The 57,671-nt window shown below is 36.8% G+C and carries 42 protein-coding genes (2 of these 42 cut by a window edge); 22 read left to right on the top strand and 20 right to left on the bottom strand.

Translation table 11 applies throughout. The features are described from left to right. From J7604_RS17405 to J7604_RS17425, 5 genes are all read left to right on the top strand, one after another. On the top strand, window positions 1-2,058 hold the 3' portion of the coding sequence (locus tag J7604_RS17405; protein WP_293898242.1) for an ATP-binding cassette domain-containing protein. Its footprint begins 963 nt before the window's first position; 2,058 of the gene's 3,021 nt are visible here — the last part of the coding sequence; its start codon lies off the left edge, out of view; the stop codon is at window positions 2,056-2,058. A 4-nt stretch (window positions 2,059-2,062) separates the two neighbouring features. Then, window positions 2,063-2,956 carry a hypothetical protein gene (locus J7604_RS17410; RefSeq protein ID WP_293898245.1) on the top strand — a complete coding sequence of 298 codons (894 nt, stop codon included), beginning with the start codon at window positions 2,063-2,065 and terminating at the stop codon, window positions 2,954-2,956. A 26-nt stretch (window positions 2,957-2,982) separates the two neighbouring features. After that, a complete protein-coding gene (locus tag J7604_RS17415) occupies window positions 2,983-3,393 on the top strand; it encodes a hypothetical protein (RefSeq protein ID WP_293898248.1) in 411 nt (136 codons plus the stop codon). Between the two features lie 81 nt (window positions 3,394-3,474). Then, on the top strand, window positions 3,475-4,839 hold the full coding sequence (locus tag J7604_RS17420) for a hypothetical protein (protein ID WP_293898251.1): 1,365 nt from the start codon (window positions 3,475-3,477) through the stop codon (window positions 4,837-4,839). Window positions 4,840-4,884: 45 nt separating this feature from the next. Beyond that, entirely contained in the window at window positions 4,885-6,972 is a 2,088-nt protein-coding gene (locus tag J7604_RS17425) for an OmpA family protein (protein ID WP_293898254.1), read from the top strand. A 213-nt stretch (window positions 6,973-7,185) separates the two neighbouring features. On the opposite strand, the gene J7604_RS17430 is transcribed toward J7604_RS17425, so the two are convergent. The 4 genes from J7604_RS17430 to J7604_RS17445 all read right to left on the bottom strand — a co-directional run bounded on the left by J7604_RS17430 (window position 7,186) and on the right by J7604_RS17445 (window position 12,369). Next, complete coding sequence (locus J7604_RS17430; protein WP_293898257.1) at window positions 7,186-8,238, bottom strand: hypothetical protein; 1,053 nt, start codon at window positions 8,236-8,238, stop codon at window positions 7,186-7,188. A 7-nt stretch (window positions 8,239-8,245) separates the two neighbouring features. After that, complete coding sequence (locus J7604_RS17435; RefSeq protein WP_293898260.1) at window positions 8,246-9,652, bottom strand: MBOAT family O-acyltransferase; 1,407 nt, start codon at window positions 9,650-9,652, stop codon at window positions 8,246-8,248. A 131-nt stretch (window positions 9,653-9,783) separates the two neighbouring features. Further along, window positions 9,784-10,299: a response regulator gene (locus J7604_RS17440; RefSeq protein WP_293898263.1), complete on the bottom strand. Its 516-nt coding sequence runs from the start codon at window positions 10,297-10,299 to the stop codon at window positions 9,784-9,786. Window positions 10,300-10,353: 54 nt separating this feature from the next. Beyond that, the gene (locus J7604_RS17445) at window positions 10,354-12,369 is read right to left on the bottom strand and encodes an AMP-binding protein (RefSeq protein WP_293898266.1); all 2,016 of its coding nucleotides are present in this window, start codon (window positions 12,367-12,369) and stop codon (window positions 10,354-10,356) included. 314 nt (window positions 12,370-12,683) lie between these two features. Between J7604_RS17445 and polA the strand changes: the two genes are divergently transcribed. Both polA and J7604_RS17455 read left to right on the top strand, forming a co-directional pair. Beyond that, complete coding sequence (gene polA / locus J7604_RS17450) at window positions 12,684-15,506, top strand: DNA polymerase I (RefSeq protein WP_293898269.1); 2,823 nt, start codon at window positions 12,684-12,686, stop codon at window positions 15,504-15,506. A 103-nt stretch (window positions 15,507-15,609) separates the two neighbouring features. Next, a complete protein-coding gene (locus J7604_RS17455; RefSeq protein ID WP_293898272.1) occupies window positions 15,610-16,782 on the top strand; it encodes a class I SAM-dependent rRNA methyltransferase in 1,173 nt (390 codons plus the stop codon). A 7-nt stretch (window positions 16,783-16,789) separates the two neighbouring features. On the opposite strand, the gene J7604_RS17460 is transcribed toward J7604_RS17455, so the two are convergent. After that, window positions 16,790-17,212: a secondary thiamine-phosphate synthase enzyme YjbQ gene (locus tag J7604_RS17460; protein WP_293898275.1), complete on the bottom strand. Its 423-nt coding sequence runs from the start codon at window positions 17,210-17,212 to the stop codon at window positions 16,790-16,792. Window positions 17,213-17,400: 188 nt separating this feature from the next. Between J7604_RS17460 and J7604_RS17465 the strand changes: the two genes are divergently transcribed. Further along, window positions 17,401-18,489 (top strand): META domain-containing protein, encoded by a 1,089-nt coding sequence (locus J7604_RS17465; protein ID WP_293898278.1) that lies wholly within the window; start codon window positions 17,401-17,403, stop codon window positions 18,487-18,489. On the opposite strand, the gene J7604_RS17470 is transcribed toward J7604_RS17465, so the two are convergent. Next, window positions 18,486-19,424 carry a DUF561 domain-containing protein gene (locus J7604_RS17470; protein ID WP_293898281.1) on the bottom strand — a complete coding sequence of 313 codons (939 nt, stop codon included), beginning with the start codon at window positions 19,422-19,424 and terminating at the stop codon, window positions 18,486-18,488. The two genes, J7604_RS17465 and J7604_RS17470, sit on opposite strands and share 4 nt — an antisense overlap. Window positions 19,425-20,136: 712 nt before the next feature. Here J7604_RS17470 and J7604_RS17475 point away from each other — a divergent pair. Further along, window positions 20,137-20,298, top strand: a complete 162-nt coding sequence (locus J7604_RS17475) for a DUF6435 family protein (protein WP_293898284.1) — start codon at window positions 20,137-20,139, stop codon at window positions 20,296-20,298. Here the strand turns inward: J7604_RS17475 and J7604_RS17480 are convergent. The 6 genes from J7604_RS17480 to fumC all read right to left on the bottom strand — a co-directional run bounded on the left by J7604_RS17480 (window position 20,295) and on the right by fumC (window position 28,084). Further along, complete coding sequence (locus tag J7604_RS17480) at window positions 20,295-21,743, bottom strand: GH3 auxin-responsive promoter family protein (protein WP_293898287.1); 1,449 nt, start codon at window positions 21,741-21,743, stop codon at window positions 20,295-20,297. The two genes, J7604_RS17475 and J7604_RS17480, sit on opposite strands and share 4 nt — an antisense overlap. Before the next feature lie 66 nt (window positions 21,744-21,809). Next, on the bottom strand, window positions 21,810-22,541 hold the full coding sequence (lptB, locus tag J7604_RS17485) for an LPS export ABC transporter ATP-binding protein (RefSeq protein ID WP_028980746.1): 732 nt from the start codon (window positions 22,539-22,541) through the stop codon (window positions 21,810-21,812). 38 nt (window positions 22,542-22,579) lie between these two features. Further along, a complete protein-coding gene (gene recJ / locus J7604_RS17490) occupies window positions 22,580-24,283 on the bottom strand; it encodes a single-stranded-DNA-specific exonuclease RecJ (protein WP_293898292.1) in 1,704 nt (567 codons plus the stop codon). 90 nt (window positions 24,284-24,373) lie between these two features. After that, entirely contained in the window at window positions 24,374-25,822 is a 1,449-nt protein-coding gene (locus tag J7604_RS17495; protein ID WP_293898295.1) for a DUF2130 domain-containing protein, read from the bottom strand. Window positions 25,823-26,076: 254 nt separating this feature from the next. Further along, window positions 26,077-26,619 carry an SPOR domain-containing protein gene (locus J7604_RS17500; protein ID WP_028980749.1) on the bottom strand — a complete coding sequence of 181 codons (543 nt, stop codon included), beginning with the start codon at window positions 26,617-26,619 and terminating at the stop codon, window positions 26,077-26,079. Window positions 26,620-26,689: 70 nt separating this feature from the next. After that, window positions 26,690-28,084, bottom strand: coding sequence for a class II fumarate hydratase (fumC, locus tag J7604_RS17505; protein WP_293898299.1), 1,395 nt, complete (start codon window positions 28,082-28,084; stop codon window positions 26,690-26,692). A 168-nt stretch (window positions 28,085-28,252) separates the two neighbouring features. Here fumC and radA point away from each other — a divergent pair, with 168 nt between their 5' ends. After that, window positions 28,253-29,623 carry a DNA repair protein RadA gene (gene radA, locus J7604_RS17510; RefSeq protein WP_293898302.1) on the top strand — a complete coding sequence of 457 codons (1,371 nt, stop codon included), beginning with the start codon at window positions 28,253-28,255 and terminating at the stop codon, window positions 29,621-29,623. A gap of 31 nt (window positions 29,624-29,654) precedes the next feature. Here the strand turns inward: radA and J7604_RS17515 are convergent, their stop codons facing one another. The 5 genes from J7604_RS17515 to J7604_RS17535 form a co-directional block, all read right to left on the bottom strand. Then, window positions 29,655-30,701: a hypothetical protein gene (locus J7604_RS17515; RefSeq protein WP_293898305.1), complete on the bottom strand. Its 1,047-nt coding sequence runs from the start codon at window positions 30,699-30,701 to the stop codon at window positions 29,655-29,657. Window positions 30,702-30,708: 7 nt separating this feature from the next. Further along, on the bottom strand, window positions 30,709-31,203 hold the full coding sequence (locus tag J7604_RS17520; RefSeq protein WP_293898308.1) for an ATP-binding protein: 495 nt from the start codon (window positions 31,201-31,203) through the stop codon (window positions 30,709-30,711). 54 nt (window positions 31,204-31,257) lie between these two features. Beyond that, window positions 31,258-31,662, bottom strand: a complete 405-nt coding sequence (locus tag J7604_RS17525; RefSeq protein ID WP_293898311.1) for a T9SS type A sorting domain-containing protein — start codon at window positions 31,660-31,662, stop codon at window positions 31,258-31,260. A 104-nt stretch (window positions 31,663-31,766) separates the two neighbouring features. Beyond that, a complete protein-coding gene (locus J7604_RS17530; protein ID WP_293898314.1) occupies window positions 31,767-33,068 on the bottom strand; it encodes an arginine deiminase family protein in 1,302 nt (433 codons plus the stop codon). Between the two features lie 28 nt (window positions 33,069-33,096). Beyond that, a complete protein-coding gene (locus J7604_RS17535) occupies window positions 33,097-34,023 on the bottom strand; it encodes a dimethylarginine dimethylaminohydrolase family protein (RefSeq protein WP_293898317.1) in 927 nt (308 codons plus the stop codon). A gap of 119 nt (window positions 34,024-34,142) precedes the next feature. On the opposite strand from J7604_RS17535, the gene J7604_RS17540 reads away from it, so the two are divergent. Then, window positions 34,143-34,421: a Kazal-type serine protease inhibitor gene (locus J7604_RS17540; protein ID WP_293898320.1), complete on the top strand. Its 279-nt coding sequence runs from the start codon at window positions 34,143-34,145 to the stop codon at window positions 34,419-34,421. A gap of 32 nt (window positions 34,422-34,453) precedes the next feature. Here the strand turns inward: J7604_RS17540 and J7604_RS17545 are convergent, their stop codons facing one another. Then, window positions 34,454-35,062 (bottom strand): hypothetical protein, encoded by a 609-nt coding sequence (locus J7604_RS17545; RefSeq protein ID WP_293898323.1) that lies wholly within the window; start codon window positions 35,060-35,062, stop codon window positions 34,454-34,456. 90 nt (window positions 35,063-35,152) lie between these two features. Between J7604_RS17545 and prfA the strand changes: the two genes are divergently transcribed. The 5 genes from prfA to rpiB all read left to right on the top strand — a co-directional run bounded on the left by prfA (window position 35,153) and on the right by rpiB (window position 40,432). Further along, window positions 35,153-36,223, top strand: coding sequence for a peptide chain release factor 1 (gene prfA / locus J7604_RS17550; protein ID WP_293898326.1), 1,071 nt, complete (start codon window positions 35,153-35,155; stop codon window positions 36,221-36,223). Between the two features lie 91 nt (window positions 36,224-36,314). After that, the gene (locus J7604_RS17555) at window positions 36,315-37,625 is read left to right on the top strand and encodes a hypothetical protein (protein ID WP_293898329.1); all 1,311 of its coding nucleotides are present in this window, start codon (window positions 36,315-36,317) and stop codon (window positions 37,623-37,625) included. A gap of 164 nt (window positions 37,626-37,789) precedes the next feature. Beyond that, on the top strand, window positions 37,790-39,082 hold the full coding sequence (gene glyA / locus J7604_RS17560; RefSeq protein ID WP_293898332.1) for a serine hydroxymethyltransferase: 1,293 nt from the start codon (window positions 37,790-37,792) through the stop codon (window positions 39,080-39,082). A 10-nt stretch (window positions 39,083-39,092) separates the two neighbouring features. After that, window positions 39,093-39,911 (top strand): twin-arginine translocase subunit TatC, encoded by an 819-nt coding sequence (tatC, locus tag J7604_RS17565; RefSeq protein ID WP_367113584.1) that lies wholly within the window; start codon window positions 39,093-39,095, stop codon window positions 39,909-39,911. A gap of 80 nt (window positions 39,912-39,991) precedes the next feature. Continuing rightward, window positions 39,992-40,432: a ribose 5-phosphate isomerase B gene (gene rpiB, locus J7604_RS17570; RefSeq protein ID WP_293898335.1), complete on the top strand. Its 441-nt coding sequence runs from the start codon at window positions 39,992-39,994 to the stop codon at window positions 40,430-40,432. Here rpiB and J7604_RS17575 read toward each other — a convergent pair. Next, on the bottom strand, window positions 40,416-41,771 hold the full coding sequence (locus J7604_RS17575) for a hypothetical protein (protein ID WP_293898338.1): 1,356 nt from the start codon (window positions 41,769-41,771) through the stop codon (window positions 40,416-40,418). The genes rpiB and J7604_RS17575 overlap by 17 nt on opposite strands. 211 nt (window positions 41,772-41,982) lie before the next feature. On the opposite strand from J7604_RS17575, the gene rbfA reads away from it, so the two are divergent. From rbfA to J7604_RS17590, 3 genes are all read left to right on the top strand, one after another. After that, the gene (gene rbfA / locus J7604_RS17580; protein ID WP_293898341.1) at window positions 41,983-42,369 is read left to right on the top strand and encodes a 30S ribosome-binding factor RbfA; all 387 of its coding nucleotides are present in this window, start codon (window positions 41,983-41,985) and stop codon (window positions 42,367-42,369) included. A 17-nt stretch (window positions 42,370-42,386) separates the two neighbouring features. Then, a complete protein-coding gene (locus J7604_RS17585) occupies window positions 42,387-43,613 on the top strand; it encodes an FtsX-like permease family protein (RefSeq protein ID WP_293898344.1) in 1,227 nt (408 codons plus the stop codon). A 94-nt stretch (window positions 43,614-43,707) separates the two neighbouring features. After that, window positions 43,708-46,647 (top strand): DEAD/DEAH box helicase, encoded by a 2,940-nt coding sequence (locus tag J7604_RS17590; RefSeq protein WP_293898347.1) that lies wholly within the window; start codon window positions 43,708-43,710, stop codon window positions 46,645-46,647. A gap of 190 nt (window positions 46,648-46,837) precedes the next feature. Here J7604_RS17590 and J7604_RS17595 read toward each other — a convergent pair whose 3' ends face one another. After that, window positions 46,838-47,587: a bifunctional 2-polyprenyl-6-hydroxyphenol methylase/3-demethylubiquinol 3-O-methyltransferase UbiG gene (locus J7604_RS17595; protein ID WP_293898349.1), complete on the bottom strand. Its 750-nt coding sequence runs from the start codon at window positions 47,585-47,587 to the stop codon at window positions 46,838-46,840. Window positions 47,588-48,862: 1,275 nt separating this feature from the next. Here J7604_RS17595 and J7604_RS17600 point away from each other — a divergent pair. The 3 genes in view from J7604_RS17600 to J7604_RS17610 are tightly spaced (at most 7 nt apart) and all read left to right on the top strand, a layout consistent with a single transcriptional unit that may run on beyond the window. Beyond that, complete coding sequence (locus J7604_RS17600; protein WP_293898352.1) at window positions 48,863-53,059, top strand: hypothetical protein; 4,197 nt, start codon at window positions 48,863-48,865, stop codon at window positions 53,057-53,059. 4 nt (window positions 53,060-53,063) lie between these two features. Beyond that, window positions 53,064-53,543, top strand: coding sequence for a hypothetical protein (locus J7604_RS17605; protein WP_293898355.1), 480 nt, complete (start codon window positions 53,064-53,066; stop codon window positions 53,541-53,543). 7 nt (window positions 53,544-53,550) lie between these two features. After that, a protein-coding gene (locus tag J7604_RS17610; protein ID WP_293898357.1) for a DUF6443 domain-containing protein crosses the window boundary here: on the top strand, window positions 53,551-57,671 show its 5' portion. The gene runs 709 nt beyond the window's last position; only the first 4,121 of its 4,830 coding nucleotides appear in the window; its start codon is at window positions 53,551-53,553; its stop codon lies off the right edge, out of view.

Raw genomic sequence — 57,671 nt, forward strand, 5'->3', positions numbered from 1 at the left:
ATAATCGGATATATCTCACAAGATGATCTTCTATTTGAAGACCTTACTGTATTTGAGAATTTATTCTATTGTGCAAAGCTTTGCTTTGACAAGCTTCCTGATGCTGAAATCAAAGAGAAAGTGGAAAGTCTTTTGGGTAGCCTTGGACTAGCTTATGTAAAAGACCTTAAAGTCGGAAGCCCTCTGGAAAAGACCATAAGTGGTGGTCAGAGAAAGAGGCTGAATATAGCCCTTGAACTGATTAGAGAACCATTGGTTCTTTTTGTGGATGAACCAACATCCGGACTTTCTTCAAGAGACTCTGAAAACGTGATTGATCTTTTGAAGGAGCTTTCTCTAAAAGGAAAATTAATTTTTGTTGTAATTCACCAACCTTCATCAGACATCTATAAGATGTTTGATAAAATGTATATTTTGGATACAGGTGGATTTCCGATATTTTATGGTAACCCGGTTGAAGGTGTTATCTATTTCAAAAAGATAGCAAATCATGCCGACGCTGAAAAAGGACAATGCTTTTCATGCGGTAATGTAAACCCTGAACAGATATTTAATATTGTTGAAGAACAGGTTGTTGATGAATACGGTAACTTCACTGGAAAGAGAAAAATCTCTACCAGCGAATGGTATACCAGTTTTAAGAAGAATTTTGATATTTTAAAACAGAAAGACAGCACGTTTAGTCTTCCCAAGGGGCTAGATCTTCCTACTATTACCAAGCAATCAATGATATTTTTCCTGAGAGATTTAAAAGGAAAATTATCTAATAAGCAGTATCTGCTCATCAACCTTATTGAGGCTCCGCTACTGGCTTTAATCCTTAGCGTTGTAATAAGATATAAGAATACAACAAACGAATATCTTTTCAGATTTAATGAAAATATTCCTGCGTTTATTCTGATGAGTGTAATCGTTGCGCTTTTCATGGGGCTTAGCTTAAGTGCAGAAGAAATTATCAGGGACAGGAAGATATTGAAGAGAGAAAAACTTTTAAATCTAAGTAGATTAGGTTATCTGTTGTCAAAGATTGTCATACTTTTTTCATTTTCAGCAATCCAAACATTTCTATTTGTCGTAATAGGTACACTCGTGCTGGATATCAAGGGAATGGGTATGTCTTATTGGCTGATATTGTTCTCATCATCCTGTGCCGCAAATGTTTTAGGTCTGATAATTTCTTCAGCCTTTAATTCGGCAGTTATCGTATATATACTTATACCATTGATCCTTATACCTCAGATGATTCTCAGCGGTGCTTTATTTAGCTTTGACAAGCTGAACGATTTTCTGACAAATGATAAAAATAAGGTTCCATTTGTTGCGGATCTTATGATTTCAAGATGGGGATATGAGGCCCTTGCAGTAAGTCAGTTTAAAGATAATGAGTATCAAAGTCTCTTTTTCAAAGAGGAGCAAATAAAAGCAGTATCTGATTTTCAGCTTGCTCATGGGCTTCCTTTAGTTGAGGAGTTAGTGAAGAAGCTTCAGGAGAAAGGGGTTTCAGAAGAGGAAAGAAAAATTAAGTGGAACATAATTCTTAATGAAATAAAAAAGAATGAACGATTGTCTGGCTTTCCCACTCTTGCTCAAATAAGTACTTTGGAAAAGGCAGGATCAACAGAAACATCTCTTGAAGCTGTTTTAGAAATGCTACCAACACTTGATTCTTTTTATAATAAAACAGTTAATCATGCTGTGGAAGTTATGGAGCAGAAAGGATTATCCAAATCTTCCGAACTGAAAAACAGTCATTACAATGAAAGCTTATCTGATCTTGTAAGGAACCAGAATTCAGTAGAAAGATATAAAATTTCAAAACAAGAGATATTGCCTAAAGTTGACCTGGTGTTTTTTGCAGCAAAGCCTGATGGTAATTTCGGATACAGGGCTCACTTCTATGCTCCTTCCAAATATCTTGGAAGTATTAAGTTAGACACCTTCTGGTTTAACTTGATAGTGCTGTGGACCATAACCGGATTGTTCTTTGCTTTCTTATACTTCGATATCCTAAGAATTATTATTGATAAATCCTCAACTATGTTACAAAAGAAAAATTAATTGTATGAAAGACAGAAGTTATATTTTACTAGCTATACTTTTATCTGCATGCAGCACTCATTCATCCACAGATGAGAGGCTAACAAATTCCATAGACTCAGCAGTAGTTGTACCTGATGTTCAGGTATCTGAAAAGACCATTCAGGGAATCATGCAATCCGTACCTTCTCCACTTGAAATTTCTACAATGATCAAAGAATCAGGGGGAGACTATGATCGGGGAATACTTAATAAAGTGACTAATGCATCAAATTATAACAGCACTTTTAAAAAATCTATCAATCTCGGTGTTTTTAGCACGGATCTTGGTTATATAAATATATATAGTAAAAGTTCTGATGCCCTAAGTTATATTTCCTGCGTAAAAGGAATATCGGATGATCTGGGAATTGGTCAGTTCTTTGATCTGAAGGCGTTCAAGAGACTTGCAGAGAACAATAACAATTATGATTCACTACTTCTGATTACGACTTCTACATTCGAAGATATTAACCGTTTTCTTAAGGAGAAAAAGAGATCAGAACAAAGTGTTCTTATGCTTAGCGGAGGATGGATTGAAGCACTGCACATTGCGTTGAAAGTGCATGAAGCAAATCAGAACGAAGATTTGAAAGAAAAGATCGGAGAGCAAAAAATCGTTCTTGAAAAAATTGTATTGCTCCTTTCAAACTATAAAGCAAGACCAGAGGTGAAGGAGTTGGTGACAGATCTTGAGAAGCTGAATGAAGTTTATAAGAAAGTAGAAATCAGCTACACCTATCAAGAATCTGTAATGAAGGAAGTTGATGGAGTATTAGTGGTTGAAGATCAGACGACAAGTAAAGTCACAATTTCTGATGATCAATTAAAGCAAATTAGATCTATTGTTGCAGATCTTAGAAATAAAATTACCGTATAATTATTAAAGTATTAAATATTAGTTTTATGAACAAGAAATCAATCTTCCTGGTATTAATATTTTTTGCTTTTACTTCTATCAAAGCATTTTCTCAGTGTAGTTCGGATGAGTGTATTGCCAAGCTAGGCGAGGGGTATACCTTTCTTAAAACCTACAAGATGGAAAGTGTGGGTGAGGAAACTGAACATTCATATGTATTCAGTAAGGAAACGAGCTATATGCTTGTACTTTGCGGAAAAGATGGCGTTAGCCAGAATGTTACTGTAACTCTTTTTGACTCAAACAGAAAGGAAATAGCAACTAATTACGACAAGAAGAACAATAAATATTATTCTGCGATTGTGTATACCAGCAAAGCTACTGGTATGTATTACCTACGCTATTCTTTTCAAGGGGCTCAACCTTGCTGTGTAAGTGTATTAGCATTTAAAAAATAATTCTAAAGGGGATTAAAATTTAAAATTGGTCAGGCAGATTGAAAGATCTGCCTGATTATTATTTCTTCAAACAGGATCAGAATGAACAAATTAATTGTCAGCCTCGTATTATTCTATCTGCTGGTTCTGGCACCTGCTTATGCTCAGACTGTTTACCCTATGCTTGTGAAATCTCATGAAGAATTTCAGCATGCTATTGGGGGGGATGGAGAAGATGAGTGTATTAAAATTCTTGAGGTAAAAGACAAAGAGAAAGGATATTTGTTTTCCGGTAATACACAGGGAGTGGGCGCAGGAAAAAGAGACTTTTATTTGTCAAGAATTGACAGTGTCGGAAAATTGATGTGGACCAAGACTTATGGAGGGAAAGACAATGAATTTGGCGGTTTCGTTGAAAAAACAAATGATGACAATTTTGTCATAGTAGGTTATACTGAAAGTTTTAACAAGGATAATAACCAGATATTACTTATCAAAGTGGATCCAAAGGGAGCTGTTCTTTGGTCTAAAACAATAGGGCTTGATCGAAGTGTGTATGCCACTACGCTTACTGTCGTCAGAGATGGTGGCTTTGTAATACTTGGGGAGACAATCAACAACACAAGTAAAATTAAACATTCGGATATACTTGTTACCAAAACCGATAAGGACGGTAACATTTTATGGAGTAAGATTATAGGGGGTGAGAGAACTGATTATGGATATAGTATCTCTGAAACAATAGACCATGGTTATATTATCGGAGGTGAAACCAACAGTTTTGGAAAGGGTGACTGGGATTTCTATTTCCTAAAGCTTAAGGAGAGCGGAGATATAGAATGGACCAGAGCATTCGGAACGGATTCATCTGATTATGGAAGGGTAGCCAAGCAGGCCCCTGATGGTACTTTTATCTTGGGCGGAACTTGTGTTACAGGGAAGGATGTAGATATGGAAATTGGTCTTGTGCGCGTGGATGCTAATGGTGGTCTTCTCTGGTCGAAGACAATGGGGGGACAGAATGCAGAATATCTTCTGGATCTTATCACGTTAGACGAACTGTCTTTTGCGATAGGAGGCTATACAAGCAGTTTTGGATTGAATCAGGAAGATGCATTTATATGCATTCTTGATTATAATGGAAAAATGAAGTGGATGAAGACCTATGGTGGTCCGCAAGAAGATCATGGAGTGGCTCTCTGTAAAACAACCAATGAAGGAATTATTCTTGCAGGCCAAACAAGTAGCTTTAGTGCGAAAGCAAAGGATGTTATGCTAATAAAGACTACCAGAAAATGGTCGAAATATCAGTGTAATGCAAATGTTGTAGTTCCTACTTCAGAAAAGTTTACTTCTAAAGTATTGTATGGGGGAACTCAAACAGAGGTAAGAATGAATTTATATGATGTAGATATATCGATTTCTGATGTTAAATTCTCGGAAAGAACTTTATGTGTACCTTATTAATATCGCTTAGAATGGCTATAAGTTAATTATTGAATTGTCGTAAGTATGAAACGCTTATTTAAAATATATCTCTTATTGGTGTTGTTGTGCGTTTCCGGCTCAGCATTCTCACAAACAGAGCAATTGATTCAAGTTGCCGACGAGGTTTATAACTTCGGTGACATTAAAGATGCATTGGAGATTTATAAACAAGTACTGGAGCTTGACTCCCTGCATGTAAAGGCTAACTACATGGCCGGTAAATGTTATATTGAAACTATCAGTAAAGAAAAGTCTCTACCCTACTTGCTCAAGGCATATGACCTAGATCACAAATATGCAGCCAATATTCTTTACCTCATCGGACTTTCTTACCATTATAATTACTCATTTGAACAGGCTATAGGTTTTTATAAACAATACATTGAAAAGCTTGAATCTGGGGTTTATAGCAAGGATTATAATAATGACAAGGTCATGGAGGAGCTAAAGAAAACCAACAGAAGGATAGATGAATGTAACACAGCCCTTGTTATGGTTAAGAATCCTGTTCATGTAAAAGTTGAGAATCTTGGTAAAGAAATAAACTCTGAATTCCCTGACTATGCTCCGGTTATTTCTGCGGATCAAAAGGTAATGTTCTTTACATCTAGAAGAAAAGGTAGTATCGGTGGTAACAAAGATAAAGACAACGAATTCTTTGAAGATGTTTACTTCTCTCACGGAAGCAATGGTAAATGGAATGAAGCGGAAAACGTTGGAACAAAAATTAACTCTAAACTACATGAATCAAGCATTGGTCTTAGCCATGATGGTAAGCAGCTTTTCGTTTATGTAGATAATGATAAAAATAAAGGTGATATCTTCTATTGCTTTATTGATGCAAACAATGAATGGTCGTCACCAAAGCCTTTTGGGAAACCTGTAAATTCTGAATTTATTGAGAACGCAATTACAATTTCAGAAGATGGTAACACTGTTGTTTTTAGCAGTAATAGAAAAGGTGGAAAAGGAGGCTTAGATTTATACATTTCTACAAGAAAGAGTAAAAATGCCAATTGGAGCGAGCCTCAGAATATAAGTGCCATTAACTCTGAGTATGATGATGAGTCACCTTATATTACGGGGAAGACACTTTACTTTAGCTCTAAAGGGCATGAGGGTATGGGAGGATATGACCTGTTCAAATCTGAATTTGATTCAACCTCTTCTACATGGAGTAAACCAGAGAACCTTGGTCACCCTATTAACTCAGCCGATGATGATTTTTCTATTGTGGTGGCTGATGGAGGTAAAATTGGTTATATAGCTTCTGTAAAAAAAGAAGGTTTCGGGAACATGGATATCTATAAAGTTTTTTTTGAAGAAAAGCCAAAGGAACAGCCCAAAGAAGAACTAGCTCAAAAGACTGAAGAGAAGAAACCTGAAGAGAAAAAATCTGAAAAGAAAACTCAGTCCCTTTCTCCGAAAAATGAGTTGTTTAAATCTGCTCCCGTCGCTAAAAAGGAAGTAGTTAAGGGATATAAGCTCATCATAAACGTATACGATGCAGTTTCTAAAGATCCTTTGAATGCTTCAATTAAGTTAAATTTTTCAGACCCTAATGCAGGATTGATAGAGGCTAAATGTGTAGCAGGAAAATTTTCTAAAGAATATAAAGTAAAACCATCTTCAAATTTGGCTATTTCTGTTGATTATACCGGTTATGTATTTTCTACAGCCAATGTAGCTTTAAATGATTCTGTTATCACTAAGAGTTTTTATATGGAAAAAATCAAGGAAGGTGTTTCCAGAATTTTGAGAAACATATACTTTGATTTTGATAAGGCTACTTTAAAAAGTGAGTCAAATTCAGAACTTAATAACTTATATAAATTCCTTACAGCAAATGCTGGTGTAAAAGTCAGAATAGATGGACATACTGACAGCAAAGGCTCTCAACAGTATAACAATTCATTATCACAGAAGAGATCTGAAGAAGTAGTTAATTGGCTGGTATCAAAAGGAATATCCAGAGATAGGGTATCAGCAAAAGGATTTGGCGAAAGCAAGCCACTCGCAAGTAACGATGATGAAGATGAAGGAAGAGAACTTAACCGAAGAACGGAGTTTGTCATCCTTGAAAATTCAAGCACAGCAACATCTTTCAAATAATGGAAAGATGTTGCCGTATTTTTACTTTAGTTGATTTTTTCCTAAGGATTATCTTAGCCAATTTAATAATCAAAAACTTATCGGGATGCAGAGGTTGATTTGATAAAAAATATTGAACCTGTTGCTTCTCGGTTTAAACTTTTAACTTAATAATTTCTAGAATAGATAAAAGCTTTGTTTTATGCCTTCTTATTGATCCAAATAAGGAGATTGTTAATTAGCAAGAGTATCTTTTATTTCGGCTGGGTTTTCTCTTGAGAAAGCATTTAGATACCTTTCTACAACTTCGTAAATTACAATTTCAGGCTTTACTTCTTCTATAACTTTATAATCAAAACTATTCCATTGATGATGTCGTTCTGTGACGTTAAAATGATTTGTAAAGAACGGCCTTAAAAACTTGTAATAAGAATCATGAAAGAGGACAATATTTTTTTTTGCCAGGTTTCTGTTGTTGATCAGTTCAAAATTGTATTTATAATCTTTAAAATCCTTTTCAAGGTTTACCATTTCGGCAAGATCATTTCCTCCTACCTCTTCCTGAATGATTTTATAATCTGTAATGGGAATCGGTTTAAGCTCAGGATACTTTGCAGATAACTTGTTAAAGATTTCTGTATAGCCTATAAAGCCTCCATAATGTGTCCAGTGGGAGTCTGTTTTATAATAGAGAAAATGCTTCCCATCTTTTGCTTTGGTCAAAGCTTCTCTTAAATCAATTATATTTAAATCGGTGTTCTTTTTTAAATAGGATAAAATTTGATCTGCGACAGTAACTCCTTTTTTGTATGGGAAATATTCAGGATAGACGGTCTGCTTGTTAGGGCACATGATAATGTAAAAATCAATATTTCTTTTCTTTAGCCATCTTTTTTGAGCTTCCAGGTTATGCTTGATTTTTAAAAGGGATGTATCTGCAATTATTTGCTGACCTGTAAAGCTTTCAATTGCATATCCGTCTCCCTTCCCTGAATAATATAACCAATCATCAGAGCCTTGGATTACAGTAGGTGTAATATTAGTTTCTTTTAAAATTTTTGTTTTTATGTAATAATAAGAACTAATAAGCTCTCGCTTTAATGTTAAAGAATCTGTTAGAAGAGTTTCATAAGCAGAAATCTTTGCTTTAAAGGTTTGTGGCTTTTCTTCAGGGCTAGGGGCTTTTTGATTATTTAATGTATTCAGAAATAATAAACAAGGGATGAAAAGTAATATTGCGAATATCGTTACAAGGAATATATCACTTGTTTTATATCTGTTTTTCATTTCAATATTAAAATCTGAAGTAAATAAATGGATTGTAGGTTCCAGCAATAAGTGAGAGCATACTCAGCACCAATAAAATTATCAAAACAGAAACTCCTGCAAAATCAGCTGTTGTCCGTAAATTCTCATTTTCTCTGAAGAACTTGATTCTCCTTAGCTGTAGCAAGCTTTTGATCACAGGAGTAGAGAAAATCAATCCTGCTATAAATGCCATTATAAAGTCAACATCTCTGAAGGGGATTAAATAATTTTCACTGATAGAGAGTTCAGGGGTAAACATATTTTTCAGATAACTGAATGCAATACTTAGACTGTCTGATCTGAAAAATACCCATCCTATACATATTACAATTAAAGAATAACTGTGCTTAACCAATGATGGCAATCTTTCTATAAAGTTTCCCAAAGAGGTTCTCTCTAATATCAGAAATGCCCCATGCCACCCCCCCCAGACTATAAATGTCCAGTTAGGTCCGTGCCACAAGCCACATAGAAGAAATACAGTAATAAGGTTAAAGTAAGTTCTTAGATTTCCTTTTTTATTTCCTCCCATAGGTATGTAAAGATAATCTCTGAACCATGACGAAAGTGATATATGCCATCTCCGCCAGAATTCTTTTATCGATTTTGAAATGTATGGGTAGTTAAAGTTTTCAGGAAAATCAAAGCCGAACATTTTGCCTAGTCCTACCGCCATGTCAGAGTATCCTGAAAAATCAAAATATATTTGCATGGCGTAAGTAATGATAGCGATCCAGGAAATAAGGAATCCCGCTTCAGCTAAATTTTGAGCAAAAATATAATCTACTGCTCCGGCAAGATTATTTGCTATCAAAACTTTTTTGGCAAGTCCGATGATAAATCTCTTTAACCCTGTGACTATTTTTTTGAATGAATGTTTTCTTTCCGTCAGTTGCTGTGATATTTCCGGATAACGCACTATGGGCCCTGCTACCAGTTGAGGGAAATTAGTAATGTATAAACCCAGGTTTACAATGCTTTTTTGTGACTGTGATGATTTTCTATATACATCAATTATATAAGATAAGGCGTGAAATGTAAAAAAAGATATGCCTAGAGGCAGTGTAATTTTTTCTGCTGCATGCATGCCTGCTAACTCCAATAAGAAGTTGGAATATTTGAAGTAAATCAATAAACCAAGATTGAATATTACAGCAAGAGTAATAGTTGTTTTGGGAGCCAGCTCATCGGGTTTCTCCAGCATTGATGCAAAGAAAAAATTACCCAAAATAGAGACCAGCATCACAAAACTATTCTGCGCTTCTCCCCATATGTAAAATGAAAGACTTGCTGCTAAAAGGAATAGGTTTTTAAATTTTCCCGGTAAAATGTAATATCCCAAAAGGCATATTGGCAGGAAAAGAAATATGAAGACAAGAGAACTAAAGACCATTGTGAATATTTGATTATCAAAGATAATTCAAATGACTCAACGGGCAAAATAAGGTATTTAGTACGGGTTAAAATATCTAATTGAAAGTTTTAAAATGCGTAATTTTTTGAAAGTCAAATAGGCGCGAACATCTATTTTTGTTGGGTAAAATAATAAATTGCTCCTGCAATAATGAGTACAAAGAGTAAAACTAAAATTGTAACAGTTGTCCTTGAGGATTTTCTGGAAGCTTTAAGGCGAACATTCTCAGTTTTGGCAAATTTACTTCCCCATAGTCCTTTTACAGCATATACGACTTTGTCAACTGTTGATTTATCTTTCACAACATAGTCAAATGCACCTGCTGATTTTACTTTATCAATTAAAGCTGTCTCTTTTTCATTGGTAAGAACTATAATATCAGCTTCGGGCTTCCTTTTTTTAATGAGTTTTACTGCGTCGATTATATTAAGATCTGAATATTGCTCATCCAGAATTACTACATCCAGGTCTTTGCCAATATACATATCAAGATCCTTGGCTACAGTGTGTCCGTTTCTGAGTATATTCACCTTCTCATGAAATTCTCTTTTAAGCCTTTCTGTGAGGAGTGTTGAACTCATCTCATCTTCAATAAGCAAAATGTCCAGAATTGTATCCTCAGTCATAAAGTTATGTTTTCACTTTTAACAGAGGGAAATATGAATTGTTTAAATTCTAGGTCAAACTTCTGTTAATACTTTTCTAAGTTCTCTTCTCATAATCTTATTTGAGGCGGTTCTGGGTATATTGGCAACTTTTACTATTTGAGAAATTCTGAATAAGGGATTTAACTGTGATGTCAGTAAATCTTGAAGATTCTTTTTAAGAAGTCCTTCATCCGAAGCCTGATTTTTTTCTGTATAAAAAACCACAAGCCTTTCAGGCCCTCCTGTTATGGGAGCAATTGACACGGCAGCAGTTTCCAGGACCATCGGATGTTTATTGAGGGTTTCCTCTATCTCGATAGCACTTATTTTAATGCCTCCCAGATTCATAGCATCGTCAGTTCTTCCTACACTTTTGTAAAATTTGTAGGGCCCTTCTTGTATTGTTTCAAATGCATCACCATGTTTTCTTAGCACTTCTCCACCAGGTCCGCTCGGCATTTCTTTATAATATTCATTATGGTGATTTCTGTTCAACAGTGTCTGGCTCAAACCGATTGACGGCGGAACAAGAAATACCTCCCCAGTTTCATTGATACTTGCCGGTCGCTTATTTTCATCTAATAGATAATAATTAAGGCCTAATGCAGGAGTTGTAAACATTGAAGGCGAAACAGGTTCACATACTGTGCCTGTAATATAGCCGCCTCCAATCTCAGTCCCTCCACAGTATTCGATTATGGGAGCATTAAAATCTGACATTCCCATAAGATATAGATAATCATCAGCGTTGGATGGCTCTCCCGTAGATGAATACAAACGAACATTCCAGTTAAACTTATTTATAAAATCGTTTTTAATCCAACCTCTTACTACCGATGGTATCGTTCCCATAATAGTAATGCCAGTCTTTTCCGCGAATTTCCCAAATTGTTCTGTAACTGCTGATCCAGTAAATAAAGCTATTGTTGCTTTATTTATTAATCCGGCATATATAAGCCATGGCGCCATCATCCAACCCATTCCTGTGGTCCAAGTTACTACATCTGATTCTTTTATATCAAGGTGAAAATGTCCGTCTGCTGCACATTTGATGGGTGTTGTGTGCGTCCATGGAATCGACTTTGGTTCTTTTGTTGTGCCGGATGAAAAAAGGATATTGGTGATATCGTATGGGTCGCATTCTGTAGAACAAGCAGTGTTTTTTGACAGTAAATTTCCTAATATCAAGTCACCTTCTCGCAGATGTTCTTCCTGTTCCAAAGATACAAGGATGGCTGGTGCACAATCCGATTCTTTCACTTTGTCATAAACATTAAGCGCTTTACCCCCATAGATATATTGATTTACGGTAATGATTGCTTTGGAATTAGTCATCTCAACCCGCTTGCAGAGCTCAACAGGAGAAAAGCTATCTGCAACGGAAACGGCTATCATTCCCGCTTTAACAAGTGCGAGATAAATAGCTACTGCATCAATAGAAAAGGGAAGATAAAGAACGAAGCGATCTCCTCGTCTGAAACCGTTCTCCAAAAGACCGTTAGCGATTCGGTTGGTATATAGATCCAGCTGTTCGTAAGTTATTTTTTTTATATTTTCGCTTTCTTCGCAACCTTCGATGATGGCTGTCTTATTTTTGTCAGCTAAGAAGCAGCTATCTGCAATATTCATTAGAGCTCCTTCCATCCATATGGCCTCTTCAACACCATGAGAGGTATCAAGTATAGACAAATAAGATTCTTTAAATTTTATGCCTGTCCGCTTAACTGCCTTCTCCCAATATAGTCCTCTGAAAGATGATGCCCAACTGAAAAGATCTTTATAATCTTTGCTGCCGCTTTCAGCTATTAGCCATGATAAATTGGATTTTCCAATATCCTTAGCTGATGGAATCCAGGCAATGCCTGCTTTATTTTTCTTATAAAGTTCGTAAAATACCTCTTTCCATAGGTCGATTTCATTACGTGAAAAATGGGCCTGAAGAACGGTTTTCCACCACAAAGCTTTTTCCTCAATAGTGCCTTCCTTTTCAGAGAGAATTTGAAGTTGCTCCCTTTCTTCATCATCCAGAATAGCTGAATATATTTTCATTAAATTCAGTAATAAGTTAAAACAATATTAGAATTGGTTTTCAGGCAAAATGCTCAATTTAGTTTTTAACAAGAATTAAACCATTTTGTCTAACTGTCAGTCAGAAAAAGATCAGTTTTTTCCCTGAAATACTGATTTACGCATTGTTGGTTAGAGGGTTCTGAAACTAGCGAAACAAAAGTGGAAGATAATACTCTGACAAAAACTTTAACTGTATTTTTAAAAGCTTGAAAACTAGAATTATTTTGATTTTTATTTTGTTCCCCAGGATAAATCTTTTGTTTATCTCCCATACAAAGTATTAATTTTAGTTCATGAACGGTTCCGAAAAAAAACTTTTTCTCCTGGATGCAATGGCCTTGATTTACAGGGCTCATTTTGCTTTCAGTAAAAATCCAAGAATAACTTCTACAGGTATAAATTCCAGCGCAGTTTTTGGTTTTACCAACTCTCTTCTGGAAGTTTTATATAAAGAAAAACCTACGCACATTGGCGTTGCTATTGACACAGCCGGGCCGACATTCAGGCATGAAAGTTTTGTTGAATATAAAGCCAACAGACAGGAACAACCTGAAGATATTACCATAGCAATTCCTTATATAACCAGGCTTTTGGAGGCATTTCAGATTCCTCTAATCGGCATCCCAGGTTATGAAGCAGATGATGTGATTGGTACATTGTCGTCCAAGGCCTGCAAAGAAGGCTATACTGTTTATATGCTTACTATGGATAAGGATTATAGTCAGCTTGTGAACGACTGTGTATATCTCTATAAGCCGTCCTATATGGGCAACGGGCACGAGGTTTACGATGTTGCTCGGGTTCTTGAAAAATTCGGTATTAAAAGAGTTGATCAGGTAAGAGATATTCTGGGTTTAATGGGAGATAGTGTTGACAACATACCAGGAATTCCTGGTATTGGAGAAAAAACGGCCCAGAAGCTAATTGCAGAATATGACACCGTTGAAAATCTTATAGCCAACGCAGACAATCTGAAGGGTAAGCTGAAGGAAAATGTGGTGAACTTTGGCCCTCAAGGTATTCTTTCGAAAGAACTTGCTACAATTCACTGTGATGTGCCGGTTGCATTTGATGATGAGTTGTTCAGATATAAGGAACCTCTGAAAGAAGAATTATCGAAACTTTTTGATGAACTTGAATTTAAAACTCTGAAGAAAAGAGTTTTTGGAGAAGACGCTTCTGCGGTTCAGCAGGCTTCTTCAGGGAAATCTACAACAAAGGTAAGTCCGACCGGACAAATGTCAATGTTCGGGAATACTGAGGAGGAAGTCTTGACTGAAGAGCAAGTAGAAGGAAAAGTCTTCTGTACTATAAAAGATACTGTCCATGATTATAGAGTTATAGATACTCCTGAACTTATAGCTTCTTTGGTTTCTTATCTGAAAGTACAGGATGAGTTTTGTTTTGATACAGAAACAACCAGTCTTGATGCTGCAGAAACAGACCTTGTCGGGCTCGCTTTTTCATACTACAAAGGGGAAGCATACTATGTCCCGGTACCGCAGAATTTTGAAAAGGCTAAGGCCATTGTGGAAGCCTTCAGAGATGTTCTTGAAGATAAAAAGATCACAAAGATCGGGCAGAATCTGAAATTTGATATCCTGGTTTTAAAAAGGTACGGTATAGATGTTGATGGTCCTGTCTTTGATACAATGCTTGCTCACTATTTGATTGAGCCTGACATGCGTCATAATATGGATTTCATGTCAGAACATTATCTTAATTATTCTCCTGTTTCTATTGAAACCCTGATTGGAAAGAAAGGTGTAAAGCAAAAGAATATGAAAGATGTTCCATTAAAGGACATTGCAGAATATGCAGCAGAAGATGCTGATATTACCTTGCAACTGAAACATATACTGCAGCCTATTCTCAAAGAACAGAAAACAGAAAAGCTTTTCGGTGAAGTTGAAATCCCATTGTTGACTGTACTTGCCGATGTAGAAAGGGCGGGAGTAAAGATCAATCCTGATGCTCTGAAGGAGTTTTCAAAGCAGCTGGATCTGGAGCTGCTAGATATTGAAAAGAGTATTTTTAACCGCGCAGGATGTGAGTTTAATATAGCTTCCCCTAAACAATTGGGAGAGGTATTATTTGAAAGACTAAAAATTGACCCTAAGGCGAAAAAGACGAAGACCGGGCAATATGCAACAGGAGAAGAAGTGCTTTCCAAACTTGCACCAGAACATCTTATTGCTCAGGAAATCCTCGATTACAGAGAGCTTCAAAAATTGAAGTCTACCTATGTGGATACGCTACCACTTCTTATCAGTAAAGTTGACGGAAGGGTGCATACTTGCTATAATCAGGCAGTAGCGGCTACGGGAAGACTGAGCAGCACGAATCCAAACTTGCAAAACATCCCTATCCGTACGGATAGAGGAAAAGAAATAAGAAAAGCTTTTGTTGCCAGAGACAGCGACCACTTGATTTTATCAGCGGATTATTCTCAAATTGAACTTAGAATAATGGCTGAGTTCAGTAAGGAAAAGAACATGATCGAGGCTTTTCAAAAAGGAATTGACATTCATACAACTACTGCAAGTAAGGTATATAAAGTTAGTTTGGATCAGGTAACATCTGATATGAGAAGAAATGCCAAAATGGTAAATTTTGGAATCATTTATGGTATTTCTGCTTTCGGTCTTTCTCAAAGGCTTGATATTCCTAGAAAAGAAGCAGCGGACATCATAGACGCATATTTCAACGAGTTTCCTGCCATCAAATCTTATATGGATGAGGTTATCAACAAAGCTCGTGAACATGAGTATGTAGAGACAATCCTTGGAAGGAGAAGGTACTTAAGAGATATCAATTCCAGAAATATCACCCAGAGAGGTTATGCGGAAAGGAACGCCATTAACGCTCCTATTCAAGGAAGTGCTGCTGATATGATAAAAGTTGCAATGATCAATATTCATAACTGGATGAAACAAGAAAACCTTAAGTCCCGCATGATTATGCAGGTGCACGATGAACTTGTTTTTGATGCTCATAAATCAGAGGTAGAAGTCTTGAAATTGAAGGTTGAAGAGTTTATGAAGACAGCTCTTCCTATGTCTGTTCCTATGGAGATTGGTATAGGTGTAGGAGAAAATTGGCTTGAAGCGCATTGATGGATGTTTCCAAATGTATTGGTGTTGCTTAATTTAGGATTTAATAAGAATTATAAATATAAAGTTCTCCTATAAATTGATATCAGGAGGACTTTTTCAAAAGATGAATAGAATAGTAAAGTTAAAGCCAAAGAAAGAAAAGGCTGTATTGAACAAACACCCTTGGGTCTTTTCTGGTGCAGTGGCTAAGGCAAATGCAAAAGATGGAGATATCGTTGAAGTTGTAGATGCAGATAACAGATTCCTTGCTTATGGATTTTATTCCTCAGAAAGCCAGATAGTGTGCAGGTTGTTTGAGTGGGATAAAAGCAATGATAAATTTGATGAAACATATTGGGCTGGAAAAATTGATAGAGCACTTCAGTTAAGGAAATCAATTATTGATTTTAGCTCAACAAATGCTTATCGGTTACTTCATGCAGAAGGCGATTTTTTGCCAGGTCTTATCGCAGATGTTTATAAAGATACTTTGGTATTGCAAATAAGCATTACCGGGATAGAACAAAGAAAGGAGCTATTTTTTGATATATTCAAAAAGGCTGGATATTCTTCTATTTATCTGAGATCAAGCGGGAGTTCAAAAAAGAATTTAGATGTGAAGTCGGAGGGTGTTTGGATTGCCGGAGAAGATAAAGGCCCTTTTGAGGTATTGGAAAATGGACTTAAGTTCATGATAGATGTTGTGGAAGGCCAGAAGACAGGTTTTTTCCTTGATCAACGTGATAATCGTGAATTGTTAAAACGTTTTTCCTCTAATAAAAAAGTTCTCAATGCATTTAGCTATACAGGAGGATTCTCTGTCTATGCACAAGCCGGAGGAGCAGAGGAAGTACATTCTCTTGATATCTCAGCAGATGCAGTGAAAGGTGCCGAAGACAACGTTTTATTAAACTTTCCAACTGCGTCTCATAAGTCCATTGTAAAAGATTGTTTCGAATTTTTAAAAGAAATGCCGGAGAACTACTATGATCTCATCATTCTGGATCCTCCTGCATTTGCTAAGTCTGCAGCAGCTGTTGATAGAGCCGCAAGAGGATATAAAGACATAAACATGCGTGCATTCAGAAAGATTAAAAAGGGAGGAATGCTTTTCACTTATTCATGTTCTCAGCATATAACTAAAGACTTATTTCAAAAGATCATTTTTGGGGCTGCAGCGGATTCAGGAAGGAATGTGAGAATTCTATTTCAGTTGCATCAACCAGCAGATCATCCTGTTAACCTTTATCATCCGGAAGGGGAATATTTGAAAGGTCTTGCTTTGTGGTTGGAGTAGTTCGTTGCTACTCCCCCAGGATAGTTACAGTTATTTCCCTTCCCGATGCATGATCACGATGCTCGCATAGATAAATTCCCTGCCACGTACCCAGATTAAAACGTCCTCGTGAAACAGGTATGCTAATTGAACTACCCATTAAGGATGCCTTGATATGAGCTGGCATATCATCAGGTCCTTCCAGAGTATGCTTATAGTAAGGAGCATTTTCAGGCACCATTTTGTTGAAATGACTTTCAAAGTCCTGCCGAACTGTCGGATCTGCATTTTCATTAATGGTAAGACTTGCTGAAGTATGGTGAATAAAGACATGAGCCAATCCGGCTGATATATTTTTCAATTCAGGAATTTCAGATTCAATTTTACTAGTGATCAAATGAAATCCCCTTTTAAATGCAGGAAGAACAAAAGTCTTTTGAATACATTTCATAATGTTTTTGGGATGAATATAACTTCTTGAAGTTCGAAAAATGCCTTAAAAGCCTAAAATTTTTAAGGGCGTAATTTTAACGGAATTTTGATTTCGTTGGACGAAATAAAGCTATTTTTTTATCGGTATCTCGTAAATAATGTTTAAACACTTTTAACAAAAAGTCCTTCTGCTTGTTTACTACATCGATGAAATGGGGCTTGCCTTATATTTTTGCGATTCTGTTGTTTTTCTTTGGATGTCAACAAAATCATTTAAACCAAAACGGTGCCAATCCATGGGTGCCCAATGCAGAGCTATATGGTCTCTGGAGTGGGAGTTGGCCGTGCTCAGATTGTGATGTTCTGGCATATAAGCTTACAATTCAAAGATCCGGTTTATTCAGAGAGGAAGCTGTGAAGATTAATGGAAAAGGCAATCCGCAGGTTTTGGAGGGTACTTGGCAAATGATCAATGATTCTGTTCTTATCTTAAACAAGATGGATGGGAGCAAAGCCAAATTCCTATTTAAAAGAAATGAACTTGGCCTTCTTAATGAGAAAGGCTCTTCAGTAAGAAATCAATATATTTTATACAGGTCAGATGCTGAAGTTAAACTTGAAGAGAGTGAAAGAATGCGCAAGGGTGGGGTTGATTTTATTACAGACCTTGATGAAAAGTGGAAGCTTATAATAGATTTTGAAAAAGAAGCAGTATTCTATTTCCCTGATGGGGAAGTTATAAAGGCAGCACTTAATGATAAAATAGACCCTGATCGCAACACATGGAAATTCACTAGTTCTGCTCCCGGATCGTTTCTTTCTATTGAGCTTACGAAGGATATTTGTATAGATAGTATTTCCGGAGAATCAATTCCCTACAAAGTTTTAATATCTGCCGAGGGACTTAGAAATAAAGGCGTTTCAAGATTTTCCGGATGCGGGAGTTTTTTGGGAGATTGGCGCCTTCATGATATATGGGCTCTAAGATCATTTAATGGGAAACAAATTGATGCAGCAAATTTTGATAAAGGGATTCCTTACCTTGAATTTAATATAAGGGAAGGAAAAATTTTTGGTAATGCAGGTTGTAATGCTATCAGTGGAAGTTTTATCCAAAGCAAAAGCATTATCGCTATCGGATCAATTGCTTCCACCAAAATGCTTTGTAATGCTTATTCATTCGAACAGGGCTTTCTATCGGCTCTTTCTCAAAAGAATTTCAAGTACAAATTCGACGGACTGAAGCTTACTTTATCCGACGAAAAGAGTGTCCTGGAGTTTTCAAAGGTTGATTAAAGCTGACACAATTGTTTTTTATGGCTTAAGTAGTCTTCCCAGATATCTTTTAAAATTTGACCTGCCGGTTTAATGTCTTTGATTTGTGCAGAAACCTGACCTATTTCAAGTTCGCCGTCATTAAGATCTCCTTCAAATATTCCTTTCTTAGCCCTGCCTTTGGCAAGTATATTTTTTAATGATGTGGGGTCGGCTCCCTTTTCTTCAGCCTGTTTTACTTCCTCATAAAACTTATTTTTGAGCAATCGCACAGGTGTCACTGATTTAAGTGTCAACACTGTTTCTCCTTCTGCAGAATCTGTAACCCTGTTTTTAAAATTGATGTGCGCAGAAGATTCTTCACTAATTGCGAACCTGCTTCCTATTTGAACTCCATCAGCACCTAAAGCCATAGCTGCCAGCAAACCTCTACCTGTTGCAATTCCACCTGCAGCTATAACAGGGATTTTTACTGCTTCTTTCACCATTGGTATCAGGCAAAAAGTAGTTGTTTCTTCACGACCATTATGACCTCCTGCTTCGAAACCTTCAGCTACAACAGCATCCACTCCTGCATCTTCAGATTTTTTTGCAAATTTGACACTAGATACAACATGAACTACTTTAATACCATGCTCCTTCAAAGTTTTGGTCCATGTAGAGGGATTGCCTGCAGAAGTGAATACAGTTTTAATTTCTTCTTCAATAATGATTTTAATAATTTTATCTATATCCGGATAAAGTAGGGGCACATTCACTCCAAAAGGACGGTTTGTGGCTTGTTTGCATTTGACCAAATGTTCTTTTAAAACCCCTGGGTACATAGAGCCAGCCCCTATTAAGCCGAGACCACCCGCATTACTGACTGCCGAAGCCAGTTTCCAGCCACTGCACCAAACCATTCCTGCTTGTATGATCGGATATTCAATTTCGAATAATTGATTGACTCTATTCATTGATTAGAAATTATTTGATTGGAAAAATACAATATATTTTCTTTACTAATATACTAATTGTCAGCTTTATGTATTGCGTTGATTTTGACCATTTTCAAGAACCATTAAATAAAAGAGTGTATAGATAAAATTTTTAAAAGGCTTTTGTTTGCAAGCATGAAAAAAAATGTTAAGGTTATCAACAATGGCTTCGGGTCGATGAATGCTTTAAAGTCATTGATAGTCAGTTGGATTCGATGAAGTATTTTTGCTCTGTGGATAAAAGAATAACTTTGTGGAAAAACTTGGCTCAAAAAATTGAAAAAATATAAGATTTATAATTATGTAATAGATTGCTGTTCAGTGGATAAAGGTACCCCGCAAATTTTCTAAAACTTGGTAAAAGTCATTTTTCCGCTTGTAAAATTTTTTATTGCCATATTGAAATTGTACAATTTTTGAATTATTTGAATAATTATTCTGAATTTAATATTGAAGATTTTGATCTGAAGTACATTTTTTAGATTCAGGTAATTTTTAAAGGCCTTAAAACAAGCTCCTCCTAAATCCTTCTCTTCCAGGAGAAGGTTTATAATTCAACCTAAAAAATGAGAATTTAGTACTTCAGACCCCTTGGTGAATTACCATTTTCCTGATTGTTTTATCATGCATGAGCCTACATTCATTAACAATTCATTTTGGTTTGAGGTTGTACTCTAAAGTAGTTTTAGGTATGTGGAATCTCTTTAAATATTTTCAACAACAAAAGCTGAGAAAGTACTACACAAAACTCAGGCTTGATGCACTTGAAGCCCATAAAAATGGAGATATAAAAAGATCGTTGGCATTAAATGCCATGGCTGACAAGCTAATGAGCGATGTAATTTACAGTTAGAGGTTTAAATTCTTTAGAATATCCTCTACAAATTCCCGAGAGTTGGATAGTCTGGGCACTTTATTTTGACCGCCCAGCTTACCTCTCTGTTTCATCCACTTGTAAAAAGTCCCTTGTGGTACTGAATGAATAATCGGTTGCTGAAGAGCAATGTCTTTATATCGTTTTGCCTCATAGTCGGAATTTACGACTTTAAGCTCTTCATCTAATATTTGGGAAAATTGATGCAGATCCTTTGGAGATTGAGAAAATTCAATAACCCATTCATGTCTGCCATTTTTATTTCCTTCAAAAAATACTGGAGCTGCAGTAAAATTACTCACAATAGAGCTTGTTTTTATGCCTGCTTTGGAAACTGCCGTTTCCGCATTTTCAACCATTAATTCTTCTCCGAAGGCATTTATAAAATGTTTGGTCCTTCCGGTTATTCTGATCCTATATGGAGCAAGAGAAGTAAATTTTACAGTATCGCCAATTTTATATCTCCACAAACCTGCATTGGTAGAAATGACCATTGCATAGCTCTTACCAAGCTCAACCTCATGTAGAGAATAGCTTTTCGGGAATTCATCATCCTGGTGATCGATATCAATGAATTCATAATAAATGCCATAATCCAGCATCAATAGCAATTCATCTGATCCTTTCTGATCCTGTATTCCAAAGAATCCTTCCGAAGCTGTAAAGGTTTCCATGTAGTCCACATTGGGAGCCGGAAAGAAGTTTTTGAATATTTCTTTATAAGGAGAGAATGCCACAGCCCCATGATAGAAAACTTCAAAGTTTGGCCATACTTCAAGCATGTTCTTTTTGCCAGTAAGTTCGAGTATCCTATTTAAAAGAACGATGGTCCAGGTAGGAACGCCACTGATACAGGTTACATTTTCATTTAGTGTGGCTTTGGCCATTTTCTCAATTTTCTGTTCCCACTCGTCCATAAGGGCAATAGTGAGATCAGGCGTTCTTGAGTATTGGGCCCACATAGGCAGATTGGCCATGATAACAGCAGAAACATCTCCATAAAATGAATCTTTCCACTTTGGGTTTTTGTAATAGGAGCCACCTATAGCAAGATTTTTTCCATTGAATAACTTGCTATCTGGGTTATTATTAAAGAAAAGGCAGAGTAGGTCTTTGCCACCTTTATAATGACAATGATAAAGTGCCTCTTTGGAAACAGGTATAAATTTACTTTTAGCATTGGTGGTCCCGGACGATTTAGAGAACCAGGAAATCTTAGAGGGCCAAAGAATATTCTGCTCGCCCTGCATCATACGGTCTATGTATGGAAACAAAGATTCATAAGGTGAGACAGGTACAGACTTTTTAAATGCTTCAGCAGATTTAATGGAGTTATAGCCAAACTTTTTTCCCCACTCCGTATTTTTTCCTTTTTGGATAAGGTCAAAAAATAATTGTTCCTGAATCTCATGAGGATTTTTCATAAAGCGCTCAATGTGGCCTATTCGCCTCTTGAGAATATTCTTCATTATAAGATTCAGGATCATCCGTTAGATCTTTCTTTTCAATTCGAAATGTTTTCCAAGATAAACTCTTCTAACTTGCTCATCTGCCGCAAGTTCTTCTGCAGTGCCCGACTTCAGAATCTTTCCTTCAAATAAAAGATAAGCCCTGTCTGTAATGGAAAGTGTTTCGTTTACATTGTGGTCGGTAATAAGGATACCGATATTTTTATTCTTTAGTTTGGCAACAATTGATTGTATTTCTTCAACCGCAATTGGGTCTACACCAGCAAATGGCTCATCCAATAACACAAACTTCGGATCTACAGCAAGTGCACGGGCAATTTCAGTTCTCCTTCTTTCTCCTCCAGAAAGCACCATGCCTATATTTTTTCTCACATGATTTAAGCTGAATTCATCAAGAAGTTCCTGAAGTTTTTGCTTTTGGTCAGCTTTGGAAAGTTTAGTCATTTCCAGAACAGCCATAATGTTTTCTTCCACTGTGAGGGTTCTGAAGACTGAAGCTTCCTGTGCCAGATAACCTACTCCTCTTTTCGCCCTCTGGTACATAGGAAGTTTGGTTATTTCTTCATCTTCCAGAAAAATTTTCCCCTCATTGGGCTTTATGAGGCCCACTATCATGTAGAATGAAGTAGTTTTTCCGGCTCCATTCGGACCCAGCAGTCCTACAATTTCTCCTTGTTTAACTTCTACCGAAACGTTGTTAACTACTGTTCTGGCTTTATATCTCTTAATTAAATGTTCCGCTCTGAGTATCATCTCTGATTATATAACAAAATAAAAGGAAGACCCTCTTTTTATTTAGTGACAAATTTTATATCCTTTATGAATAATTGCAAAGTTTTTTTACCATTAAATTCATTTTCATAAATATGGTAACAAATATTAAATGGCTCTCCTTTTGAAATTCTTTTAAATGGTTCTACCATATTAAACCCAATCGCCTCAATGGCATTAAAGCCATCCTGGGAAATTCTCAGTTTCAGATGCTGGTCTTTCAACAATCGTGCAGAACCATCATCTCTGACATTTTCAGAAAGAAATACTGGGTCCATGTTTCCTGGCCCGAATGGAGCTAATTGCTTCAGAATGTTATAAAACTTCTGATTAATCTGTGACAATTCTATCTTAAGATCAACATCCAGTTTGGGAATTAAATCCTCCTGACGAATGTCGCAAGAAACGACATGTTCAAATTTCTCCTGGAAAGCCTTAATATTCTCAAGCTTCATTGTAAGTCCGGCAGCATAAGTATGTCCTCCAAACTGTTCAAGCAGATCGGAACACTTGGCTATCGCCTCATAAACATCAAATCCATCAACCGATCTTGCTGAGCCTGTTGCCATACCATTGTTTTCAGTGAGAATAATAGTAGGTCTGTAAAATTTTTCGATGCAGCGGGAAGCCACTATCCCTATAACACCTTTATGCCAGTCATTTTTGAAAAGGACTGTTGACTTTGAATTGATAGATACCTCATCCTGAATCATTCGAATTGCTTCATCAGTGATGTTCAGGTCAAAATCCTTTCTTACTTTATTCTTTTCGTTGATCTTTTCAGCCAACAGATCTGCTTCATCCTGGTCCTGGGCGATAAGTAAATGAACAGCATGTTTGGCATGTGCAATCCTTCCTGCGGCATTTATTCTGGGACCAAGCCCGAAGACTATATTGTTGATCGTAAGTTCTTTTGATACTCCTGAAATGTCAATGAGCGCTTTCATGCCAGGGCGTGGAGACTCATTCAGCACCTTCAAACCATGGTACGTTAATATCCTGTTTTCACCGGTAATAGGCACTATGTCTGAAGCTATACTTACCGCCAGTAAATCAAGAAAACTAAAGAGTACCTCTTCTTCCAGACCCAGATCGATGCATAGCGCTTGCATCAATTTAAACCCAACACCGCATCCTGAAAGTTCTTTATATGGATAATCACAGTCCGTTCTTTTGGGGTCCAGAACAGCACAGGCCATGGGAATCGTATCGCCAGGCTTGTGGTGATCGCATACTATGAAATCTATTCCTTGCTCTGTGGCATAGGCTATTTCATTTGATGACTTGATGCCACAATCCAGACTGATAATAAGCGAAAAGCCATTTTCCTGAGCCCAATCGATACCGGTTTTTGAAATGCCATAACCTTCTTTATATCTGTCAGGAATATAAAATTCAAGATTTTCGTAATAGTTGCTGAGAAAGCCGTAGACCAGTGTGACAGAAGTAGTTCCATCTACATCATAATCTCCGTAAATAAGGATTTTTTCTTCATTGTCCATGGCTTCACAAAGCCTGGAAACAGCTTTGTCCATATCTTTCATCAGAAATGGATCGTGGAGGTTTTCCAATGAAGGTCTGAAGAAATCTCGGGCTTCTTCAAATGTATTAATCCCTCTTTGAATCAGTAGAGAAGCAAGAGAAGCGTTGATATTAATCGCCTGTGATAAAGACTCAATGTTCTGAGCCGGGGGAACATGTTTAAATACCCAACGCTTTTCCATAAAGCATACAAAATATAAAAAAATAGCGACTTTTTTATAAAATAGAGACGTTATCAGGCAAATATTCCGGGTTTATTACCTGAAAAGGCATTATTCGCCCTCTTCCAGCAAGTCAGGGGTCTCAAGATATTTAATATCTCCAACCGCTTTGCCAGCTATTCCTTTAATTGACCCATACATATCTACTGTATTATGAAGAACTTTTTCCAGTTGTTTTTCCCGCTCTTTCCAGAGCTTTTGGGTAACCAGTTTTTCTTTGGCAAGAGCTTCCTGCATTGAAGAAAAACCTTCCACAATTGCTTCCATCTGCTGGCGGAATTCATTACCGGTCAGAAAGTCATATAGCATCTGCATTTTATCACCCTTGTTTTCCTGTGACAACTTTACTTCTGTCAATTTGATAAGGGTATCTCTGAGAATCATGGCAACACCTTTCACTTCATTGAAAGAGCAGACCCAAACACCTTCACGCAGACCAAACTTTTCCATGTCCTTAGGCATGGTCTCAGTTACAAGCACAGCAAGGTCCGCTTTTTGTCCGCGAAGGTCACCTTTCAGCTTTTCGATCCACCCTTCGCTGAAAGCCTTGGTACGCTTACTTTCATAGATTATTTTTCCGCAATCTTTTCCGGAAGAGTTTCTCACGGTATGAATTACATCGGCCCCTCTTACCCCTTTTCCTACTTCTTCTACCAGGTCAAATGGGAATACTTCTCTGAGGATTCCTTCAAGGACAACTTCCTGTGCTTCGCCTTGCAATTGCATTGAACCTTGTTCAGCCTTTCTTTTCATCTCATCAATCTGCTTTCTCAAAGACTCTAACTGCATGTCCTTTTCTTTGATCTTCAGTTGATTGTTTTCGTCCATCCGTTTCTTGATGTCGTCTTCCATATCCTTGGCTTTATTGAGAAACTTCTTCTCCATTTCCAGCTCAAGTTCTTCCTTTTTATCGTTCAGCTCCTTTTCTTTTTTTAGAAGCTCAAGCTCTTTGGTTTTCAGTTCGCGGTTTTCTTTTTTCCGTTCATCAACTTCTTCTTGTAAATTTTTTAGTTGAAGCTCAAAATCTTCTCTGACCTTGCCTTTGAGCTGGTCTTCCATTTCTTTGGTTTTGCTAAGAAGTTTTTTTTCAAGCTCTAATTCAAGTTCATCACTTTTCTCTTTCAGTTCTTTTTCTTTCTTCAAAAGATCAAGTTCCTTCGTTTTTAGCTCGCGATTTTCCTTTTTGCGTTCCTCGATTTCTTCCTGCATGGTTTTGAGTTGCATTTCAAAATCTTCTTTCACTTTGCCTTTGAGCTGTTCTTCTATTTTCTGTTTTTCCAGAATCAGTGTTTTTTTCATCTGAGTTTCCTGATCTTCTCGTTCCTTAAGCAGTTTAGCCTGATAAGCACGGAGTTTGTTTTCTTTTTCAGCAAGTTCAGCTTCTTTCTGTTTCTGGATTTTTTCAAAATCCTGTTTTAATTTTTCCTCTATATGGCTGGCAAGCGCTTCTTCTACATTGAAATGGTGAGCGCATTTTGGGCAGGTAATTTTATTTTCCACTAGAAAATCCTTGAAGTATTTTTAAAGATAATAAATATGTGGCTGAAGGCGAAAAGCAGAAAAGCTTAAAGTTTTAAAATGTGGGAATGGCTTAATTAACATTGAATTTCCTTTAGCAGGCAAATTAAAGGATCTTAAAAAATGATGAAAAATCGTAGAGGTAAAGGAATTAAAATTTAGGATTTTGAAAACAAAAAAGGCTGACTCTTTCGAATCAGCCTTTTTAAATATTTAATTACTTATTAAATGAAGTATTATAATACACCTTCAAGTACATCTTTGATAGGTACTCTTTCACCATTTTTGTAAGCGACGATCCAGGCATCTTTTACTCCCATGTCTCTTAGCGCCTTTTTAAATGTATTTGCTTCCCAATAGTCGGCAAAGTTGCCAAGTGTGTATTTTTTTATTCCATCACTATCTACTTCTCCACTGAAATTTGGATTGTTGTCAAAATATTTTGACAGGTCTTTGTTTCTGAAAGAACCTACCTGCACTTTAAAAGTTACGCCAGGTACAGTTTTGGATTTAACACTGCCAGCTCCTCCTGATTGAAGACTTTTTTTAAGTTGCTCTATTTCTGCATTTTTAGCATCCACCTCAGATTTTAAACTGGCTGATTGGGAAGCTTGAGCAGATAGTGCATCCTTTTCTTCAATAAGCTTCTTGTACTCCATCGGAGTAAGAGATTTCAGTTTTTTAGCCCATTCTTTTTCAGTTTCCTTATCAGATTGGGCAAATCCGGCAGAAACTGCCAGAAACATTAACAATCCGAACACATGAGCGCTCTTTTTCATGATAGTAGCTATTTAAATAATGTATTTAAGAGTATCCTGTTTTTAATTGCCGACAGGAAACCCTAAAATATTATTTAAGGCTTCCTATCATGTCTTTTGCGTTAACCCAACTTGTAAATTGCTCGTCTGTTAATAATTGTAGCTCTATAGCCGCCTCTCTTAAAGTTTTGTTTTCTTTATGAGCTTTTTTGGCAATTTTAGCTGCATTTTCGTAGCCGATATGTGTGTTAAGAGCGGTTACCAGCATCAACGAATTTTCAAGGTTTTTATTGATGAATGGTAAGTTTGGCTCAATACCGACTGCGCAATTTTTATTGAAACTATCGGCAGCATCACCGATTAGTTTGGCCGACATTAGCAAATTGAAGATTATTACGGGTTTAAAAACATTTAGTTCGAAATGTCCTTGCATTCCACCGACAGAAATTGCAGCGTCATTTCCTATAACTTGTGCACAAACCATTGTAAGTGCCTCAGATTGAGTAGGATTAACCTTTCCTGGCATAATTGAAGAACCTGGCTCATTTTCAGGAATTATTAATTCTCCGATACCACATCTAGGTCCAGAAGCAAGCAATCTGATATCATTTCCTATTTTCATCAAGCTTACTGCAAGTTTTTTCAGCGCTCCTGAAGTACCTACTGCTGCGTCGTGAGCTGCTAATGCTTCAAATTTATTAGGAGCAGTTTTGAAAGGATGACCTGCCAGTTGTGAAATTTTCTTTGCTACAAGCTCAGAATATCCTTTAGGAGTATTTAATCCTGTTCCTACAGCTGTTCCACCAAGCGCAAGTTCAGAAAGGTGATCCAGTGTGGATTGAAGGGTTTTAATGCCATGGTCCAACTGTGCTACATAACCTGAAAACTCATTTCCAAGTGTAAGGGGAGTAGCATCCATTAAATGTGTACGACCGATTTTTACAACATCTGCAAAAGCCTTTGCTTTAGCATCAAGTGTATCTCTTAGAGATTTTACTTTAGGAATGGTCTCTTCAACAATTAGTTTGTATGCTGCAATTGACATTGCAGTAGGGAAAGTATCGTTAGATGACTGAGATTTATTAACGTCATCGTTCGGGTGAATTTTTTTCTTTTCGTCCTCCAATTTACCACCAAGAAGTACGTGAGCTCTGTTTCCGATTACCTCGTTCACATTCATGTTAGACTGAGTTCCTGAACCTGTCTGCCATACTACCAAAGGAAACTGATCGTCAAGTTTTCCGTCAAGGATTTCTTCACATACTTTGCTGATTATCTCAGCTTTGTCAGCAGAAAGAACGCCAAGCTCAAGATTGGTTTGTGCGGCAGCTTTCTTCAAAATAGCAAATGCTCTGATCACTTCAGTAGGCATAAGATGCCCGCCGATGGTGAAGTTTTCTTTTGATCTTTGAGTTTGTGCTCCCCAATATTTGTCTGCCGGAACTTGTACCGGCCCCATGGTGTCTTTTTCAATCCTGAAGCTCATAGAATATTTTAGTTTTTTAATAGTTACTGTATAGTGAACAATATTACAAAAATATCAAAAGACCTCTAGCGCGATATAGCAATATTTAATGGCGGATTTGGAATTTTTCCAAATTTTTCCACAATATGGTCCTGTGTTGAATTAGTGGTATCTTTGAATAATAAGATTATGGCCAAAGTAAAATCCTCGTTTTTTTGTCAGAGTTGTGGTGCGCAGTCTGCCAAGTGGGTCGGTAAATGCCCTTCCTGCGGAGAATGGAATACCTATGTGGAAGAGCTTATTCAGAAAGAGGAAAAGCAGTCCTGGAAGTCCTCTTCTTCTTCTACAAAAGTTGCTAATAAACCCAAGCCTATCAATGAAGTTGCTTACGATCAGGAAGAACGCATTTATACCAATGACGGAGAACTAAACAGAGTATTAGGTGGAGGTATTGTCCCTGGCTCTCTGGTTTTGATAGGTGGTGAACCGGGTATAGGAAAATCGACACTCATGCTTCAGATAGCGTTAAGTCTTGTTGAGCATAAGGTATTGTACGTTTCAGGTGAGGAAAGTGAGCAGCAGACTAAAATGCGTGCCGAGAGACTGGGCATAAAATCCAATAACTGTTATGTTTTGACAGAAACATCGACTCAAAATATCTTTAAACAGATTGAAATACTGGAGCCGGATGTTTTGGTGGTTGATTCTATTCAGACTTTGCACTCTTCTTTTATTGATTCAAGCGCAGGAAGCATTTCTCAGGTTAGAGAATGTACTGCTGAATTGCTGAAATTTGCCAAAGAATCCGGTACTCCTGTTTTCCTCATAGGTCATATTACGAAAGAAGGCACAATAGCCGGACCTAAGATTCTGGAACATATGGTTGATACTGTTCTGCAGTTTGAAGGCGATCGCCATATGGCTTACAGGATCATGCGTACAACCAAAAACCGTTTTGGTTCTACTTCTGAGTTGGGTATATATGAAATGTCAGGTGCCGGATTAAAGGAAGTCTCCAATCCTTCTCAGATTCTGCTCTCCCAGAGAGATGAGGTTTTGAGCGGTATCACTATTGGAGCAACCCTAGAAGGCAATCGTCCTTTGCTCATAGAAGTACAATCTCTTGTAAGCCCTGCAACTTACGGAACTCCGCAACGGAGCTCTACCGGGTTTGATGCGAAAAGACTAAACATGTTACTTGCTGTGCTAGAGAAAAGAGGAGGGTTGAGACTCGGAGCTCAGGATGTGTTTCTGAACATTGCAGGTGGACTTAAGATTGAAGATCCTGCAATAGATTTATCAGTTTGTGCATCAATCATTTCATCCTTTAAAGATCTTGCAATTCCGCAGACAGTTTGCTTTGCCGGTGAAGTCGGTCTGGGTGGTGAAATAAGAGCAGTGAACAGAATAGAGCAAAGAATTTCAGAAGCTGAAAAATTAGGCTTTAAAGATATATTTATTTCTAAGTATAATAAAAAGGGCCTTGATACTGCTAAGTTCAAAGTTAACATTCATGCGGCGGCCAGGCTTGATGAGGTGTTTGATTCTTTAATGAGTTAGGTAAGCATGAAAAAATTTAACTCTGCTGTATTCATCGTATAGCAGACAGAGAAGCTTGGGGGAAAGTTATACTGAAGTCCTTTTGCAATTGGGTGAAATACTCCTTCATTAATTTTATATAGGTTTGCATTTGCATTTCTATGTTTACTTTACGGTTGGCATCACGTTCTCTTACCCACTGAACTGCCATAACTTTAGCTCTTACGCCAGCTTTATAATATTTATAGAATAAAAAAAGCAAATACTCCTCAGGGCTTCTTATTGCCGGATTGAATACATTATAGTATTCGAGCAACACTTTACTATAATCTCTTCTTCCATAACTATCAAGGTCCATGGAAAGAAATGCAAGCTCTTCCATTACATCTATTTGTCTCAATGAATCACTAAATTCAATACAGTCAAATAATATAGGTTTATCAAGGAGAAAGATGTTCCTTGTATGAAGATCGCCATGACAGTCCTTAACAAATCCTTGTTGCATACGAGATTCAAGAAAATCTTTAAAGTACTCTATAAACTGAAGGCAGTAACGGGTACTTATATCAATAAAATCTTTACTGGCTAAATCAATTTTGTAAAATATTGAGGAATAATTGAGAATGTCTTTGGTTTTATCTTTAATAAGGTCGCTTTGATTATTTATGATTAAAGGCTTGGATGAAAAATGAAATTCCGCAATAACTTCAGCGATATTGCGAATATCACTTTCCGCAACATCTTTTTTTAAAAGAAGGTTATTCAATTCTTTTCCTTCAGGAAGTCTTTTCATCTCGACTGCATAATCAATGATTTTGCCGTTTTCTTCTCCTATTTGAAAGTATTCATTGAATATCCTTATAGGGTGAACTGATAAGTATATATCTGAAGAGAATCTTTGATTTAATAAAAGCTCTCTTTCACAGAAAAATTTACGATGTTCTAAAGATGTAAAATCAAGGAATGAGGTTTCAACAGGTCTCTTGATTTTAAAAGCCCTGTTCTCAGAAAAAAGAATCCAGGAAATAGAGGTTTCAATGACAGAAAGTGGTATTGAATGATCAGGGAAAATTATTCTGTCTAATTGTTCCTTTTCCATAGGATTATCAATTTGCATTTAAGTATGCAACTGCTTTTGTAAGCATTAGGTTAATATCACAATTTGAAGAGTCAAGTTCCAGGAAATCAGTATCAGGCAACTCAAACCGTTCTTTCATTTTCAGATACACAGAGTAGTCAGCATCGCTGAAAGGTCTTTTAAGGGAGACGCGGTGTCTTATATCTTCATCACTTGCACTGATAATAATAATCTTGCAATTGGTTTTATGCTGAATACATGCTTTGCAAAATGATTTTCTTAAGTCATCTTTAAAAAACGTTGCATCCAGAATAACATTCTTTTTTTCTGACAAGACCTTATTCATCTGAATTTTCATTTCTGCATAAACAGCTTCTTTTTCCTCATCAGTATATGCGGGATTCTGAAACAATTCCTTTCGTATAATATCACTTGAAAAATATTCAGCATTAAGGAGCTTTGATAATTTTTCTGCAAAGAAGGATTTCCCAGAACCGGGAAGGCCTGAAACAATTATGACCATGAAAATGAAACAGAGAATCTCTTAAAAAGTTGAGATAAAGTAATGAGAGAGGAACTACCTTTTTATAAATCGACCTGTTGTATTAACTATTTTGCCCTTGATACTTAAAAAGTAAAGACCAGGATGGATATTGGAAACAGGAATTTCGAACTGACTTGTACCGTTATTAAAACTTATATAAACCTCCTTGATTAGTACGCCTAAAGAATTGTAGATGAGGACTTGTGCTTCATCCGAAACACTTGATTTCAATGATAATTGTAAGGTGCTTTCTACAGGATTTGGAGTTATAGTAAGTTTAAGTTGCTCCTGATCAATAAATTGGATATGAGTGTTTTGAGGAGAGAAAGGCGTGTCATAAGTTTCATTTCCGTCAATATGTTCTTCCGACAGGCAGAATCCATCTGTGTGTATCAGTAGGAAGAAGAAAAAAAATGTGACGTATTTTATGAACCTCATTTGGCAAATTTAAGCTTTAGAAACGATTATTGAATCGTTTGTTTGCAAATTTTATAAATAGGCTTTAATTATTAAAATTATCTGGCAATAATCAAAAAAGATTTTCACCCTCTGCAAAGCGGCATAGTCATACAATGCGGACCTCCTCTTGCCCTTGATAATTCTGCGGATGGAAGGTTGATGATTGTATTTTGAATGTCTTCCTGACATATCTTTCCACTTCTAAGTTCCTGAAGTAATTCAGATGCTTTGACAATTTGATACCCAGCTTCCTGTAGTGCTTTGTTTGTTTTCAGGTTCCTGTCATATGTAAATGCGACACCTTCACGTACAGCAAACAAGTTGCAACCATCCGTCCACTGTTCTCTTTCCTCAAATGGAGCCTTGCCTTCCCCGCAAAGAATAAACTGCCATTCGGGGTAAATATCTTTTAAAATAGAACTTAGACTCTTTGCAACTACAGGCTTTTGACTATTGGCAGAATAATGCTGGATTTTCATTTTACCTTCCTGCATAATCAAAGGAGCAAAAACCACACTCTGATTTCTTTTTGACATGGTAAAAACAGTATCCAAATGCATGCAAAACCTCAATGGAGGAAGGTTTACAACAGTTATTTCACTGACTATTTTATGTGCGAAAATTTTCCTGATTATTCTCTCAACGGCCATTTCAGAGGTTCTTTCACTTGTACCTATCAATAAATGATTTTCATTTACCATCATTACATCTCCTCCTTCCACAGAGAATACTCCCAGGTGGCCATTATTATTATCAACCAGCTCCTCTACATTGTCTGAGATTCCGAATAGCTTGTTGCTTTTATTTACCGCGGCAAACAATGGATGGTAGTGAAATACAAAGTATGAAAGTATAGACTCTCTTGAACGCGCTCTTTTAGAAGCCTGAGCTATCAGAAGGTGATTGTTGATGACTGTTCCCAGGTCTCTTGTAAAAATGAGATTAGGTAGTGGTAAGAAAATTGAAATTTCTTTTTTATTATGATATACACCTGATATCAGGGTATTAGCTAATACTTCTGGTTCTGCATTGATGAGGAATTGCTTTACCCTTTCGTCGCAGTGCTCAAGCCTGCAAACTACTGCAACTAATTCTTTCTTGATTGCCTCTTGTCTCAGGATGTCCCTAAGAAGGTTTGAAAAGTCGTGTACGTTTTTTTCACCTATAAAATGGCCAAGTAAACTTGTAAAGATCTGGTGCTCCTCAACCATTTTAGGAAGGTACACGATGTCTTCATATAATAGATCTACAGCCTTTGATGGTGTTACTTTTTCAATTCCTTCATCCGGCTTGTGGATCAGAACAGACTTAAGTGGTCCGATGTCAGAAGCGACACGAATTGTGGTATTGTCTATATCCTTAACTTGGCCCTGGTCAAATCGCATAATACATGGTTTAGATGAGAAGATGAGGCTAATAAACCATCATCTTCATACAAAATACGCTTCCACCGGATTTAATAAATTCCGAAGTGTCCACTTCAATTACTTCAAATCCTTTTTTTACCAGATGGTGGAAAGTAATGATACCTCCTTTTTGCATAAGTGCCACTTTCTTACCTGTTACCTGATCATTAATAATATGAGCATTTAGGGAAAAATTTTGTGCGGCTTCATGTACAGGAATGGCAATTACCTCGCGGAACATTTTTTTAATTGTTTTCAGACCCTCGGTTGTAAAGGCTTCTGCACAAATCAGTACAGTTTCCTCATCCAATGGTAGAAAGCATGTATCAAGATGGTAGAAGTTTTCATTAACAAGCTCAAGGGCTATGATAGGCACATTCAATAAATGTGCTATTTCCTCATATGCGTTTTTTTCTGAACGGAATCCATAACCTCCATAAAGGAGCATTTTACCATAATGAGGAATGAGGTCGCCCATTCCTTCAAAAAGGGTGGTTTTTACCAGTTTATTTATTTTATATCCTTCATCCCTGAAGAATTCTTCAAAATAAGGGACTTCTTTCTGTCTGGAGCAGTGTCTCATTTTGCTGAGAATCACTTCTTTTTTCCCTGATTCATCTCTCCATGGAAATGTCTGGTTGGCGGCAAATACCATATCTTCACAACCAGGAACACCAGAAATTATATTTACAGAATCAAGAATACCAAGCTCTGCAAGTCGAACATATTCATTGCGGACGCTCTCCCACTGGCTTATCGCTAATTCCTTGTCCATGTTACCAAGGCCTTTTTCCATGTGTGGATTTTTGATATCTATGATATCAAAATATTCCGGACTAGCCATTAGTACTTTTCTTGGCTCAACCCTCGGGGGGATTTCATCAAGAGAAAAGTGTAAATTGTGATCGTAAACTTTTTTTTGAGTGTAAATCATAACTATGCTCCTCCTTTGATTTAAAACGTATTTTAAAAGTGTTGAGTTTTAGATCTGTTCGATTTAAATCCTGAACAGTTTCCCTACACAAAAGTTTTACCTTTACACTAACAACGAAAATGATCAGATCTATTGTGAATCAGAGTTATCGGATAGTACTATTTTTTATTTTGTTTTCCTGCAATGGAACGACAAAAGATGCATCTGAGAAAAAGGGCACAAAAGAACCTTTCCGGCTTGGAACTGAAGCATGTATTGATTCCACAAAAATAAATCCGGAAACAGTTTGTATAGAAATTTACGATCCCGTTTGTGGGTGCAACGGCAAAAATTATCCTAATACCTGCTATGCGGAAAAGGCAGGTGTTACAAAATTTGTTAAGGGGGAATGCAGATAAAAAGATGACCTGAAATCTATCAGGTCAAACGTCTATTTTTTTTTTGGCTCATTTTGAATGGCTAGAACAATATCTCTTTTCTTAAGATATACGCTCCAAATGCCCTGAAATTCATTTGTTAAATTCCCTTTTGTTTGGTTTGACAAGGCGATACATTCTTTTGAAGCCAATATTGGAGACATATAAACAAAGAGCGTATCATTTACCGCCTGTAGGTTGGGCTTCATCTCTAATTTATTTTCGCTATTGTATTTATAAGCATCTAAAAGCTGGGTTTCAATTTCGGATAAAAGGATTTTGCTTTTGAAACTGGTGTCTATCTTGTTGATTTTGAAGACATCAATTGCTTTTGCTAGGGAGTCGAGGTTATTAATTGAGGCATAGCTGCAGACCAGGATAGCTTCTTTATTTTTTTGGGCTTTTGTAAGTGCATCAAATTGTTTTTTGGAAGACTCATTGATCTTCTGGATGGCATTTTCACCAGTTTTATTTGCTCTGTCAAAAATTTCTGATTCAGTTACTCTCACAATTTTTCGATTTTGAAGCTCTGCTGAAATTCCTTTCGTATCAATGGAATTCTCGTTGCAGGCGGAGAATATTACTATAAATAGAGCCGAAATGGCAAATAAATTGAATTTCATGGGACAAAACGCTTTCTTTTTGTGTTTGAATACAGTCACTTTCTATTCTTAGATTTTATTATCTTTGCAAACGCAAATTTCTAAAAAAACATGATTGATAAGCTCGAGGCCATTAAAAAAAGATTTGAGGAGGTTTCTGAATTAATAATTCAGCCTGAGGCAATGGCAGATATGAAAAAATATTCCGCACTGGGAAAAGAATATAAAGAACTGGAGAAAATAGTGCAGGTCTATAAAAAGTACAAAGGAATTCTGGATAATATCGACAGCGCCAAAAAAGTATTGGAAACAGAGAAAGATCCTGATTTCAGAGAAATGGCAAAGACTGAGCTGGATGAATTGGTTCCTGAAAAGGATAGAATGGAAGAGGTTGTGAAAGAGATGCTTATTCCTAAAGATCCTAATGATAGCAAAAACGTTATTCTTGAAATCCGTGCTGGTACAGGTGGTGACGAAGCGGCTATTTTTGCTGGAGATTTGCACAGAATGTACCAGCGTCTGGCTGAGATTATGGGCTGGAAACTCGAACTTCTGGATTATACAGAAGGAACTTCAGGTGGTTACAAAGAGATCATCTGTACCGTTTCCGGAGAAGACGTTTATGGAAAGCTAAAGTTTGAATCAGGAGTTCACAGGGTACAAAGAGTGCCAGCTACAGAAACTCAAGGCCGTGTCCATACTTCGGCTGCAACAGTAGTCGCATTACCGGAAGTAGAGGATGTGGAAGTTGATATAAACATGAATGATATCAGAAAGGATACTTTCTGCTCTTCTGGGCCTGGTGGTCAGTCTGTAAACACAACTTACTCAGCTATTCGTCTTACACACATTCCTACGGGAGTGGTGGTTCAGTGTCAGGATGAAAAATCTCAGATCAAGAACTTCGATAAGGCTTTGAAAGTATTGCGTTCAAGATTATACGAAATTGAACTTCAGAAGCAAAATGATGAAATCGGTGCTCAGAGAAAATCATTGGTAGGAAGTGGTGACAGATCCGATAAAATCAGAACATATAATTACCCTCAAGGTCGTGTTACTGACCACAGAATAGGTTATACTGTTTATAACCTTCCGGTCGTTATGGATGGTCATATTGAAGATTTTATAGAGCAACTTCGTATAGCTGAGAATGCTGAGAGATTGAAAGAAGGAGCTAAATAATTTTTAGAAATAAAAATGAAATATTAACGTTGGATTTTGGATATGACTTTTCAAAATTCAACGTTATTTTTTTAGGTTTACCCAAGTCAGAATGAAGAATATCGGTATCTTTTTTTGGTGCATTTTAAGTTTCCTCGTATGCTGTAAAAAAGCAGATGAAAAGCTGACTTCAGACTCTTCTGTAAAACTATCTTTTTCAAGAGACACTATTTTTTTTGATACCCTCTTTACTTCTGTTCCAAATATTACAAAAAGACTGCTGGTATATAACCATAATAAAAATGCTGTGAAGGTGAGTCATATATCACTGGAAGGACTTGCAAATTCACCCTATTCATTAATCATAAATGGTAAAAAATCATTTTCTGATTCAGATGTTGAGATCCGGGGAAAAGACAGTATTTATATTCTCATATCTGTATTGTTGAAATCAACTGATACCGCGAATGCATATGTAGTCTCGGATAAAATTCTTTTTAATACCAATGGTAACGTTCAGTCCGTAGCACTGGAATGCTTTGCACAGAATGCAAACTTCTTTGTGAATGCTCGAACAGCTTGTGATACTACCTGGACTGCCGGAAAGTCTTTTGTAATTTATAATAACGTAACCATTCCTGAAGGTTGCAAGCTCACAATTGAAAAAGGAACAAAAGTGCTGTTTCACAATGATGCCTCAATGAAAGTTGAGGGAACATTGATTGTCAATGGGGAGAAAGGAAAGGAAGTGTTTTTTGGTTCGGATAAAAGAGGAAAGATTTATGAAGATCAGCCTGGTCAATGGGCGGGTATACAGTTCGCTTCCAAAAGTTCAAACAACAGAATCAATTTTTCCATAATAGAAAATGCAGATACAGGTATTAGCCAGGAGGAAGTGAAGGATAATGATACCATTCCTGAATTAGTATTTTCAAATTCCATATTGAGAAATATGAAAAATGAAGGGTTGTTGCTGGGGGCAGATACTTATTTATGGAATACCTTGGCTTATAATATTCTGGGTAATGGTATGCTTTCAAAAGGAGGTGGAACGGTATATGTCAGACATTCAACCATGGCAGGTTATTCTTTTTCATTTTTCAGAGATTATCCTTTATTAGATTTTTCAAAATCAATTGGAAAAACAAGAATTGAAAACAGTATAATTTGGGGTGACAAAAGTTATGAAGTAGCTCCCGGAGGAGATTTTATTGTCAGCAATTCCATCGTAAAAAATTTTCAGCCTGTTCCCGGAAATGATCTTATATTAAAAGACCCTCAATTTAAAAGTCCATTTCGCGAAGATTTTCATCTGGATAGCCTTTCTCCAGCAATTGATGCAGGCATCAATTTGGGGATATTAAAAGACCTTGATACTAAGAGCAGAGATGAAAAACCGGATTTCGGTGCCTATGAAAGGTGATTTTCTGCAAAAAGAAAGAGCTATAATTCCTTCAATAAGATTATTTAAGTGTCATAAAATCAGTAAAATTTAGCTTAAAAAGCATCTTGGATCCGGAAATTCTTTGTTCCTAACGCACTTTAAGTTAATTTTGATAATAATATTAAATAATCAAAAACTCTTTCATGGAAACTACAATAATATCTGCCTTAAGGGATAATCAAATATTTGATCTAATTGCCCGCGAAAAAAGAAGACAGGAGAGTGGTGTTGAACTTATTGCTTCTGAGAATTTTACCTCTCGTCAGGTAATGGAAGCTATGGGTAGCGTCTTAACAAACAAATATGCAGAAGGCTTGCCAGGTAAAAGATATTATGGCGGGTGCGAGATTGTAGACCTTTCAGAGCAATTGGCTATTGACAGACTAAAGAAATTATTTAAAGTTGAATGGGCTAACGTGCAGCCGCATTCTGGTGCACAGGCAAATATGGCCGTGTTCCTTGCGTGCCTTACTCCCGGAGACACAATACTTGGTTTTGACCTTTCTCACGGTGGTCACCTTTCTCACGGTTCGCCAGTAAATTTCTCAGGTAAATATTTCAAACCTGTATTCTATGGTGTTGAAAAAGAAACAGGAATTATAAACCTTGATAAAGTTGAAGAAATAGCTTTAAGAGAAAAGCCGAAATTGATTGTTTGTGGTGCTTCAGCTTATTCAAGAGACTGGGATTACAAACGTTTCAGAGAGATCGCAGATAAAGTAGGCGCAGTATTGCTTGCTGATATTGCTCACCCTGCTGGTCTTATAGCTAAAGGATTATTGAACGATCCTGTTCCACATTGTCATTTTGTTACCTCAACTACTCACAAAACTCTTAGAGGTCCAAGAGGTGGTATCATTATGATGGGTAAAGATTTTGAAAACCCAATGGGTCTTAAAACTCCTAAAGGAGAAATCAGAATGATGTCTAACGTTATGGACATGGCTGTTTTCCCAGGGGTACAAGGTGGTCCGCTTGAGCACGTGATTGCTGCAAAAGCAGTTTCTTTCTTCGAAGCACTATCTGATGATTATCTTGAGTATGCGAAGCAGGTGAAGAAAAATGCTCAGGTAATGGCTGATGCATTCAAGAAGAGAGGATATGAGATTATTTCAGGCGGTACTGACAATCACCTAATGCTTATAGACCTTAGATCTAAAGGTTTGACAGGTAAATTTGCAGAGAATACACTTATCCAGGCAGATATTACAATAAACAAAAACATGGTTCCGTTTGATGACAAATCTCCATTTGTTACTTCCGGAATGAGAGTTGGTACAGCTGCTGTTACCACCAGAGGTATGAAAGAAGCCGATATGGAAAAAATTGTTGATCTTATTGACACAGTATTGATGAGCAATGAAGATCAAAAAGTTATTCAGAAGGTGAAAAAAGACATCAACCACTGGATGGAAGATTTTCCTCTTTACGTCTAAAAACTAATTTGTGGCAAAAGCTCAAAATAAAGAGATGTCATTTCTCGATCACCTTGAGGAGTTGAGGTGGCATCTCATTAGATCACTAATATCGATCGTTGTATTTTCTTTGGTCGCGTTCCTTGCAAAGGATTTCATCTTTCAGACCGTTATCCTGGGGCCTGCCAAAACAGATTTCTGGACCTACAGAATGTTATGCAAACTTGGTCCGGATTTGTGTATTGAAAAGATGAACTTCTCTCTCCAAAACAGGACACTGGGAGGTCAGTTTACAATGCACATTAATGCAGCGTTTGTAATTGGGCTTATTCTCGCTTTCCCTTATACATTCTGGGAGATCTGGAGCTTTATAAAGCCAGGATTGTATATAAAAGAGCAGAGCGCTGCGAGTGGCCTTTTGTTCTACGTAACTGTATTGTTTATTTCAGGGGTGCTTTTTGGTTACTATATCGTTTCACCGATGTCTATTAACTTTCTTGCAAATTATTCCCTTGATCCAAGCATTGAAAACAACTTTGACCTTGCATCATATATTTCTACCTTGACCATGATGGTTCTGGGTAGCGGTCTGATGTTCCAATTGCCGGTAGCTGTATTTATTCTTTCCAAATTGGGTGTCATGACCCCCGATTTTATGAGAACTTACAGAAGACATGCAATAGTTGTTATCTTAACAGTTGCAGCGATCATTACTCCTCCTGATGTTCTAAGTCAGATAATAATTTCTCTACCTCTTTTTGTACTGTATGAAATAAGTATCTTTATCTCTGCAAGTGTAAACAAGAAGAGAAGGAAGAAAGAAGAAATGCAAGAGTTAACATACTCTTAAGAAATATTAAGTCCTGCTTTCTAACAAAGCAGGACTTTCATTTTTATCAAAGTTTAGTTAATTAAAATATAAATACTTAAATGAGTAAAAAAATAGCGCTAGGTGGAGATCATGCCGGATTCGCTTATAAAAAGGAAATAATAGCGGACCTTCAAAGCAAAGGTTATGAGGTAAAAGACTTTGGACCATTCAGTGAAGCGTCTGTAGACTATCCGGATTTTGTGCATCCATTATCTCAGGCGGTGGAAAGTAAAGAGTTTGATTTTGGAATTCTGATTTGCGGTAGCGGAAATGGAGTGGCAATCACAGCAAATAAATATAAAGATATCAGAGCTTCGCTTTGCTGGACTAATGATCTTGCTGCATTGGCAAGACAGCATAATGATGCAAACGTTTTATGCCTTCCTGCAAGATTTATTGAGCTTGGAGATGCAAAGAAATTTGTTCAGACTTTCATTGACACACCTTTTGAAGGTGGAAGACATCAAAACAGAGTTGATAAAATTAATAAATGCTATTAATGGGCTGTACTTTTTCGTATAGCCCCTCATCTACTTTTTTATAAGCAGCACCTAATGATGGAATCTTTGCAAAAATCTTTTCTGCAAGATTATTCTTATCAATAATAAAATCTGGTGAATCCCTTAAAAAGTCCCTGTAAATCCCAGAAATATTTTCGAAGTTATTAAGATTGTCAAACCTTTTTTCGGCCAATTGCCAATCGAGGTAGGGAGTAGCAAGTGTATTGTTAATATACATCTCAGGAAATTTCCCCAATACCAGTACTTTTTTCCCTTTTATTGCGTCAAATGGACTTTGGAGGGGTGAAGCTATCATAGAATCGATCTTCCATGTTTTATTGGAAATAGATGTCTTTGATGAAAATATAAAACTTATTCCTAAAATGAAGATGATAATTCCTGCAAAAAATGATTCGGAAAACACCTTATGCCTGATAAGAGTGAACATGTGAGCAGCAAAAAATGCCAGGGCTGGGACAAATATAAAGGTAGAAGATGGTGCAAGTTTGTTTGATAAAGCAAGGGAAAATACCCCGAATATTATCCATAGTAACATGGATTTAATAAGATTGTATTGGAAATTAATATAGCGTGAAGAGTTGGCAATGATGAAAAATGAGAAAAGCATCATTATCGCCGGTGTCAATAAAATTAAAATATAGAGCTGAAGGCTACCGAAAATAGTTTTTTCATAATTAACAAAAGAAAGCACATAATATGTGACAAATTCGGAAGATCCGTTTTTAAGGAAATAGTAAGTCCAGGCGATCAAAAACGGAAATGCGAAGCCGACAATTAAGAGAAGAAATTTTCTAAGGTTTAGCACACCAAAAAATAAGTAAGAAAGAAACGCAAAGAAGAAGAAAAGCCCTAGTTGAATACTAAAGAGTGCTGCAATTCCTATAAACATTCCCGAATACAGCATATACTCAGCTTTGAGCTCGTTACGGAGCTGTTGGAATATAAGGAATATAGCCATTAGCAAAAAGGTTGTTCCCAGCAAAGTAGGGAACAAAGTATTAAAGTCGAAGAATAAAGTAGCAAAGAGGAAATAAAACAGGGCAGGTAAAACAGTTCTATCTCTCAGGGCACCAACAGCATTTAAAATTAAGTTGAAGATAACTCCTTGAAAAATCACAAAGAAAGTCGAGGTAATCCAAAGAGCGGTTTGTGACTTTCCAAAGATTAGATTCAGGAAATAGTAAACAAAGGTTGCCAATGGTCCAGCAGGATACCAGATATCCCTGTACATCGAAGTCCCGGAATTCAACTTTTCACCTATCGTGAGCCAACTGATTTCACTGAGAAGCAGAGGACTGCCATTTAAAAGGAATGACATTCTGATAATCAGAAATATAATAACCACAATTCCTAAGCGAAAGGGATCAAAAGTTTTGAAAAATCTAACCAAGGCAAAAGATTATTTGTTAATTTTCGATTAAAACTTGTTAATTAAAACTAAGTTTGAAGTAAATATAACTACTTGTTCATTTAATGGATATAATTTTGATAAATTCCATTAAATAAATCATCCTTCATCGATACGGAAAATGGACAGCAAAAGACAACAAAAAGTTTCCAGGTTAATACAAAAAGAAATGGGCGAACTTTTTCAGAGAGACACCAAAGGAATATTTGGGGGAGCATTTATCACTGTAACACACGTAAAAATCAGCCCGGATCTTGGGGTTGCTTCAATTTATTTAAGCTTTTTAAAAAGTAATAATCAGAATGCCATTCTTCAGAATATCAGAGAAAATACAAAGCAGGTAAGGAAAATGCTGGGGGAAAAAATAGGAAAACAGTTGCGAATTGTCCCACAACTAGTTTTTCATATCGACGATACAGTTGAATATGCCGCAAATATAGATAAGATCCTTTCCGGACTTGATATACCTCCTGCGAAAAAGGAGGATGAAGAAAACGAAGAAGAATAATTTAAATCTATACAGTTTTGAGGGTACCCTTTTTCATTGCAAGGCGCTATTTTTTATTTGGCAGGAAAATTAATTTTATAAATATAGTTTCTCTGCTTTCCATCCTTGTGGTTGCTTTTGTAACCATGTCTCTGGTGGTGGCATTAAGCGTATTCAATGGATTGGAAAACCTTATCCGTTCACTTTACAATACTTTTGATCCACAATTGAAGATTTCTGCTGTGAAAGGAAAATCCTTTACAGTTGATCATGATTTTCTGGAAAAGCTAAAATCTAATGAAGGCATTGCCATCATTACGGAAGTCATAGAAGACAATGTGCTTGTCAAATACAAGGAAGATCAGATGGTAGTGAAAATGAAAGGAGTTTCGGAAAGTTTTCTGAAGCAAAAGAGATTGGATTCCATGATAGTGGCAGGGCAGCTGAAATTTCATGAGAATGGGAAAGACTATGCTATCATCGGACGTGGAATTCAATATAATCTGGCGATTTCACTAAACAGTGAGATCAATCCCTTACAGGTATGGTATCCAAAAAATATTAAAGCCGTTGCTTCATTAAGTCCAGATAAAGTCTTTAGCAGAGAAAACATAAGGGCCGGAGCAGTCTTCGCCATTGAAAAGCAGTATGACGATAATTATATATTCGTACCACTGGACTTTGCACAAAGACTTCTGAACTATGGAGACAAGCGTACTTCTTTAGAGATAAAGGTAAAAGATGGCTTTAAGATAAATAAAGTAAGAGATCAATTAAGAGAATTGCTTGGAGAGGATTTTCTGGTACAGAACAGCGACGAGCAGCATGCCAGCTTGCTTCGGGCTGTTAAAATTGAAAAACTATTTATGTTTTTCACTATATCATTTATCCTTGCTGTTGCTTCAATGAATATCTTTTTCTGCCTTACAATGCTTGCCATTAATAAGAAACGCGATGTCGCGATACTTTATTCATTGGGTGCAACACCAAATATGGTAAGGGCAATTTTCCTTACTGAAGGCGCAATGATTGCATTTACCGGAGCTATTTTAGGACTTGTCCTAGGAATTGGTCTGTGTCTTGCGCAGCAGCATTATGGAATGGTTTCTATGGGTATGGAAACGTCGCTTGTGGATGCATATCCCGTCAAAATGGAACTCACCGATTTTATAAGTACTGGTATTACAATTATTGTGATTACCTTTTTAGCCTCTGTAAGACCCGCAACCAGAGCCATTCAGGTTAGCATAAGGGAAAATATTTAAGAATCAGGACGATTCAGCTTTGTGTATAATTATCTTCTCTTTTTCATTTCTTATAAAACTGAATTTAGTATATTGTATACTTGTTTAATCCGAAATGAAAGTCTCAACTGCCGAACCGTTCCAAATAATCTATTCATTGTTTGAGCATGAATACCTTGGGTATCTTTTTGAATCTTATGTGGTTCAATTGGATGCTAATGGAAGACTTACGTTCAAACATCAGAATATTTCTTCAAAGAATGCAGAAGAGTTTTCAGTGGGTTTAAATGAAATAGATTTTAAACTGATACATCTTACGGACAGCATTCAACAGGATGCAATTCTTAAGAAGTTCTACAATAAAAAAGTTACCCCGGCAGAGTTTTTTCTTAAAGTATATAATAAAGACAAGGGAGATGCCCTGCTTCAGGAGGCCATAGGAGATTATATTGAACACAGAAAGGCTGAAATCCTAGAGCTGCTTCATGATAAAATGGTCTTCGAAATGGGCAATGACGGAGAGCCAACCTGGAAGCGTATTCATCTAGCTCCTGAAAAAGCTTCAGTATTGTTTCATTTCATGAGGAATGAAGACAATACACACTATTTCCCCACAATTAAATACGAAGGAGAAAAAGTAGAATTCCAGTATAAGAATGCCATCATCATCTGTAACTCACCCGCATGGTTACTGGTAGGAGATAAAGTCTACAGCTTTAAAAAAGATGTAGACGGCAATAAGCTAAAACCTTTCCTTAACAAGAAATTCATAGTGGTTCCAAGGAAAATGGAGGATACTTACTATGAGAAATTTGTAACACCACTTATTGCAACTTTTGATGTTCATGCTAAGGGCTTTCAGATCTTTGCAGAAGATTATGAGCCTAAACCTGTTATTACATTTACAGAACTTGCAACTGCAGGCAAGAGTCTAAATCTATTCAGCGCAGGCTCTGGTGATGTAGAGGTACAGGAAGCAGATGATTGTAAAATTGTATTTAACCTTGCTTTCCAGTATGGCAACTTTACATTCAATTCGGATGTCAATGGAAGCAATTATGTGAAAATGGAAAAGACCAAAGACTCTTATGTTTTTCATAAGGTGAAAAGGTCTATGGATTGGGAAAAGTCAATTCTTGTTGAACTCAGAGATCTTGGTCTTGAGCTAAAAAATGGCAAGCTTATGCTTGAAAGATTTGAAGCTTTTGCATGGATGAATCGCTACAGAGATGAACTGGTAGCTAAAAACTTTGTTGTTCGGCAGAATGTAAAAGATAACAAGAGGTACTTTGTTGGAGAAACTTCTATCAATCTAGAAGTTAAAGAAAACCAAGACTGGTTTGATATACACGTTACTGTAAAATTCGGGGATTTCGAAATTCCTTTCCTAAAACTTCGTAATTACATTCTTAGAAAGAAAAAGGAGTTTGCACTTCCTAATGGCGAAATAGCAGTCATTCCTGAAGAATGGTTTACGCAATACGCAGAGTTGTTTGCTTTCATGGAAGATCCGAATGATGAAAATGATCTTAAGTTAAAGAAACATCACCTAGCACTTGTTCAAGAGTTGCATAGTGGAAATCTGGCGAAGGTTACCATCAGTCAGAAGCTTGAAAAGCTTAAGGAGTTCGAAGAAATAGAAGATCATCCGATTCCTGAAGGGTTTCTTGGCGAGCTAAGACCTTATCAGAAGGCAGGCTACAATTGGATGCAATTCCTTTATAAGTATAAGTTCGGTGGCTGCCTTGCTGACGACATGGGTCTTGGAAAGACGGTACAAACACTGGCCTTTCTTCAGTCATTAAAGGAAAATGGTGCAACAAGTGCAACACTGCTTATAATGCCAACATCCTTGTTGTATAACTGGGAAATGGAAGCACGTAAGTTTACTCCTTCCTTGAGAATATTGAACTATACAGGAACAGGAAGAGATAAGAATGTTGAGCAGTTTGAATCTTATGATCTTGTTCTTTCTTCCTATGGAACAGTTAGGATAGATATAGAGCATCTGAAAAATTACTATTTTAACTACATCATACTTGATGAATCGCAGGCTATCAAAAACCCAGATAGCAATATTGCGAAAGCCGTTCGTGATCTTAAGTCTACTCACAGATTAATTCTTACTGGTACTCCTATTGAGAATAGTACAATGGACCTTTGGTCACAGATTAGCTTTGCTAATCCAGGATTATTAGGAAGTCAATCTTTCTTTAGAAATGAATTCCTTAATCCAATCGAGAAGAAAAGAGATGATGTAAAGATTAAAAGGCTATACTCTATCATCAAGCCGTTTATCCTTAGAAGACAAAAGTCTCAGGTAGCAAAAGACCTTCCAGAAAAAATCGAGAATGTTAAGTTCTGCCGCATGACAGCTACTCAGGAGGCTGAATATGAAAAGGTAAAATCAAGCTACAGGAACATGATCCTGGAATCTATAGAAGAAAAGGGCGTAGGAAACTCTCAGTTCCTCTTACTTCAAGGTCTTACAAAATTAAGGCAACTTGCGAACCATCCTTTGATGGTGGATGAGAACTATGAAGGAGATTCAGGTAAGATGGAAGATGTGCTGTATATGCTTGAAAACGCCATCAGCAAGAATCACAAGATACTTATATTTAGTCAGTTCGTTAAGCATCTTAGCATCCTCAGAACATACCTTGATGAAAAGAAAGTAACTTACGCTTATCTTGATGGTTCAACCAAAGATAGAAAGGCACAGGTCGATTACTTTCAGGACAATGAAGAGGTGAGAGTATTCCTGATAAGCTTGAAAGCCGGAGGAGTTGGTCTTAACCTTACTGCTGCAGACTATGTCTTTATTCTCGATCCATGGTGGAATCCTGCAATCGAAGCTCAGGCAATAGACAGAGCTTACAGAATAGGTCAAAAGAATAAAGTATTTACCTATAAATTTATTTCTCAGAATACAGTAGAAGAAAAAATTCTTAACCTTCAGAAGAATAAGTTAAAGCTAGCTGAGGAGCTTATCACAACTGAAGAAAGCTTTGTGAAGAATCTGTCCAGAGAAGATATCCAGTCAATTTTTGATTAGTAGAAGTTTAAAGCCTAAAGCTAAAAGCACAAAGCGAAAAGTTAAATCCCACGTAGAGAGGCTACAGCTGGCGTTCCCTTTCTATAAGGCAGTCATTTAATTAAAGCTTAGTAACATTTAACTCCAAGAGATTAAGTCATCTTATAAGTCAAGATTTAGCTTTTTTACTTTAAACTTTCAGCTTTTAGCGTTAAGCTTTCCGCTTACAAAGATATATCAGGTCATTTTCCCCCAATCCATATTTAGCAGAAGCTAAATTCCCCACTTCTTTGCCCAGATCTATTATTGACACCTCAAATCCGCCTGTTTTAAGTCTTTCAGGGAAGTCTTTTCCGTGCTTCCTGAAGATCTCCTGGTTCTCGGTATTCTGCATTCCAGAAGCCTCAAAAGTGGTTGAAAGATCGTCATAGATTTTTGTCATAATGATAACAGATCCATCAGGCTTTACTACTCTTCTTAATTCAGATAAAGCTTTAGGTTCATCAGGAACATGCCCCAATACATGGCTGCAGATTATGACATCAAAATGGTTGTCAGGATAATTAATTGATTGTATGTCTATCTGTTGCATGGCAAGCTCAGGATTGATATCTCCTGAGATGTAGCTGAGATTTTTCATTTTGCGGAATATTTGTTCCAGTTTGTTTTCCGGAGCAAAATGAAGTACAGTTAGTTTATCGTAAAAGAAATTTGTTCTATCTCTCAGATAAAGGTATAAAACCCTGTTGCGCTCGAGAGTATTACAGGATGGGCATGCTGCATTTTGCCTTTTTACGATTCCGTATGGAAGAAACAGTGTAAAGCTTTTATTGCAGCAGACGCATGTTACGTTCGATCCTGAATAAAAGAAACCTCTTATAAAGAATCTTATATGGTGAAGTTTTATCCGGGTTTTTTCGGAAAGGATGGATTTATATATCTTCTTAATTATTTGAAGCATTGATAAAGGGCAAGAATTGAATCGTTAAGATAAAGGATAGTTTATCAAAAACGAAGCGATCTAAGTTTGGGGCTTAAATTTTAGTGATGATCTGACTTAGTTCAGGTTTCTAAGAATGTCTTAAAATCCGACTCGCTCTTATAGCATTTTTTTTTATAGTGATACCAAGCCCACGGTTGTGGTTCACCCGGTACTTTTAATTTCTTTAAATTAAGTAGAATTGCATTTAGAAATTAAACAACCGGGATTAAGCATAAAAAATTCATTACTGTTAATCAACTCATTAAACCTACGGTTCAACTGATTGAATATAGTGACTACAGAAATTTTCAATTTGCTAATGCTTATTTTGGGATTAAGTCTGTTTATACAGCTAGTTAGTTATAGTCTATAACATCTGCTATAAGGAGGTTAATTTGAATTTCAAATTTTTATTATAAAGGAGGAAAAACTTTAAAGGGTGGGTTGAAGTGATTAGGGTTTTACAATAGTGTCTTATATATCTTTACTTTGTTCAATATAGTGAGAGCAGAATAATCAAACATATTACTAATAAATTGTAATACATTATTGGTTAGTGGATATGGTCCATTTGACTTCTGCTTAATAGAAAGCAAGTCTCTTTACCTTTCGGATTAGAATGTAGATAATAGTACATTGACCAATAAACTTACTGAATAGCCAGCGATTGTAGCTGGCTTTTTTTGTTTGGAGAATACTAAAATAAGCAGTTATAAAGGATAACACTATTCCTACTTTTGATAAATACTACAAAGGAGAATATTATTGGTATTATAAACTTTTCTTAATGACAAGTCTTAGAAATAAAATCATGGTTTAGTTATTTTTGGAATTCAAATGTTGTTTCTATTATAATTAAAAAATAGAAGTGAAAGTCTGAATACTTAAATGTTGAAGTGGAATACAAATATTAACAATGAATAGTATAAATCTCAATGCCAGCAAATACCTATTTTTATTTCTGATTTTTAGATAGCTATTGTCAAAAAGAAGGTTATAATGGAATTTTTGGTACAGGAGGAGGTTTAAATTTAATGTTAACCTCCTGAAGTATTTTTAAATAAGCCTGTTTATCCTCCTTTCAACAACTAATGAAGATGAAGGTGTGACCACGGTTTCTGACCCCGATGGGAACCTTCTTTATTTATACGGATAGAAAAAAAATATTGCATTCATTAAAAATTCCCCAAAATGCGTCAACCTGTTACTTGTGTTGCATTTTCGGGATTTTAGAACTTATCAAATGTAGATAATATGAAAAAGGGTTTTTTAATTTTGTTTGTTGTCCTGTTACTTATTTGCAGGTTTACGAATGCTCAGGTTCCGAATTCTCAGGTTCTGAATTCGTCATTGAAAATTATTCCGCCATCACCTGATGCCGCGAGTTTAGGGTCCTATGGAAATAATTCTGTTGGATATTATTCAGGTAGTGTTTCGGTAGATGTTCCTATATATGACATAAAAACCCCCGACCATCAGCTTTCTTTAAAATTGCAATATTCCTCAACAGGATTCAGAGTTGCAGAAGATGCAGGTTGGGCAGGACTTGGATGGAATTTTCAGGCTGGTGGAGTTATTAGCAGAGTTGTAAGGGGGAAAGATGATTTTTATGGGTTTTATAGTGCACCTGCATTGCCATCCAGTGATGCTTCTAATAACTATAATGGAACTCTTACCAGTGATCTTACAAGATTTCAGTCAATCCTTGAGGGGCAGGATGATGGTGAACCTGATATTTTCTATTATAATTTTGCCGGATTGTCCGGGAAATTTATTCTCGACAAATCCACTCCTACACAAACCGGAGGGCCTGTTCTGGTAGCTCAGAGGAATAATCTGAAATTTGAAGTTTACCAGAGTAGTGATCCCGCATATTACTGGGTAGTCACTGATGCCAGAGGTTATAAATATTATTTTAAGGCTTCAGAAACTACAGAGGATTTTAACGCTTATCAACCCGGATACTTTCCTTCTTACAATACACTGCCAACAGTTTATTACAATGAAATTTTTAACCAGCTTGGTAACCCAAGTACTCACATTTCCAGCTGGTATATTACAAAAATAGAATCCCCTTCTGGTGATAATATAGAATTTCAGTATACTTCAGGTACCTTTGTCTGGGGACCTGTATCTGTATATGAAGAACAATATGTATTAAACAGCTTGGCTGCCAGTTGTAGTTCAGGCCTCAGTGGCATTTATTCAAGCTATCAGTTGTCAAGGCAAAAGCATTGGACGAAATTTCTTAAAAAAATTATTTTCAGAAGTGGGTACATCGAAATTAACAGATTTCAGAATGACGTTCAGGAAGATGCGAAAATTTATAGAGACGACATTTCTCCTGCTGATCAGCAGTTACCTCAAAGATTAAGAAGAGTAGAAATCTTTGACAATTCAGGGAATCTTGTAAAAAAGTTTCTGCTGGACTATTCCTATTTTCTTCCTTCCACTTCTACAGATAATCCCAATAAAAGGCTGAAGCTTGATAAAGTTACTGAATTTGGAAGTGACGCAACAGCTAAGCCTGCCTATGTTTTTCAATATCACAATCCTGGCAGTTTTCCAGCAAAAAATTCAAAGGCTGTTGACTGGTGGGGGTATTACAATGGACAATATGATAATCAGACATTTATCCCAAAAATTTACCACGATGGTAAGTCTTTCAAGGGAGCAAACAGACTGGCCAGTACAGATATAAATCATGTAAAATACGGAGTTCTGACTTCTGTAACTTATCCGACAGGTGGAAGATCGGAATTTGAGTATGAGCTCAACGATTACTCTAACTCCATTAATTATATGCTCGACCAGGAGATTATATCAGGAAGTATGAGTGTGACCAACCAGTGGAACTGTACAGATTGGTCAAATCCAAATTCCTGTACCTGGGATTTAACCCCAATGATTGTTGAAGTTACACAGGAACAATATGATGCAGCGGAACAGAATCTTGTAGCAGCTGTCTGGTTTGATGCTGAAAACTGCAGCCTTGATCCCTCAACTTATGGTCCCGGACAGTGTCAGACTTATACGTGTGGAGGAGGTTGTGATCTAACCACAAACAATAACAATACTGCAATGGCACAACTTAAGTACTGGAGTTATTCCAATTCCAATATGAATAATGCGGCTACCTCAAGTACAAATCTTGCACCTACCAATAATTGCGGTCCTGATCAAAATTATGGTATGGTTGGTCATACCTTTGGTGTACCGGTAAATCTTTATCCGGGATTTTATAAACTGACTCCCATGCAGCCTGGAATATCGCCATATGCTTGTGGTACTACAACTTTATATTGGGAGTTTCCAAGGACTACAAATTCAACAATGAAAAATGGAGGAGGGTTGAGAATTAAGAAGATTTTAAATTATGACAACGTAAAAACATCTCCGGAAATAAAAAAATATTTATATACGGCAGATGGAACAGCAACAGGAACGACATCAGGTCTTCTTCTTACAGTTCCTCATTTTCTGGCATTTCAAACTTTAGCCAATGTAAAAGTTTTTTCAGGGATGGTCACCCAATACTGTTTTTCAACTGGGGATTATATGCTTCGTACCTCAAGTTCCCTGGCTCAGGCTGGATATACCGCTAACGGGGCAATTGTAGGATATAGTAGGGTTACAGAACTTACAGGAGAAAATGGTGAGGGTGGCAAAACTGAATATGAATTCATGAATACACCAGATGACATGAGCGAGATACCTGGAGTTCCCAATCATAGTTATACAGATAATGGCCTTTTGTTAAGTACAACTTTTAAAAAGAGTGATGGGACACCTGTCAGGAAAATTGCCAATACATATACATCCAAAGAAAAATATTCAGTAAAAGGTGTTAAAGTTATAAACCTGAACAAGGATTCTGATGAGTATTATGGAATATACCAGTACGGTGTTAAATATTATGATAATGAATCTGAATGGCTGGCGCTCACTTCAGAGACTACAACTGATTATTATTCCACAGGAAATGTCGTGGTTACAAAAGATAATTTTTATGAAAATTCCACTCACAAAGAATTAACACGCGAAGAAGTTATTCAGAGTGATGGAAGTACATTGATCAGGAAATATAAAAGACCTTCCGATTATACAGGCTATTCTCTCAATACTGTTCTGAATTCAATGGTAAGCAAAAATATAATTTCACCGGTAATTGAGCAGCAGACTTTAATAAAGAGAAACGGAACTACTAAATTGACCGGGGGAGAATTAACAAAGTACAAATCGATCAGTACTACTTCAGGTGGAACTACTTATAATCCGCTCGTTCCGGATATTACTTACAGATTGAATCTTTCTGCGCCTTCTTCCACAACGACACAATCATACCTGTCGTCAGGAGCACTTACAATGAATTCAGCTTACGAAGCTGAAATAACTTATGATGAATATGATCAGAAAGGAAATCTATCCAGGTATCATAAACAAAGCGGACCCAATACTTCAATTTTATATGGCTACAACGGAACCCTTCCTGTAGCTGAGATTGTCAATGCAAACAGCTCTCAGGTTGCTTATACAAGTTTTGAAGAGACGACAACAGGCAATGATGGATGGTCGATTCAAGGTGGTACATTAACGAGTAAAGCAAGTGGTTCTTCAAATGTGTACGCTGGTAATTACTCCTATAAACTTAATACCGGTAATCCTGTCTATGGGCCTACGATCAATATCACACCTACAGTGCAGAGCGGAAAATACAAATTGTCCTGTTGGGTAAAAACTGAAAGCGGTTACCCATCCAATGGTGGTTTTATCACCATTTATTCTATAAACGGCTCAAGTTGTTGCAGTGGATATCCTTCTAATCAGCCGTATCTAACCACTAATATCTCAGATACACAAGGGAAATGGGTATATAAAGAAGTAGTTTTTGATATGGATTATGTTCGTCAGAATGGCAATATTCCAGCAGGAACTAATTTAACTTTACGGGCTTATGTAGCCAATACCAGCACTAGCAAAGGATATTATGTTGATGAATTAAGATTGTACCCTGCAGATGCAGAGATGACCACGGTGACCTATACTCCTCTGATAGGTGTAACAAGCATTATGGACAAAACAGGTGCCAAAGTAAATTCATTTGAATATGATGGTCATAACCGTCTGCGTCTTGTAAGAGATGGATCGGATAATATTGTTAAAAGTAATAATTACCACTATAAAGGTAATTATATCATCAGGAATTCAGCTACCAATAGAGAAAATGCCATAACACCCGCAGGTGCGAGCGTAGAAGTTATTCCCGGCAGCAATTTTACCTGGCTGATAAATACGGGAGCGACAATAACCATAAATGGTTTACAAGTTTCTACTTTCCCTTATACATCACCCAATGGTACAACCTGGAATTTAACATTGTACTCGGCACAATATAAAGAGTTAAAAGCAAGTAATATCCAGGGAAATGAAACCTTTTCACTAACCTATTAATCGTATGACAAGTTTAGCAAATAAAAAAATATACCTTTTATTAATTTGTTTTCTGTCGGTTTTCTCGGGGTATGCACAGACAAGCGATCTAAAGATAGACAGCCTTCAGATCTCCTTACGCAATATTCAAACGGAAGATGAGCTTGTTCCATTGGCGACAACAGATAAGAATTATAAAGAACAGGAAATTGAAGTTAGTATCTCATTTTATATCTCCGATCCGGGAAAGTTAAAAACACTGACCTTGACACTTGAAAAGGAAAAAGTAACAAGCTTTTCGAAGGTATTAACTTTTCAAGGTGTACAGCAGCAGGATGGTGTTTATCTGACTATAGGAAAGCGCTTTTTTCAGGTACTGAATAATAAAGTTGTGATGTCTCATAAGGTTCCTGCTTCCGTGCTCAAACAAGGTCTGAAGCTTACAATATATGCCACCGATAAGGATAATAAAATAAGTAACACAGTTCGTACAGGACAAAATTAAAGAACCCATGTGTCATCTAAGATTTTTATTTACAATACTAATTTTTATTGGGACTTACACGATAGGTTTTTCCCAGGGGTTTACAGGAGAAGAAGTAATAGCGGGCCAACCCAATATTCTTGTTACAGAGGATAATTTTAACGCCCAGCGGAGATTGTGTGTTGATGTTGACCGGAGTAGCAAAAAGAGTGTATTTGTGTGGCAGGAAGCAGATGCTGCAGGCTCATCAAATAAGAACATTAAATGTGCCGTATATACTGAAAGCATGGTGTTGATTTCCGGTTTTACCGTGAATGCAAGCACAGGAGGCGACCAGATGAATCCCACGGTGAAAGTAAACTCTCAGGATAATAGTTTTATTGTAGCATGGTCAAGCTGGATCAACAACACTAATCCCAACGATGCCAATAAATATGATATCTATGCCAAAAAGCTGCGGTTCGATAATTTAACAAGTGATGCAGCAGCCAGTGATTTTCTTGTAAACAATAGTTATGTAACGGGGAGACAAGTTTCACCTCAGATTGCTATAGATACAAAACAAAACGAGGCGATCATCTCCTGGATTGATCAGGATGGAAGAGACCGCCTGCCGACAATTGTAACAGATATAGATTATGGAAGTTATGCAAGACGACTATCTATAGGTGAAAGCGGATTGTCTTATATAAGCGGTGCTGGAGATTTTATAATCAATACCCAAACAGTTTCTCATCAGTCTGTAATGAACCTGGCAATATCGCCTGTTACGGACAGGCTCTATACAGTTTGTGGGTCTTATAATTACCAGTCAGGCAGCGATTATGATATTATTGTACGAGAGTTTAGCAGAGATGCATCAGGCAATTTTACAGGGCAGGCAGAGTTTATAGCCAATAGTTATAGCAGTGGTCTTCAGCACCATCCTCACGTGGCGATTAACTCAGTAAATGGAAATTACGCAGTTTGCTGGACCTCGGAAACGCAGGATGGCAGTGGCAGAGGTGCATATATGAAGGTATATGATAAATATAATACCAATATAAAGGCCGAGACTAGAATTAATCAGTCGATAGCAAACAACCAGTTATGGCCTAAGGGAGCTTGGGATGAGTATTCCAATCTACTGTTTTTTTCATACTGGTATAGTGACCTAGGAAATATAGATGTACGTTTCCAGCAATTTGATGAAAATTATAATTACTCAGGATTGGAATTTGATGCAGTGTCTCTGAATCTGAATGATTACTATTCCGGAGCTTATTTTATGCAGTATGATCAGTCTACAAGTAAAATACTGTTGTCGATGGATTTGTTTTCCGGAACGAACAGCAAAGGATATTTCCGTCAGGTAAGGTTTAATAAAGTTACGGAAACAGCAACAAGCTCTACTTCTGATATGAATTATGTGGAGACGAACACCATCTTAAAGAAAGATATAAATAGTGAATATGGACTGAACACCTATAGCCAAGAGGTAGTATCAACGAGCAGAATATATATAGATGGTTTGGGCAGATCGGTTCAGAAAGTAATAAAAAAAGGCAGCCCTCAGAAAAGGGATATTGTGAAGCCTATAGAATATGACCAGTTTGGCAGAGAGATAAAAAGCTACCTGCCTTATGCTGATGTTGCAATGGACGGAGCCTATAAAAATAATTATGCAACGGCACAGGCTTCGTTTTATAATAATAACACGGATAATAATGCGGATAGGGTAGTCAACGACACATATCCTTTTGCAGTATCAGTATATGATAATTCTCCATTAAACAGGGCAATAAAAACTTATCCGGAGGGAGCATCCTGGCAGACCGGCTCGGGAGATCATAGCATAAGTGTTGATTTTAAAACCAATATTGCGAGTGAGGTAAGAAATTGGATCTTTGATCATACAAGCCAGACTGCAAATGGAACAACATTTTATTCTGCCGGAACACTTTTCGTAAATGAAATGATGGATGAGGATGGCAACAAAGTATGGGAATATAAAGATAAGGCCGATAAAGTGATTCTGAAGAAAAAACGTCAGGATCTAGTTTCCAGTGAATATCTTTTTACTTATTATGTGTATGATGATTTTGGGAGACTTTGTTTTGTGATTTCGCCGGAGGCGTCCGCTAATCTCTCTTCAGTTAGTTATACAATTGGGTATACAGGTACTTATACAGATAAATGGCTTTTTACCTATAAGTATGATTCAAAAGGCCGGGTTATTGAGAAGAAAGTACCGGGAGCAGCTGCATTATATAATGTATATGATGCCTGTGACAGAATTGTTCTCTCTCAGGACGGTAATCAGCGTTCCGTTAATCAATGGAGCTATATTAAATACGATGCCCTGCACAGAGTCCTCATTACAGGAGTTTACAGTCATGGCTCAGCATTGAGTCAGTCCGCCATGCAGACCACTTTTACCACTAATGCGACGACATTAAATGAATACAGGACTGGCATGAGTTCAGAATATAGTAATGTGGTATGGCCGACAAGTTCCTGTGAAAAATACACTATTAATTATTATGATGATTATGATTTTGATAATAATGGAACAGCAGATATAGCTCATCAAGCACAAGGTCTTCCTGAAGAATCTGTGTTAAACTTGAATGTGAAAGGGTTTTTTACTGGAACAAAGGTTAAAATACTTGGAACAACTTCAGACTGGCTCAAGACAGTGAATTTTTATGATTATAAAAAGAATATCATTCAGGTTCAGAAAAATAATCATAAGAATTTGACATCATATTCAGACAGCGAAACTATCATCTATGATTTTGTAGGTAATGTATTGCAGAATTATATGAAACATAATCCTGGCTCGGGGAACATAACGGTTCTGAAAAAGAATACTTATGATCATTCAGGCAGACTATTAAAATCGTGGCATAAAATAAACAGCGGGCCTGAGATTTTGATAAGCCAATTGAATTATAATGAAATAGGAGAGATGACAGAAAAGAATCTCCATTCGGAGGATAATGGTATCCAGTTCCTGCAGAGTATAGATTTTACTTATAATATCAGGAAATGGCTTACAAATATAAATGGTACCAAACTTTCTAATGACGGTATAATTAACAATGACAATAATGACCTGTTTGGTTTAACATTGAGTTATGAAAGTGGAGGCTCAGGAAAATTTAATGGAAATATTTCGTCTCTTCACTGGAGAAGTGCTAATACAAATACCAATACACAGAAGTTTGGCTACTTTTTCGAGTATGATGGCTTAAATCGAATAATTAATTCTACCTCTAAGGTATATTTTGTAGTTTCTAATCCCCCTGGTCCTCCTGTTGAAGTTGCTGGAGATGTTGGTTTTGGTGAAAAAGGAATAACTTATGATAAAAATGGAAATATATTGACACTAATAAGGGAAGCGTCTTCATCTCAAATTGATAATTTAACATATGTGTATAATGGTAATCAGCTGTCAAAGTGTACTGATGCATCAAGTAGTTCTGAAGGGTTTAAAGATGGCTCAAATATTCAGTTTGAATATACTTATGATGCAAATGGTAATATGAACTTGGATGCCAACAAAGGTATCACCAGCATTACTTACAATTATATGAATCTTCCTCAGATAGTTACATTTAGTGGCTCAGGTAATAGAATAGAATATACTTATAGCGCCATAGGTGAGAAACTGTCAAAGAAATATTATTCCAACAATGTCTTTCAGGTTACTACTGATTATGTAAGTGGTATTGTATATGAGAATAATGTTCTTAAATGTGGCAAAACAATGGAGGGAAGATTTGAACCAAATGGATCAGGTACATTTAAATTTGTTTATGATTTAAAGGATCATCTCGGAAATGTTCGCATGTCTTTTGATAAGGGACTTGATGGGAATGCTCACATTGTGCAGGAAGATCATTATTATCCATTTGGAATGGCAATAAACTCTTCGTTATTTAGTAGCCGACCAACGCCTCCTAATGATTTCTTATACAATGGCAAGGAAAGGGAAGAGGAGTTAGGTTTTGAATTGTATGATTATGGTGCAAGGTTTTATGATCCGGCTTTAGGAAGATGGAACACTGTTGACCCATTGGCAGAGAAATATCTGGGTTGGTCACCGTATGCGTACTGTCTTAATAATCCACTCATTTGGACAGACCCAACAGGAATGACCGTTGA

The sequence above is a fragment of the Sporocytophaga sp. genome (genome assembly GCF_017745095.1).
Taxonomy (GTDB): Bacteria; Bacteroidota; Bacteroidia; order Cytophagales; family Cytophagaceae; genus Sporocytophaga.

Coding starts and splice junctions, on each gene's coding strand:
- J7604_RS17410 (WP_293898245.1), top strand. CDS start 2,063: ATGAAAGACAGAAGTTATATTTTACTAGCTATACTTTTATCTGCATGC.
- J7604_RS17415 (WP_293898248.1), top strand. CDS start 2,983: ATGAACAAGAAATCAATCTTCCTGGTATTAATATTTTTTGCTTTTACT.
- J7604_RS17420 (WP_293898251.1), top strand. CDS start 3,475: ATGAACAAATTAATTGTCAGCCTCGTATTATTCTATCTGCTGGTTCTG.
- J7604_RS17425 (WP_293898254.1), top strand. CDS start 4,885: ATGAAACGCTTATTTAAAATATATCTCTTATTGGTGTTGTTGTGCGTT.
- J7604_RS17430 (WP_293898257.1), bottom strand. CDS start 8,238: ATGAAAAACAGATATAAAACAAGTGATATATTCCTTGTAACGATATTC.
- J7604_RS17435 (WP_293898260.1), bottom strand. CDS start 9,652: ATGGTCTTTAGTTCTCTTGTCTTCATATTTCTTTTCCTGCCAATATGC.
- J7604_RS17440 (WP_293898263.1), bottom strand. CDS start 10,299: ATGACTGAGGATACAATTCTGGACATTTTGCTTATTGAAGATGAGATG.
- J7604_RS17445 (WP_293898266.1), bottom strand. CDS start 12,369: ATGAAAATATATTCAGCTATTCTGGATGATGAAGAAAGGGAGCAACTT.
- polA (WP_293898269.1), top strand. CDS start 12,684: ATGAACGGTTCCGAAAAAAAACTTTTTCTCCTGGATGCAATGGCCTTG.
- J7604_RS17455 (WP_293898272.1), top strand. CDS start 15,610: ATGAATAGAATAGTAAAGTTAAAGCCAAAGAAAGAAAAGGCTGTATTG.
- J7604_RS17460 (WP_293898275.1), bottom strand. CDS start 17,212: ATGAAATGTATTCAAAAGACTTTTGTTCTTCCTGCATTTAAAAGGGGA.
- J7604_RS17465 (WP_293898278.1), top strand. CDS start 17,401: ATGAAATGGGGCTTGCCTTATATTTTTGCGATTCTGTTGTTTTTCTTT.
- J7604_RS17470 (WP_293898281.1), bottom strand. CDS start 19,424: ATGAATAGAGTCAATCAATTATTCGAAATTGAATATCCGATCATACAA.
- J7604_RS17475 (WP_293898284.1), top strand. CDS start 20,137: ATGTGGAATCTCTTTAAATATTTTCAACAACAAAAGCTGAGAAAGTAC.
- J7604_RS17480 (WP_293898287.1), bottom strand. CDS start 21,743: ATGAAAAATCCTCATGAGATTCAGGAACAATTATTTTTTGACCTTATC.
- lptB (WP_028980746.1), bottom strand. CDS start 22,541: ATGATACTCAGAGCGGAACATTTAATTAAGAGATATAAAGCCAGAACA.
- recJ (WP_293898292.1), bottom strand. CDS start 24,283: ATGGAAAAGCGTTGGGTATTTAAACATGTTCCCCCGGCTCAGAACATT.
- J7604_RS17500 (WP_028980749.1), bottom strand. CDS start 26,619: ATGAAAAAGAGCGCTCATGTGTTCGGATTGTTAATGTTTCTGGCAGTT.
- fumC (WP_293898299.1), bottom strand. CDS start 28,084: ATGAGCTTCAGGATTGAAAAAGACACCATGGGGCCGGTACAAGTTCCG.
- radA (WP_293898302.1), top strand. CDS start 28,253: ATGGCCAAAGTAAAATCCTCGTTTTTTTGTCAGAGTTGTGGTGCGCAG.
- J7604_RS17515 (WP_293898305.1), bottom strand. CDS start 30,701: ATGGAAAAGGAACAATTAGACAGAATAATTTTCCCTGATCATTCAATA.
- J7604_RS17520 (WP_293898308.1), bottom strand. CDS start 31,203: ATGGTCATAATTGTTTCAGGCCTTCCCGGTTCTGGGAAATCCTTCTTT.
- J7604_RS17525 (WP_293898311.1), bottom strand. CDS start 31,662: ATGAGGTTCATAAAATACGTCACATTTTTTTTCTTCTTCCTACTGATA.
- J7604_RS17530 (WP_293898314.1), bottom strand. CDS start 33,068: ATGCGATTTGACCAGGGCCAAGTTAAGGATATAGACAATACCACAATT.
- J7604_RS17535 (WP_293898317.1), bottom strand. CDS start 34,023: ATGATTTACACTCAAAAAAAAGTTTACGATCACAATTTACACTTTTCT.
- J7604_RS17540 (WP_293898320.1), top strand. CDS start 34,143: ATGATCAGATCTATTGTGAATCAGAGTTATCGGATAGTACTATTTTTT.
- J7604_RS17545 (WP_293898323.1), bottom strand. CDS start 35,062: ATGAAATTCAATTTATTTGCCATTTCGGCTCTATTTATAGTAATATTC.
- prfA (WP_293898326.1), top strand. CDS start 35,153: ATGATTGATAAGCTCGAGGCCATTAAAAAAAGATTTGAGGAGGTTTCT.
- J7604_RS17555 (WP_293898329.1), top strand. CDS start 36,315: ATGAAGAATATCGGTATCTTTTTTTGGTGCATTTTAAGTTTCCTCGTA.
- glyA (WP_293898332.1), top strand. CDS start 37,790: ATGGAAACTACAATAATATCTGCCTTAAGGGATAATCAAATATTTGAT.
- rpiB (WP_293898335.1), top strand. CDS start 39,992: ATGAGTAAAAAAATAGCGCTAGGTGGAGATCATGCCGGATTCGCTTAT.
- J7604_RS17575 (WP_293898338.1), bottom strand. CDS start 41,771: ATGTCATTCCTTTTAAATGGCAGTCCTCTGCTTCTCAGTGAAATCAGT.
- rbfA (WP_293898341.1), top strand. CDS start 41,983: ATGGACAGCAAAAGACAACAAAAAGTTTCCAGGTTAATACAAAAAGAA.
- J7604_RS17590 (WP_293898347.1), top strand. CDS start 43,708: ATGAAAGTCTCAACTGCCGAACCGTTCCAAATAATCTATTCATTGTTT.
- J7604_RS17595 (WP_293898349.1), bottom strand. CDS start 47,587: ATGCTTCAAATAATTAAGAAGATATATAAATCCATCCTTTCCGAAAAA.
- J7604_RS17600 (WP_293898352.1), top strand. CDS start 48,863: ATGAAAAAGGGTTTTTTAATTTTGTTTGTTGTCCTGTTACTTATTTGC.
- J7604_RS17605 (WP_293898355.1), top strand. CDS start 53,064: ATGACAAGTTTAGCAAATAAAAAAATATACCTTTTATTAATTTGTTTT.